We start from the raw sequence: 56,485 nt of genomic DNA on the forward strand, positions 1-56,485 counted from the left end.
CAGTTTTGGAAAGAGAACGTGAGCCCACAAAGCCCAGATTCAGAACGCCTGAGCACGCAAGATTGGCCAAGCAAAGCTTCCAATTGGAAAGACGAAATTAAGTGGATGAGCTGTTGGGATTCAGATGAGCCAGAACTACCTGAAGGTATTTTGGAGCATATTGACTGGCAAGACGACGTTACGATTTACTTCTGTTACGAGAAATACAACGTGCTAGAAACTAAATGGTCAGTGTTTAAAAAGCATTGGAAGAACTTTTTGTTTTACGATGATGGACCAATCTTGCTTGGTCGACGTCGTACAGAAACGTTATGGTTCTCAACTAAAGGCACCGTTAAACTAGGTAACAGAACTTAGTCTTAATACTTATCCAGATCTTCAGTTGTTGTATATTAAAGCGAGCAATAGCTCGCTTTATTCTTTTCTTAATCATATTACGTCTTCATCCTTATTGCCTTATCCCTCTATTCTGTATTTATCCTCCTTCAGCATTAATCTTTTCCAGTCATAAACATTCATCAATATTTAATATACGCCGTGTATATCTAAGTTTGTAGTGGCATAGTTAGATCTATATGTGGATAACATTTAATCAAAATCCATATGAGTTAATCAGTGTAATATCTTGCAGAACCATATTTTGTTTGTTGAATGTAATTAAATTTAGACTATATTTAAGGTACGACCCTGTGTGGAGGTGCCGTATGATTTGGGAAACTCTCGAACGTGTAAATAAACTTCGCAAGGCAGCGTTAGAAGATCCAGAGTTTTTGGACTCGGCTAGAGTTCATGAAGAATGGATTTTAAATCAAACAAACAACAAAGGAGGCAGCAACGCCGAAAAGCGTAAAGAAAAGAAACTATCTGATATATATGAACACACTGATTTTTCAATTAACCCTAGTGGTTCCAAACATTAAGCTTAAGTAAATAATGAACACATTTGTAGTTAACAAAAAATGCCACTATAAAATCTAAAGCTAAGATTTGTAGTGGCATTTTCATTTATGTAACCATAATTAAAGCTAAAGCTAAAGCTAAAGCTAAAGCTAAAGCTAAAGCTAAAGCTAAAGCTAAAGGGAGGTTCTTTAATTATTAATTAGGCTTAACCCACTTGGTAGGGCATCACCAAATACCCTCTTAGATTCACTTTCCGATAGCTCTTTCACTTCAGAAACAAGGCTAACCCAAGAGTCTGGCACTTTACTCTGCTGTAATTTATTTAATACCTGTTCACGATAATCATCCGAAATATCAAACAATCTATCGCCAGTTTTACGGCAAATCATGACAGCGGCAAACGCTATCATTGGCTCTTTTTGCCAGTTTTGTTCCAGTAGCTTAGGTAGCCACTGCTCTGCTTGTTCGCGAGGAATAACATTATGCTGGCTGCCATATAATGGAGTACGACAGGCTAGGCGACCGAGTGCCCACCAGTGCGCTTGAACAAATTGGGAATGATTAAGGGCTTTGTTTAAAAACCAGGTGGATAGCAGAGACTTATCTTCTACGTCTAGGTGTTCAAGTGATGCAGCTAAACGAACCATAGATTCATAGCCTTTATCTTGAGCTTCTTGTACTGATTTAGGGTTCTTAGCTGCTCCAGGGTGAAGATACTTTGCTATGTCGGCTAGAATAGTCTCTTGTTGATCTTGGGATAGACCGCCGGAAATTCTTCTCCAGAATACCCACCAATCGGTCCACCCTTGGTGGTTTTGAAACTGAATGTTCTGCTGGTATAGCCCCCAGATTTGCTCAATACGCCAAGAATCCGTTGGATCACCAAAACCAGGTCTCATTGAGAAACCAGCTAGGCGCAGCCAATTTTTTTCATGTGCTTCAGAGCGGCGGCGACGTTTGCGTCCAAGAGATAAGCTATCAAACAGTTGGCGTAGTGTAGAGAAGTCCCACTCGTCTTTTTTGCCTAAACGCTTTTCAAGTTCTTTCGAAATTGTCTTTATCTCTTTTGTATCTGCGCTTTTTTTATTTCCGCTGTATAGCCTAGAGATCAGCTCTTTACATTCAGTTAGGCGGGGGTGAAATTGCTCATCCTCTGAGTCATCACCCTGCTTATTGCGTACTTCAAACTCCAGTAACCAACGTTTACTTTCATCATCAACACTGACGCATTCCATTTTCAATGTGCCGACTTCTGTAAGCTGGCAAGCTAATTGAACTTCAACTCGTTCTTTTTGGTTGGCTTGAAGAGCAATAGAATCAGTGCTGTCTAGTGTTGAGATATAAGGCGGAAGAGGAGAGAAAAGATCAGCGTTTACATTGACCATCACACCGTTTTGAATCGCCGTGTCATGGGCGATTTGATCATGTGTGGAGGTAAGTAAATTAAAACGAACAGGCTCACCTAAGGTTAGCGAGAAGCGTCGACCATTCAAGCGAATTTCTTGACCTTCTTCTGTCCCTTTCGCTAGTAGGCATAATGCCTTACCCATTTTATTCTTTTCTTGAAGATGCAAGAAATAAGAACGAGCAGCGCCTCCACCAATTTTCAGCTGAGCACCACGTCGGGCTTTACCAAATGCAACCGCACCTAATGCAACAGACCAATCTGGGTGAGGGTTATCTAAAACAGTGATTGGTGAACCTTTCCAGTTCCCCAGTAATTGAGTGACACGCTGCGTTACAAGGTCACTATTAAATACACCACCATTCAGTAGCACACCTACGGGTACTGCAGGTTGTGAAGGGTCGAAATCAATTTGGTCGGAATTTTCTAATGCTGCTTGTGATACTTGTTGATGCTGAGTTAAAAATTCAGCGACATGTTTGCTCACCGCAGGATCCGCTACATAGGGCAAACCGAACTCAACAACGGCACTTCGGCGTTTGTCTGGAACGTCATTAAAATCTGACAATGGGAAGAAGCCATCTAACGCGATGTTGTGAACTTCTTGTTTGGTCAAACCGATGCTTTTAGTACCACCAAGCAACTTGGAACCGCTGCCTAGCATAGTGATCTTTACTTCTTCAGGTGCATTTGAAGACAGTAAGTTTTCTTTTGCTTTACGAGTTTGCTGGATTAATTTTGTCAGGCTTGCTGCATTAAGCTTTTTACCTTGGTTGAATCTTTGTTCAGCAAGGTGAGCTAAGGCTAGATCAAGGTTATCACCGCCTAGCATTAAGTGTTCGCCAACCCCAATTCTATCTAGCGCTAGTTCATCTTTTTCGAATTTGGCTTCAATTAAACTTAAATCGGTCGTACCACCACCTACATCACAAACCAGAATAAGCGGGAGCTGCTTTAACTCATCTGATGCTGTTTGTTGGTGTCTTGCATACCAGTCATAACAAACTGCCTGTGGTTCTTCGAGTAACATGATTTTGCCTAAACTCGCGAGTTCAGCCGCTTCAAGTGTCAGCTTACGTGCTGTTTCATCAAATGATGCCGGCACGGTGACGACAACATCTTGATTCTCAAGTTTATTGCTTGGATTACGGTAATTCCACGCTTGGCGGATATGGTTAAGGTAGCTAGCACTTGCAACTACTGGCGAAACCTTATCAACATCTTGAGCACCAGCCCAAGGTAAGATTTCAGAATTTCGGTCAACCGCTTGATGCGACAGCCAGCTTTTTGCACTGGATACTTGGCGACCTTCTACTTTAGCGCCAAGTTCACGCGCCCATTCACCCACAATAACATTTGGAGTGTCGCCTTCGACTAAAGCTGTATCCCAAGGAAGGGTTAAGTCTGAGTCTGATATTTGGCTTTGTGCTGGATGGTAACGAAAAGAAGGGAGTAGGGGTTTACGAACGACTTCTCCAGGACCAATGAGTTGGTCTATATCGAATAAAGAAACAGGAGAGTGTTGTAAGTCATCGGTGATTTCACAATAAGCGACAACAGTATTTGTAGTGCCTAAATCAATGCCGACGAGAAAACGAGGAGATGCCATTACTGAACCTCACAAGATATATGGATTAAAAAACGGCACCAATAAGGTGCCGTTAAATATATGTGTATTAGTGTTGATGATGGTGAGATTGAGTACTGTCTTGCTGAACATTTTCAGAATCAGAACTTGTCTCTTCACGGACATCAAATTCAACGTGCCATTTTTGACCGTTATCAGTCGCGATAGCTTCTAAGTATAAAGTGCCAAGCTCAGTCACACGTGATGCTAAAGTAACAGGAACCACTTCACCTTCACGACGACCTTCAGAAACAGGCAAAGTCACTTGAATTTCAGGTAGCTCATCTAAATCTTCTGGAGCCCAGTGATCCAAATGTGTTCCAGCTTCGTCTTCACGACGAGTCGTTGAGCCAAAGAATTGGAAGTGAACCGGTTGACCAATAACTAGACCAAACTCTTGGCTTGGTACTTGAACACTTGAGCCTTCTTCCATTCCGAAAGGCGCCACACAAAGTGCTTCCATCGGTGGAGCCATTCCTGGAATTGCCGGCATCGCACTTTCAATACCTACGTAGTAGCTTGAAGCAATACCACCGCGAATACGCACGCCTTGACCACGGCGAACAGAGCCATAGTATGAAGCACCGCTTGCTACAGCTAAGTCTAAATCTAAACCAGATAATTGCTTCGCAGATTCAGCTTCTGCCGAAATTAACCAAGCATTGATGGTTGAAGATAAGCGTTCAGAAAGTAATGGAGACTTAAGCACGCCACCATTGAATAAAATAGCGCTTGGTTTGATGAAATCTGCTGGTTGTACATCTGCCCCAGGCATACCTGGCATATTAGCAAATGGGTTGAAATCTTGCTGTTGTTCTGATGCTCCGCCCAATGCATTCGCTTGCTTCGAAAGGAATGCTGCGATGTGACGAGTGATGCCAGCATCTTGTGCGTAAGGTAGACCCATCTGCGTAAGTGCACCACGAGTTTTTTGAACAGGGTGCTCTGTAACAGCAATTTGCGGGAAGAAACCGTCAACCAATGTTTGCTGAACTTCTTGCTGAGTCAGTTCTGTTTTTAGAGTTGCGCCAAGTAGCTTTGAGCCACGGCTAGGCACAACAATTGGTACAGCTTGTAGTTCTGCGTCATTCAGCAGTGCTTCTTTTGCATCACGGCAAGCATGAGTCATTGCTTGAACTTGCCAAGGTGCTAATTCTTTACCATCTTGAGCTAACTTCATCTTCAGGCGGTAGGCAAGAGCAAGGTCCATGTTGTCACCGCCAAGTAGGATGTGTTCACCTACTGCAATACGGCTTAATGTCAGGTTGCCTTCGTCTTCTTTCACTTCAACCAAAGAAAGGTCAGTTGTACCACCGCCAATATCGACAACGAGTACTACATCACCGACATTGACTTCGTCACGCCAAGTGTCGTTACTATTGTCGATCCAGCTATAAAGAGCGGCTTGTGGTTCTTCTAGTAGTGTTAAGTGTTCAAAACCAACATTACGAGCGGCTTCAGCTGTTAAATCACGAGCAGCAGGGTCAAATGAAGCTGGAACCGTAATCGTCACATCTTGATCAGCAAGTTTGTGTTCTGGGTGAGTGTGATTCCAAGCATCTTTTAGATGTTCAAGGTATAACTCAGTCGTTTTTAGAGGCGATACTTTTTCGACTTCTTCAGGGCTGCCCGCTGGTAGGAATGCATCACGGCGGTTTACACCAGAATGACATAACCAAGACTTCGCACTCGCAATCAAACGGATTGGTGTTTTAGAACCAAGATTACGAGCGATAGCACCTACTAGTGCTTTTGGCTCAGAAGACCAAGGTAAAACACGTGAATTACTGTTCATTTCATGTTCGTGGGGCTGATACAAAAATGAACCAAGTTGGCTACGTGTTTCAACCGTACCCGGAGCCGTAAGCTGAGGGATTGGCATTACTTCAACACGTGCATCTTCATCTGTCGTATCTAGGAATGACAGGACGCAGTGAGTCGTACCCAAGTCAATTCCCACACTGAATTTCGGCCCGATGTTCTGCTCATCGGCATTTTGTGTATTGTTATGATCCATTAAAGTTCAACCTCTGCTGGAGCAATAACTGAAGCGTCGTAGTTTTCAGCTAGCTTAGGTAGGTTCATATCAGTCGCTTTCCAACCTTTGTGAACTAAAGTGCCATTGAATGGGGCATTACCCGTTACATTACCCGTTAAGCGCACTTCTTGAGGGTTGAAGCCTTCTGCAATAGTGATTCGCGTTTCTTCATCTTCAGAGCGGATATGAGCTAATGTTACGTAATCGCCCAATACCTTTTTACCGCCAGTATGAATAACGCGAGCTGCAGCGCCGACTTCTTCATCAGAGAATGATGTTAAATCTTCTTGAAGGAAATCAATCAGGCGAGCTTCTTGCTGCATGATTGATAATAACTGCATTGCAGAGTCTGTTGATGCGGTTGCAAGTTTAGATTCAACTTCGACGACTTTCTCGATGACTTTTTCAACTTCAACGACTTTCTCAACTTCGACAATTTTTTCAACTGTCTTTTCAACTTCAACGATTTTCTCAACAGGTTTTTCTACAACTTTTTCGATTACTTTTGATTTACGAGAAACTGCAATTAAAAGTAATAAAACGCTTGAAGAAGCAAGACCGGCATGCAGCATGTCAAACGTTTGTGGAATTAGGTTTAAATCAAAGTTCATTGTGATGTCTCTATAGATTGATTTAACGGTATATTCATTTCATCAGATAAAAATCTGAGATTGGAGGAATATACAGATTGGAAAGAATGAACTGATACACGCGGCATCAGGTTTCTTTCAAGCTTTAAATATGGGGTAGATACTAGCATATTCAAGGCTTAAGGGCTTATTTTCTGGATTTATTCGACTTGAAACTAGCACTGTTCGCTTTATTTTTAACCAATATTTTAGTGCCTTTTAATTCATATTTTAGGTGAACGACAAATAATGCTCATTTTCCCTGCATTTGTACTTAATCAATGTTAGAGAATGGCGTTTACGAGTGTATAATTTAACTATCAACATGATTTATTTGGAATACTAATGCCTAACAGTGTAAGCCCATCTACTGGGTTGAAGAAACGAACACTCCCTTTATTGACTTTCGCTGCTTCTATCGCTGTTACTGTACTGTGCCTTGTTTTTATTGCGATAAACCAAAAAGATTCCATGTTATCTAATATGGATAACATCGCTGAACGTCAGGTTCAAAGCCTAAGAATGTTTATCAAAAATGATGTGGCGTACATTGGTTCAGGGGCTAATTTCTTTTCGTCAACGGAACAGCAGCATTGGGATGCATTCAATGCCTTTGCTAAGCGAACGATTCAGGGTTCAAAAAGTTTGATTGGTCTACAATGGATGGAAAAAGTCTCTAGTGACCAAATTGAAGCTCATACTCAAAGGCTGCAATCTTTATATCCTTCTTATCAGCTGTTTACTGTGCCGAAAGATGGACCTAAAACCCTTGGTTATATAATGGGTGACCAACCTGTTTTTATTGCTTCAGATATCCACCCACAAACGCCTGAAAATATTGAATTATTAGGTTTTTACTCTTCTCGTGAACGCTTCAAACTGGTTATCGACAATATTCTAGAAACGCGGCAAGCGAACCTCTCGGATAAAGTTCGTTTACTGCAAGATGGTCTAAGTAAAGGACCAGAGAAAACAGGTATGTTGGTTTACCACCCAGTGTTTGATTCCAATGAGCAAGATCTTTTAGGTGTGGTTGTGGGAGTGGTTCGCACCACTTATTATTTCGAGAACCTTCTCGCTTCAACTCTCGTTGATCTTGATATATTTATCCGCGTGACTGATTTAGGCTTCGATGCTGAAGACGACCCAATTTTATTTGAAACCGAAGGTTTTGAAGAGGTCTCGGGACATCAAATCAGCAAGGTTATCAGCTTACCAAACCGAGATTGGGTTGTAGAATTTAGAATAGGCTCGCTTATTTCTAATAGCGGGTATTTGGTGTTAGTTGGTATGGCTTCTGTAGGGTTGATGATCTCATTTTTACTCGCTTATATTGTGAATTTACAAGTACGTGAAAAAGAGCGCTTATCCGATATGCTCGACAAGAAAACGGAAGAGCTTCGATTCTTAGTTGAACACGATAGCCTGACTGAGCTTTTAAATCGAAGGGCGTTTAACGCAGCGCTTAAAGTATGGTTAAAAACTAAACCTAACTTTAGCCTTGTGGGTTTTGATATTGATAAATTCAAAGGCATTAATGACCAATTTGGTCACCCAGCAGGGGATGCGTTACTTAAGCATGTAAGCTACATCATTAGTAATAAGTTGCATTCGTCAGATTACTTATTTCGATTGGGCGGTGATGAGTTTTGCATTCTTACTGAAGTTCATGACCGTGATGATTTACACGACTACCTTAATGAAATCTTGGAGCTTGTGAGTAGTACACCGACAGATTACCAAGGCGAAAGCTTACATTGTACTTTGAGTGTTGGGGCAGGTGTTTATGATGGGGAAACCGCTGAGCAATTATTGCAAAAAGCAGACAACCATTTATATGAAAGTAAGATGAATGGTCGAAATCAGGTCACAATTGCAGGCTAATTGAACACTTGGTAGAGATAGGGTCGAGTTATTGAATCGTGTCAGGTACAATTTACTCAAATTTTAAAAAGAGATAATTAGGCGACGTATGAATCACAATCGAGTGGTATGTTTCGATTTGGAAATGTGCTGTTGGAGCGAAAATGGCGTAGGTACGACAGGCGAAATCATAGAGGTGGGTTTGGCTGAAATCGATCTTTCGTCAGGAAAAATCGTGAAACGAGCACAATACTACGTAAAGCCTAAGAAAGATGAAGTCTCTTTATTTTGTGCCGAATTAACTGGTATTACTCCTCGTAAGATTGAGAAGCAAGGTCGGCCATTAGAGTCCGTGATTCAATCTATGTTGAAAAACTTTGGTGGACCTAAGAAGATCTACGCAGCCTGGGGAAGAGATGACCTTATCTTACATAACGAATGTAAAGAGAAAGGCATTGAACCTCTTTTTTCTGAGTTTATTAACTTAGCGACATTGTATCGTATTCAGAATCGTCTCAAAGAAAAGCGCATTGGTCACCGTGCAGCCCAAGAAGCTCAAGACATTGAGTGGGAAGGTAGACAGCATTCAGGGTATGTGGATGCGTACAATTTAGCAAAACTGGCTCTGACCATGTTGTGATATTAAAGCTTTGTTCAGTTCAGGTTGTTGCAAAATAAAAGGTCGCTTAAATGCGACCTTTTTAGTTTTCGACTTGCTTGGGTTATGGCGTATTGATCGGTTTTTACAATCGTCACACCATTAATCGTACTTTTGTTATTACAAGCCGCAAGCTGCTTACCATACTTTAGCGTTTACTGGTGATAGGAACCAACTGGCATTGTTGGATCCGCCAGACTCAGCCCAATCTACAATGTTAGGGTAGGCTTGGCAGGTATCGGTTCTTTCATATGGATGTGACCATTGAGTTGGAATATCAAGAGCCCAGGGTAAGCCATCTACTGTTTGGTAGTATTCATTGTTATCTACGCTCGAATCATCAGCTCCAACTCCAAAAATACTCGTGTTCGCTAAATCTGTATTCGGGTAATTCATTAGGTGAATTTCTTTATTACGAGCATCCGATTTATAGATGAATGGGTTCAGTGTTGTGCCACTTAAACTTGTCATTGAACCATCGATTACAAGAGATATGCTGTAGTCAACAGCATCACGTACATCACCAGACTCAGTATTGTAGAAATTAGAGTTTCCATTACTTGGAAGCATGTCGGAAATACTCTCAATTGCGACAATGACTAACTCTCCACTGTGACCGCCTTCAGGGGTGATTGCTTCAGTTGAGCCGTTGTAAGTTTTAGTTAGTGAACTTACATTTGAAGCGTCAATACCAGAAAGAGATAGTGCGAAACTGTTGTCTTGGCTGGCTCCGCGAGCGACAGCTTGTCCGTAATAATCAAAGCGGGTTATTTGGTTGCTCGCATTTGTATATACGCCATATGCATAACGTGTAATGAAGTCGTTTAGGTCATAATCTCCTTCATATGGCCACATATCTTCGAATGCAAGTGTGTACCAGCCTGTTGTTGGCGTTCTGCTGTAGAAGGCGATAGTAGGATCGTTTGGTGCATAATCATCGCTGTCTGCGATTCCATCACCATCACTGTCTCCAATCTCGGGCCAAGCAATTTCTGCAATATCACTAATTAAGCCATTCGAATCAATCGCTGTAACTTGAACTTTCCAAAGCTCACCGGCAGCTGTTTCGCTAGAGTTTAGAGTCGCATCAGTATTGTTACTCTTACCTACAAATTCGTCATCAACATAGAAACCTTGGCCGACATCGACGAACCAACGATAGCTATAAGTCACGGCATCACCATCGGAATCTGCGGGGGTCGGGCCCGTTACTGTTACAACCAAATCATCGGTAGAACCTAAGCCAGCACTACGGCTTAACGTCGGTAAATTGGGTGCTGCATTGTCTATTTGTGTGTAAGTCACACTGATTAAGCTGTATTCAAGTGTGGTTAACCAGCCGTCATTATTAATATCTATATCAAGATCAACATTAACGAAATTATCACTCAGTGTAGATGTTGGTAAGTCGAAAATGGTGGTAGACCAATTGCCATTGGTTCCTTGTAAAAATCCAGGGGTTAAAGCCGTGCCATCAACAGCTACACCATCGTACTCGCCATTTTCGCCGTGGTGTGCTTCAGAATCCACATCATAGGCATAGATGGTGAGCGTTGCTTCAGTGATTTGAGAACCTTCAGGTACTTCAATGTTATGTTGCCATGAATAATCTTGATTGGCGTTGCTGTAGATATCAAAACCATACCCTGATGGTGCCACATAATGAGGGCTTGTACTGCTACTGTTAATCTTTTGCGTAACTGTTATCGACCCGTCACTGTTGGTTGTTGAAGTGTTTTCAGATGCTGCAGATAGCGCATAATGTGGAACATTACTGGCAGCAAATGAGCTCATGATTAATAGTGATTTCTTTAAATTATTCATAACGTCTCTTCCTTAATCCGCATCTAACACAATGTCACAAGCAACACTTAAGTTTGGTACCAGCTCGCTTAAGCTAAATTGAGATTCACAACTTTGCTTTCTAACGTTTGCAACAACTTTTATGCTTTCCCAATGTGCTGGAATGCTGAAGTCATTGCTCAACACTCCCTCTTTATTTGTAACGCCGGAATAGAAGGGAGTAGCGTCGATACCATCAGAGGTGATGCTATAAAATTTGACGATGTGAGATCCACGAATAGGGGATGCATTACCATTTTTCTGTGAGTAGCTACTTACAATGTTCACGTTTAGCTCATGGCTGTTAACGCTTCGCCATTCAAAATTGTTAGGTACTGAAATTTCATTAAATGATGTGTCTGCAACCGCAGCTACTGCGCCGCCTGAGCTTGAGCCACCGCTATCACCACCACAGCCAATAAGAGAACTAGCGATAACTGATGTTAGAAATAAGGGAGTGAGTGTTTTCATGTTAATCGTCCTTAATTATCTGGGATATATAAGGATTAGCAATCAATGTGCCACTTTTAACTTGTTGTTTTATAATGATTTTTGTTTTGTTTTTATATTGGGAATGGAGTTATTTTGGATGTTCTCAATAAAAGAATCGATTTGAAAGTGGATTAGTTACACATGAGAAATGCAACTAATCGTGTGCGGGAAAATAATAGACGGGCGAGTCGGTATACTTGAGGTTAATCGTCAATGATTATTACATGTAGGTTTAAAGTTGGTTTTGCGAAGAAAGTTTTGCTCTAATGAACTCACTATGATCAACATAGAGTAATTCAGCCGTTTTTCTAATTACGGCATCTTCTAGAGGGTCTATTTCACCATCAGCGTGCGCGACTTCCCACATGCCTTTAATTAATTCAAAACGAACAGGTTGCGATAACTCACGAAGTTGTGACGTAAAATCATAAAGAGAAACCGATTGTTTAACTTGTTGCTCTGCTTCAGTGAGCAGCGCTTTCGAAGCATCTTCAGAAAGCCCTAACAGCCTTTCAAGTAAGTGTAGTTTTGCTTGTTGTTCTACTGGGTTAATCGCATGGTCAGCGCCTGCTACTTCACACAATAGGCTTGCTATCGCTAAGTTCGGGGAGGATACAGGGTTTTTTCCAAGATCTTGCCCGTCGATTAATTGTTTAAAAAGTGATGTGAGTGAATTAAACATGCAAAGCTCCAAATCTGTCGTCTTGATAATACTATTAGGGTGATTAGTCACAATAACAAGCAAGTTGACACAACATTTACATTGCTCTTTATTGAATGCACTCATGAAGGTGATGTATTAATGAGTGCATGTACTCCGCATTAATGAAATTTAGGGTGCGGGAAAGTGGGTATTTTCACCCGTTCCGCTCAGCGTTGAAATTTCAACTGGCTTTCCTGTATCATCAAGTCTTAATTCACCAATAGCACTGCGGTTTGATAAGCGATAGAAGCTTTGGTTATCCGGGCTGCGCTTTTCAATTTTGAGACGTTTTCTTTTAGTGAAATAGTTCAAAACGGAATGCGGGCTATACAGAAGACGATCGAAAATATCACAGAATTTAAGCAGTGGGGCAGGGAACTCATTCTTAATGCCGCTACACGTGATTTGATAAATATTAGGGCTGTTTTTCCTATATCTAAGCTTGATGTCGTAAGCAAACGAATAATGAACATCACCAGATAAAACGACAAAGTTAGTGGGTGTTTTGGTATGAGTGAAAATACTGATCAGTGTGTTGGCACTGCCTGGATGAGCCATCCAGTTCTCAGCATCAATAACCAAAGGTTGCCCTAGAGAAGTCATCATTTTTTGCAGTGTTTCAATGAACTTGACCCCAAACATAGGGGCTGCAGAAACAATAATGACTTTATCTAAACCCATCAGTTGGTGTTGTAGTTCAATCAGTGCTTCCCAGTCCATCAACCCCGATGGTTTATTCATACGTGACTCTGAGCGCCAACGACGAGTACGTGTATCGAGCACAATGATTTTAGGTGATGTTTCAATGGTGTAGTGCCAGTCTTCAAATCGATTCAGCGACGTTAGCAAGGTCTGCTGATGGCTATGGTTGAGCTCTGCTGTATTAGCATCGACTTCAAAAGTGTTAGTTACTCTTTCTATAAATGCGCTATCAAATTTCTCTGGCGTATTTCCCCAACCTTGGCATAGCCAATAGGCAGCAAGACCATTTCCAATCACTTGACTAGCAAATGCATTTTGGTCTGCGGCATGTTCCCAGCCGACGGTTAAGTTCCAGTCATCCGTTACATCATGATCATCAAAAATCATATAAGTAGGAATATGAGCTAGTAAGCGTTGAACTTGAGGGAGACCTTGTATGAAGTCATTAATAGCGGCGTTTTCTTCACGCCATTGCTGCTGTTCTGCTGGTGTTAATGTGTAGTGACCATGATTGAAGTTTTGGTCCCTTAACTGTTCTTTATTGACCAGAGACCAAAGCGTTGGAGACCAAACCAGCAAGTACATGGCAATAAATTCAGAAAGGGCCACTAAGTGATTTTCATTTTCCCTAGAGCTGAAAATAGGGACTCGGCGCTGTGGGAAGAGTTTATCTAAAAATGAATCTGAACCTGTGTGGTGAGGTAATACTTTGTCGCGTTGGTAAAAATTAAAGTCACTCGTGTATAGATCTTCCGCACTAGAAATATGACTTTTTTGAGAATCTGTTGGCAGCGTTTCATTAGGTAAACCTAACAAGGAGATGACTTGTCCAATCGCATCAAGCGTTGGGCCAGCAACATGGTCGGCATAAATTTGGTCGCCACTCATCATGAGAATGTTGGGGCGTTCAAGTGGTGCTTGGCTTTGAACTTTACTATCAGCGGCAACTAAGCTGTCTTTACTTGAGTGATGAGGGTTACGACAAGAACCATGTAACACATAATCGGCTTTAGTCGGGATCACAAAGTTAAGTCTTGATTGACCTTGATAAAGTAGATGAGGTGCAAGGTCAGTAATGTCACCTTGATCCGTCTGAATTTGATATTCAAGAGGTGTATCGGCAGGAAATTCACCTTGAATTGAAGCTAGCGTTACCCATGCATTTGTACCCACTCGGATAGATTCTGCCTGAGCTGCATCATAATGGAAAAAAGCTTCAGGTTCACTCGGGCGGAAAAATAATACTTCTCCCTTAATGGGTTGGCTTGTTACTAGCCACAGGGCAACTTCATTGACGGTTGTTTTTCGTAAAATAGGACCGGCAATTAATAATGGTAACGGTGAGGTTTTTGAAAGGTTCAATACGAGTCCTAAATTATCTAAATGGAAGCGGTGATTCGCGTGGGTGCTAATTCACATAGCTGGTGATGCGCATAGTTGGTGATGCGTATAGTTAAGGCGGCATTGCTCGCGAGAGTGAGAAGTGATGTTGCTGAACAATGCTCCTAATTGGAAGTGATAACGTGGAAGGTGACTATTCGTTATCTGCGTTTGGATCTTCCAGTATTTCGATAACTTCAGAGCTCGAAAGTTCATGCCCCATTAGAAATAATGCCAACATAGCGTCCGCTTTTGTTTTGGTGTCTGAACTGTCATCTAAAATCTGTTCGAACTTTTTACGAATCATTGTGATTTCATGTTCAACGAATCCACGTCCTTCTTCATCCCCTTGATTTTCTTCAGGGGCATTATCAAAGCCTAAAAATAATAGGTCACCATCCAGTTTAGTCTCTATTAAGCGTTCAGGCAGCCACTCTTCTCCCATAACTATTTCGGGATCCGCGCCATTTGGTAAATTATTTATGATGTTTTGTAATTCTGAGACTTTCACATTACTTTCATTTATCAGAGAATATGCTTTATTGTAACGGTCAATTGCTAACGAATCTAAACCTAGTTCAGATAAAATGGTTAATAATTGTCAATTCAGTCACTTTATTTTCATACAAAGAGCTATCCCATCAGAATGAAGTACAAATTTTTATCATCTTTAATGACCACGGCAGCGGTATTGTCGTCTGCTAATGTTTGGGCAACCCAAGAACAAGAGTGGGGAATTGCGGCAATGTATCGTGTCGCAACCATTCCTTTTGACACAACCGAAGGTGATCAAACCGTCAGTTCTTTTGTGCCTATGCTGTTTTTTAAAAATGATTATGTGTACATCGACGGCACTGAAATGGGTGCTTATGTCTATCAAACTGAAGATGAATTGTGGTCCTTAAACGCCATTTCTCGCATGCGGTTTATTGATATTCCAGCTTCAGAACAAAATGCAATTGAAGGTGATACGGCTGATTTTGGTGTTCAACTGACTTATCAGTTAGATGATACTTGGGAAATAGATACCGAAGTGATGAGTGACGATGAATATCGTTTCCACGGAAATCTCCGTGCAAAAGGTTACTACCAATCTGGTGACTGGGAATTTACGCCCAGTGCAACATTGCGCTATAAAAGCTCGGACTTTAATAGCTACTACTTTGCTTTAGAAGGCGAAAATGTTGGAGCGGGAGCAGATCTAAATATTGGTTTAGAAGCCCGTTATCATGTTATTTCGAACCTGTATTTATTAGGTTCAACCAGCATTACTCGTTTAGATGACAATGCTTATGACTCGACTATCATTAATGACCGTTATCAAAGTGAGTTCTTCCTTGGCTTTGGATTCTTCAATGACAAAGAAAAAGCGCCAAAACCACAGTTAAGTAATGCCCCTTATTTGCGTGTGGCTCATGGCTGGGCAACGCCATCTAATATTGGCGACATCATGAAGTTCAATACTGAAAAAGATGAGTACAATAATCAGCTTACCTCATTTTTCTATGGGCACCCATTAACTGATGAGTTGTTTGGGGTGCCGATTGATATCTACTTAACTCCGGGTATTGTTCATCATTGGAACTCTGAAGTTCAATCCAACAGCACTGAATATGTTGTTGCTATTAAAGCCTATTACACTTTCGACTGGCCAACTCAATGGCGAATAGGTTTTGCTGAAGGTATGTCTTATGTAGATTCAATTACTTATATTGAAGCGAAGGAAATGGAAGAAAAAGGCTACACCGCGAGCCACCTATTAAACTATTTAGATATATCTTTTGATGTCAACGTAGGTGATTTAGTGAATGAGAAAGACTTGAACAATTTGTGGTTCGGTTATTCATTGCATCATCGCTCTGCTATCTTTGAAAATGCTTCTCAGTTTGGGCGCATCAAAGGCGGCAGTAACTATAATACTATTTATGTTCAATACGAGTTTTAAGGTTTTCTAGTCATTATCAGAATGATGATCAACCAACATTGATAGACTGAACAAGTCGAAGTAAATATCGAAAACGCCCTAAACCTTGAACAATAAGGTTTAGGGCGTTTTTATTTCAAGGCGCATTCATTGGATTTCGGTCGAAAGGGAGCATGACTGAAACGCTAGGGTGCATGGAAATAAGTAAACCCATCGCTCTAGCTTTTTTATTCTTCACTTATGGTACAATCGCGCGAGATTTTTTAGGTAAAGAATAGGACACGTTTTGACTTCGTCCCCAAATAATAAAGCGAAATCAGCTAATTCTAAGGTTGATTCAAACGCTACTGCACATACTGCAGCCTCACAGTCTAAAACAACAAACAGCCCAGCATCACTTCGCAAAGCCTTAAATGATTGCATGATGCGAGATCGTTTCCGCTTGAGTAAGCGTATATCGGGCGCTAGCCGAATTAAGAACGAACAATCAAAGAATGCTGTCTTTGATGAAATAGCGTTAGATATTGCTAAGTCAATGATGACTGCCACTCAGCGCGCGTCACATAAACCGACGATTGAATACCCAGAGATATTACCTGTTAGCCAAAAGCGTGATGAAATCGCTAAAGCCATTGCAGAAAACCAAGTGGTGATTGTTGCTGGTGAAACGGGTTCAGGCAAAACCACCCAGCTGCCTAAGATTTGTTCTGAGCTTGGTCGTGGTCGTTTTGGTTTAATTGGTCATACTCAGCCAAGAAGGCTTGCAGCGCGTTCAGTTGCAAACCGTATTGCAGAAGAAATGGAAACGCCACTTGGCGAGTTTGTGGGTTATAAAGTTCGATTTAATGATCAAATTTCTGATAACACTCAAATCAAGTTAATGACAGACGGTATTTTACTGGCTGAAATTCAACACGATCGTTTCTTAAATCAATATGACACCATCATCCTCGATGAAGCGCATGAGCGCAGTTTAAATATTGACTTCATCATGGGTTATTTACGTGAGCTTCTTCCGCGTCGCCCAGATCTTAAAGTCATCATTACTTCGGCAACTATCGATCCTGAACGTTTCTCTAAACACTTCAATAACGCACCCATTATCGAAGTTTCTGGCAGAACTTACCCGGTTGATACACGTTACCGCCCATTAGGTGGAGACGAGAGCAGTGATAACGACCGCGATCAAATGGAAGGTATTTTTGAAGCGGTGGATGAGCTTTGCGATGAAGGGCTAGGCGACATCCTAATTTTCATGAATGGTGAACGTGAGATCCGCGATACGGCTGACGCGCTTAGTAAACGTAATTTACGAGACACTGAGATCGTGCCATTGTACGCACGTTTGTCATCAGGCGAGCAGAACCGCATTTTCCAATCTCATACTGGTCGTCGAATAGTACTGGCAACCAACGTCGCGGAAACATCGTTAACGGTTCCGGGTATTCGCTATGTTATTGACCCAGGTACAGCTCGAATTAGCCGTTATAGTTACCGAACCAAGGTACAGCGTTTACCGATTGAAGCTATCTCTCAGGCAAGTGCGAATCAGCGTAAAGGTCGTTGTGGTCGTGTGGCGGAAGGTATTTGTATTCGCCTATATTCAGAGGAAGATTTTGAGTCTCGCCCTGAATTTACCGATCCGGAAATATTAAGAACAAACTTAGCTTCAGTTATTTTACAAATGACGGCGTTAGGTTTAGGTGATATTCAAGCCTTCCCATTCGTAGAAGCACCAGATAAACGCAACATTCAAGATGGCGTGAGACTGCTAGAAGAATTGGGTGCGATTGCAACCGATACCAAAAAAGCCAACACAGAGTCGGACTCTAAAAAACGCTTAACACCAATGGGGCGCCAACTGGCTAAGCTGCCTATTGACCCTCGCTTAGCGCGTATGGTTCTTGAAGCCCCAAGTAATAATTGTTTGCATGAAGTGATGGTCATAGCATCAGCACTATCGATTCAAGATCCACGTGAACGCCCATCAGAAAAAAAACAGTCTTCAGATGACAAACATAAACGCTTCTTTGATAAAGAATCGGATTTTGTCACGTTTGTTAACTTATGGGATTACATCAAAGAGCAGCAAAAATCGCTGTCGAGCAATCAATTCCGCAAGCAATGTAAGCAAGACTTTTTAAACTATTTACGTATTCGTGAATGGCAAGATGTGTATTTCCAAATTCACCAAGCCATGCGAGAAATGGATACCAAGCTCAATAGTGAGCCAGGTAGCTACCAAGGTATCCATGTTTCTCTACTGTCAGGTTTGCTATCGCACATAGGTATAAAAGACCAAGAGAAGAATGAATATCAGGGTGCACGTAATGCTCGTTTTCATATCTTCCCAGCTTCTGGTTTATTCAAGAAGCAGCCTAAGTGGATTATGTCTGCTGAGCTGGTGGAAACGTCTAAGCTTTGGGGGCGTATCATTGCCAAGATTCAACCTGAATGGATTGAACCTTTAGCAAAACACCTTATTAAACGCAGCTACAGCGAACCACACTGGTCAAAGAAACAAGCTGCGGTTATGGCTCATGAAAAAGTGATGCTGTATGGAATTCCAATTATTCCTAAGCGCCTTGTGAATTACAGCACCATTGATGCCACTGTTTGTCGTGAAATTTTTGTTCGTAGCGCTTTGGTTGAAGGTGAATGGGAAACTAAGCATTCCTTCTTCAAGCAAAACCGTAAATTACTGCAAGAAGTGGAAGAGCTGGAACATAAATCTCGTCGCCGCGATATTCTCATTGATGACGATGAACTGTTTGATTTTTATGATCAACGTGTTAGCGAAAGTGCAGTTTCTGGTCGCCATTTTGATACGTGGTGGAAAAAAGAAAGTAAGCAAACGCCTGAATTACTGAACTTCGAAAAAGCCATGCTATTCCGAGGGGATGCAAGCCATGTCACTGATCTCGATTACCCTAACTTCTGGCATCAATCAGGCTTGAAGCTCAAGTTAAGCTATCAATTCGAGCCGGGCGATAATGATGATGGTGTGACGGTTCATATCCCATTACCTATTCTAAACCAGATTGAACAGGCTGGTTTTGATTGGCAAATTCCAGGGCTTCGCCATGAATTGGTCGTGAGTTTAATTAAATCATTGCCGAAAACATTGCGCCGTAACTTTGTACCAGCACCGAATTATGCTGATGCATTTTTGTCACGTGTAACGCCATTAGAAGCACCGTTATTAGATTCTTTAGAAAAAGAATTACGAAGAATAACCGGGGTTGAAGTGTTACGTGAAGACTGGAAGTTGGAGCAAATACCTGAACACTTGAAAGTGACGTTCCGCGCGGTTGATCACCGTAAACGCAAGTTGAAAGAACACAAAGATCTGCATGAACTGAAAGAGAGCCTCAAAGATAAGGTTCAAGAAACACTTTCGAAAGTTGCAGATGATGATATCGAACAGCAAAACCTGCATACATGGAGCTTTGGTGAACTGCCAAAAGTCTACCAGCAGAAGCGTGGTGGCTACGATATGAAGGCTTTCCCTGCGTTGGTTGATACCAAAGACAGTGTTGAGATTAAATTGTTCGAAACCGAGCAAGAGCAAGTCTCAGCGATGAAAGCGGGTCAGCGCCGTTTGATTTTATTAAATGTGCCGTCACCAATTAAGTACCTTCATTCCAACCTTCCTAATAAATCTAAGCTAGGTTTGTACTTTAACTCGTATGGCAAAGTATTAGATTTGATTGATGACTGTATCGCTTGTGGTATTGATAAGTTAATTGAAGAGAAGGGCGGTATTGTCTGGCAACCTGAAGAGTTCGAAGCGTTGAAAGAGCACGTGCGAGCTGAGTTGGGTGATGCAGTTGTTGATATCGCAAAGCAGGTAGAAACAATTCTTACGACGGCTTTCAATATTAATAAGAAGCTGAAAGGCAGAGTGGATCTTTCAATGGCGTTCGCTTTATCGGATATCAAAGCTCAGATAGAAGGGCTGATATTTAAAGGTTTTGCTACGGAATGTGGTTGGCAGCGTTTACCCGATATTCTTCGTTACATGAAAGCGATTGAGCGTCGTATGGAGAAATTGCCGATTGACCCAAATAAAGATCGATTACATATGATTAAAGTTGAGTCGGTAATGAATGATTACAAAGAACTATTGAATAAAGTGCCGAAAGGGATCGCCATTCCAGAAAACGTAAAAGAAGTGCGTTGGATGATTGAAGAGCTTCGTGTAAGCTTCTTTGCACAACAATTAGGTACGCCTTATCCAGTGTCAGATAAACGAGTAAGAAACGCTATTGATGCTTGTTAAAGCGCAAGCTATGGTTTAAGACTACTTACGGTCTAACGACTTATACATTTTGTTGATGTGCAAAGGTTTATCATCTTAGAGCCATGTTTCGATAGCTTGGGTATAATCTTTGCATATGAACGGGTAAGACAAAATTATGGCAGTCTGGTGGCAATTTATGTCCACTCAAGGAAGCCAAAAGCAGACTAAGAAGGTCAAACATGAAAAAAACATTATTGGTATTAGCACTTTTAGGTGCATCTTCTACAGCAATGGCTGATTCGTGGATTTATGGTGGTGCAATGGGTGGGCAAAACTCATTTGGCAACAGCGATGAGACAGCAATGGGTATTCACGCTGGTACTGGTATTCTACCATTTATCGGTGTTGAAGCTGGATACTGGGATCTAGGTTCATTTGGTAGCGTTAATTATAATGGTGTTGACCGTAAGAATTTAGATGCAAGTACAGCTTACTTGGCTATTAAGCCTAGTATCGATTTTGGTCCACTTCATGTGTACGCAAAAGCGGGTCTTCATTCATACGAATTGAAAGGCGATAGCTTTAAAGAAAGCAGCGAAGATGTGATGTACGGTGTTGGTGCTGAATACTTCATTTTTGGTCCATTATCTGTAGGCGCAAGCTACCAAAATTTCAAAATGAAGCATGATGACTCAGGTGTTTTCTCACTGAACGCGACTATTCACTTACTATAAGTGCATCATCCAGAATCATAAGCTGAAGCCGATTGATATTAGCTAAAAGTGGATTGATAAAGGATTAGTCATAAAAAATGCCAGCGTAATTGCTGGCATTTTTGCGTCTGATGTCTTTATCAGTTTTGGCTTATTAACCTAAATCAATCGTCTACTTTCTAGCATTTAGAATTTGTTGAATACGTGGATTAAGTGCTTTTCCATGTTTGGATTCGTACTCTTCACGTTGTAAATCATTGAGGTTTTTTACTGAATTAGCCGCTAGTAGATGTTGAGGCAACTCCGTTTGTAGCATGCCTTTTTCATCTAATCTCTTTGCTTCTAGATAGTACTTTTTAAACAGCCCATCTAATTTGTTTTCAGCTACACGTTTTAGGTCGTACAATTTATTCTGAACAAGCCACTTTTCTATCAGGTTGACAGGTGTGCGTGAAAGTACGCGAATACGGCTATCCAGCAGTTCTTCTTCAGTTAATGAATCTTTGAGGATCCAAAGCTCACCCATTTGTGGTGGCCAACTGTTTCCAAGTTGGATGCGTTCATGACAATGCATTAAGACGCGGTTCAAGCCATCAGAATCAACGGAATTAGCAAATTCGATAAATTTACCACTTGGTTCGCTACCGTATTGGTATTCCCATTGAGTTTCATAAACGCTAAGGAATGACCCAAACACGTGAATACACCAATCAGTTAACTCAAGCTCTGCCGGATCTTGGTCAATAGTCGGTACTTGCTGTGAAGCTGATGGCTCAACGACCGTGCTAGAAACTGCGTTATTAGAAACATTGATCTCAGGTGCCGTTACTTCAGGCTGAATGCTTTTAGCAGGCTCAGAAGGTTGGCTTTTTGCCTTTTTGGATAAGCTGCTGTCTGAAGCGCTCAGATGGGCTAAGCTTTTGTCGATACCCATTAGCTTGAGCTTGTCCTGCATTTCCTGAATATTGAGAGGTCTTCTGTTGTTGTCTTTCATTTTGCTTCTCGTTAACTAGCCAGTACTGCAATTTAGATTCAATACGTGATATCGGCATTAATTCATTCGCTTTGGCTTTATACCAGAGCACAAATTTCTTCCATACTAAATTATGGTCTCCAGACAAACCAGAGAACTTAAATGCTCGCTCCGCCCAAGTCGGTATGATCTCTTCATCGAGATCATGAGTTGAAACGGTATTACCGTTCATCTGACCTCTGCTTTGCGGACGCGGAGCACTAGATACTGCTTGCATTTGATTCGGTGCTGGATGAAAAGTCGGCGGTGCAGGTGCAGGTGCAGGTGCAGGTGAATAGACGGGTATCGTATTCACAGGTGCCGTTTTTTCTTCCTCCGCCAGTATTTTAAAAACGTGTATTTCTTGCGTACCTCGGCGATCCACTCTTTCTTTATTCAAGAAACCGTTGTCCACAAGTGACTTCAGGCAATCTGCTAGCCCAAATACAGAGAGTGAGGTGAGTGAAGCCGCTGTATTCAAATTTAGTGTCGCATACCCTTCATCGTCAGCATTGTCCGCGAGCATGAGTAAAACGAGTTTCTCGGCTGGGCTGCTGGTATTCATTTTCCATGTTAGATAGGTAAACTTTGCGCTCAATGTAATGCTCTTGAAAGTAATACAACCAATATATTCATTGTAAGCTACGCCTCGTTGAAATTATAGCGACTTCATTGAAAACGGCATCAGTCAGACAAATATTGAGCATTAACTCATGTATTAGCCAATTAAGTGCGCATTTGGTTGGATGAACCTCAACATGGGAACAATCTTGAACTTGTTTACTTATTTACACGTTTGGTAGAAGCTTATCTGCTTATCTGCTTATCTGCTTATCTGCTTATCTGCTTATCTGCTTATCTGCTTATCTGCTTATCTGCTTATCTGCTTATCTGCTTTATTCCGATTCATCTAATCAATCACCTCTAAAATCACCTACTTTCCAACTTGATGAATTTGTCACTTATTCATCAAATTAATAAGTTTTATAAAAAGTCTTGATATGATCGATAATTGAGCTATTATGACGATAAGTCAAAAATGACGAAGCGTCATAAAATGGTTAAGTACATGAATTAGTTATTCGTGTTATTATTATGAATAGGAGTTTCGCGAGTATACGGACTGAAAAATTATGTTTGGCTTTAGTTGTAAAGGTGATAAACAAAGTATCTTTGGGTGCAAATCGGGGTTGTCTAAGAAACAACAGTCGATTGCAGACCGAGAAGTAGAACTAACGCTACTGGCCAAAGACTTGGTCCGAGAGCAAGGGTTCGGTAACTTAACAATGGATAGGCTCACTGCGGCGAGTTCATATTCTAAAGGTACGATCTACAATCACTTTTGCAGCAAAGAAGATGTAGTTTTAGCCCTTTGTATTCACTCTCTTAAAACGGAAGCAATCATGTTTGCCCGTTCTGGTGAGTTTGAAGGGAATACACGAGAAAAAATAGTTGCACTGCATGTTGCGTACAGGGTTTATGCTCGCATGGAACCTGTACTATCTACTTGCGCTATAATGGCAAAAAGCCCATGGGTATTAGAGAAAGCGTCTAATGAACGTGTGGTTGAAATGAACAAACTTGAAGAGCTTGTGATTGAGCAAGCCGATTCAATGGTCAATAAAGCGGTAGAAGTTGGCGATTTGAAATTCTCTTCAGGTGTTGCATCAGATGCCATCGTGTTTGCAAACTGGTCAATAGCATTTGGTTCCAATGCTTTGTCACAGAATGCATCTAACAGTCATTGTATCAAGCGTTTACAAGATCCTTATTCAGTATTACATAATGCGAATATGCTTCTAGACGGGTTAAACTGGCAACCTCTTTCAACTGAATGGGATTACAGGAAAACTTGGCGTCGTGTAGAGCAAGAATTATTCAGTGAAGAAGTGACCTATTTAGAATCTGTAGGTCGATAATCTTCCATTAAGCCCACGATTGTGGGTTTATTAATAACCATTAGTGACGTTTCGTCATAAACTAAAGTTTAGCCTAGCGCAGTAATAGGAAACTTAAGTTTATGACTGAGAATTGTATCTTCGACCAGCTTATGCTGGTTTTTAAAGATACAAATATGACGAATCGTCACAAATGGAGACTGTGATGGAACATGACAGCCATAACTTTAATTCGAATGACCATAGCTCAAATAAACATAGTTCGAAAAACAATAGCTCGCAGAGTACCGCTCAAAATTTAGATAACCAATCGCCAAGTTCAGACAAACAATTGTCAGGTCTTGCGAGCAATTGGTATTCATTACCCACAAAGCGTTCGTTTATTGTTTTGCTGGTGACTTTTTCAATCATATTCCTTTCTGCATTTGGAGCGAAAAATCTCTATTTCAGAGGGGATTACAACATATTCTTTGAAGGCACCAATAAGCAATTAATGGCGTTTGAAGAGATCGAAACGACATTCGCAAAGACAGATAACCTCGCGATTGTTATCGCCCCGAATGATGGGAATGTATTTACACCTGAAACATTAACTCTCATACAAAACCTAACTGTTGATTCTTGGCAAATTCCGTATTCAAGCCGTGTAGATTCGCTTGCCAATTACCAGCATACCGAAGCCATTGAAGATGATTTATTGGTAGAGGATTTGCTTTATGAAGAGTACCCGCACACCCCAGAGCGGATCGCTAAAGTCAAACAAATCGCTCTAAATGAACCTTTGCTTAGAAACTCGCTAGTATCTGCGGCTGGTGATGTCACTGTTGTGAACGTCACGGTCCAGTTACCTGAAGTAGATAAAACGGCAGAAGTTCAAGAAGTTATTGCAGCGATCAACATCATGATCGACAAGTACCAAGCCGAGTACCCAGATGTGGCATTCCATAAAGCAGGCATTGTTGCCATGAACAATGCATTTATGATGTCGGCTCAGGAGGATAGCTCAACGCTAGTACCATTGATGCTTCTCGTGGTGTTGGTATTTTTGACATTTATGTTGCGCTCGTTCTTCAGTGTAGTTGCCACTTTGCTTGTGATTATTTCTTCAATTGTGGCAACGATGGGGCTATCCGGTTGGGCTGGAATGTTCCTAAGTACGGCAACGGTAAACGTACCAACTTTGGTGTTAACTCTCGCTGTGGCTGACTGTGTGCACGTAATTGTGACCATGAGACAAGCCATGCAGCGCGGTATGGATAAAGCTCAAGCCATTCAATACAGCACACAATTGAACGCTATGCCGATCTTAATCACATCAGTCACGACTGCTATTGGTTTCTTGATGATGAATATGTCGGATTCTCCAGTTCTTCGTGATTTTGGTAACTTGTCTGCACTGGGTGTCATTATTGCGTGTTTCCTATCACTCACCATGCTCCCTGCATTGCTTAAAATATTGCCGATTAAAACCTTAAAACCAATTCAAGTATCACAAGAAAAAGTGACGTTTATGGATAGGTTAGGGGACTTTGTCGTGGCAAACCGCAAAGCATTGTTGCCGATATCGACACTCGTGATTGTGGGTGCTGCAGCGTTAATTCCATTAAACAAAGTCAATGATGAATCCGTAAAGTATTTCGATACTTCAAGTGAGTTCAGACAAGCGGCTGATTTCATGGAAGAGACTATCAGCGGGATGACGAACATCAGCATTGCTATCAAGACTAACGAGTCACAAGCGATTGCCGATCCTGTGTTCTTAAAAGCCGTGGGTGACTTTTCCGAGTGGCTTCGAGTTCAGCCTGAAATAGACCATGTTGCAACGCTTTCAGATGTTTACATGCGTCTGAACAAGAACATGCATGGTGATGATGATAGCTACTTTCAGCTGCCTAAAAACCGAGAGTTAGCCGCGCAATATCTACTACTTTATGAGATGTCTTTGCCATACGGTTTGGATTTGAATAACCAAATCAACGTCGATAAGTCATCAATCAAAATGGTATTGACGGTAGATAACTTAGGCAGTGTTGAATTAGTTGAACTGGAAGAGCGTATTTACACATGGTTTGCTGCAAATGCACCTCAGTATGAAGTGCTAGCGTCTAGCCCATCACTCATGTTTGCGCATATCGGCGAGACTAATATGGCTAGTATGCTGTCAACTTTGCCTATCACTCTGGTTCTTATTTCTGGGCTGATGATCTTTGCACTTCGATCGACTCGATTAGGGATGATCAGCTTAGTACCAAACATTGCTCCAGCGATTATTGGTTTCGGTCTTTGGGCTCTAATATCAGGTGAAATAAACCTCGGCTTATCAGTGGTGGTAACACTTACGCTGGGGATCGTGGTTGATGATGCTGTGCATTTCTTAAGTAAGTATCAACGCGCAAGAATGGAAGGTCAGTCGGCTGAAGAAGCCGTTCGCTACGCTTTCCACACCGTTGGGCGCGCCCTTTGGATCACCACAGTAGTTCTCGTGGCTGGTTTCTCAGTACTGGCGATGTCTAGCTTCAGACTTAACTCAGACATGGGCTTATTGAGTTCAATTGTTATTTTTATCGCGTTAGTAGTTGATTTCATTTTGCTACCAAGCCTGCTGATGATTTTTGACAAGAAAACCCATTACCAAGCTGAGTCAAATTCAGTTAAATCCGACTTAGGTTCGAATGCCGCTTCTACTTCACCTCAAGCTGTTTCAGCGATTGCTAAATAAGGAATAAGTAATTGGCTTGCGACTAAGGTTAGCGAGCCAATTGCATAAGGAACTTACTATGAAAAACCAATACTTAATGACCAATAAGAACAACCTAAATACACAATCAAAAATGCCTCAATCATTTTTCAACACAACGTTTAGCACTGCGTTTAATTCAGCTGCAATTGTTGGTATGAGCTTCATGTTGGCGCTCTCAGCGGGCAGTGCATTTGCTGATGAGGCTAGAGGGCTGGAAATCGCAGAGCAGCGTAAAGCGGTTGATATGGGGTGGGGCGACTCTGTGGCAACAATGGAAATGCTACTTAGAAACAAGCAAGGCGAAAGCAGCTCACGATTGATGAGGTTGAAATCGTTAGAAGTGGATGATGATGGTGATAAAGGGCTAACTATTTTTGACGAGCCACGTGATGTCAAAGGCACGGCTTTTTTAAACCATTCGCATATCACGGAGTCAGATGATCAATGGTTGTATCTACCAGCGTTGAAGCGTGTAAAACGTATTTCTTCACGTAATAAATCGGGTCCATTTATGGGCAGTGAATTTGCTTACGAAGACCTGAGTTCATTTGAACTGGAAAAATACACATTCAACTACATTGAAGACGCAAAGATTGAAGGGGTTGATACCTTCGTTTTAGAGCAAGTACCGACGGATAAAAACTCTGGCTACACCATGCAAAAAGTATGGCTAGATCAGCAATATTACCGCCCCGTTAAGGTTGAGTTTTACGACCGAAAAGGTTCGCTGCTGAAGACATTATCGTTCCAAAACTACCAGCAATACCTTGACCAGTACTGGCGTGCACACACCATGTCTATGCAAAACCATCAAACAGGCAAGAGCACAGTTTTAACCACAACAAAGTTAGCGTTCCAAACCGGTCTTAATGATAAGGATTTCCAAAAAAACACACTTAAACGTGCAAAGTAAGGAAGGAATATGAAAAGGATTGTGTCAGTAGGAACGCAGTTATCCTTAACCTTGGCGGCGACCTTGGGACTAATGCAAGTGTCGACGCCTTGTGTTGCAGCAGGCTTTAGCTCTGAGTTCATAGAACAGGTCAGCCCAGAACTAGCCGGACAAGTTAACCTTGAGCATAGGCAATTCTCTAGCGATGGCTTGCAAGGACAGGATAAAGGGCAAACTTCACTGGTGTTACAGCCAGAGTTTTATTGGGAGCAAGAAGAGGGCAACGGCAGTTTTACTTTTACGCCATTTTATCGATTCGACAGCGAAGATGATGAGCGAACTCACGGAGATATTCGTGAAGCTTTATACCTCACCTACTGGGATGATTACGAACTGCGTGCAGGTGTTGGTAAAGTGTTTTGGGGGGTTACGGAATCTGCCCATTTAGTGGATGTGGTTAACCAAACTGATGCGATTGAATCGGTGGATGGAGAAGCGAAACTGGGTCAGCCAATGGTCCATTTTACCTCGGTAAAAGACTGGGGCGCTATAGATGCAATGTTGCTTCCGTATTTCCGTGAACGAACGTTTGCTGGAGAAGATGGTAGATTAAGACCAACTGTGGTTGTGTCAGATGATGCCATTTATGAGTCTTCGCGAGAGGAAAAACACGTTGATGTGGCTTTGCGATATAGCCAAATGTACGGTGATTGGGATGTAGGGTTAAGCTATTTAGGCGGCACAAATCGTGACCCTTATTACCGTGTAGAAGGCAACGAACTCAAGCCGTATTACGCACAAATGCAGCACTTTGGGCTTGATGTGCAAGGCATCATTGGCGATTGGTTATGGAAATTAGAAAGCATATACCGAGATAGCTATGATCATCACACTGGCGTGGCAACGGGCTTTGAATACACTTGGGTTGGGGCACTTGAATCGTATTGGGACATCGGTTTCATTGCTGAATACTTGTATGACAGCCGAGGAAATAACGCTCAGACTATTGGGCAAAATGATGTGTTTCTTGGAGCGCGTTTCGCTTTGAACGATGAAGACGGAACCGAAGTGCTCACAGGCATCACACAAGATCTCGATAACAGCGATGTTTACAGTGCGAAGTTGGAAGCGTCGAGCCGTATTAATAACAACCTAAAGTGGCGACTAAACGCATGGTTGTTTGAAAATGAAACGCCTGATGATCTCCTATACTTCGCAAGAAAAGATGACTTTGTTGAACTGGCATTGGAGTATTATTTTTAATGATATTTTATTGGGGCGTTCTTGTTGAAAGGAGCGCTCCAAATCTAGAATGATTTTCTATTTATAACGATCAAGATCGTCTTTTTTATTAAAGGGGGGAACAATCGAATAGACCCACATGTAAGATGGTTATAATTTTATGACCATCTATAGCCTTTATGTATGATTTTATGGTCTTCATATATGAGTGTAAGGTGTATCAGGCAATGTGGGGACAGAGGGATTTATGAATTCATTTACATGGGATAAGAACTTTGAAACAGGCATTGATTCGGTCGATGAACAGCATCAGTACCTTGTCGGTTTCATTAACCACTATGGGAATCTGTTGTCGGAAAATACCCTCTCTATCGACGACATTAGCGTTGCTTTGCTTGATCTTACACGCTATGCCGAATTTCATTTTAAAGAAGAAGAGTCTTTGATGAGAGAACGCGGTGTGTACAGCCTGCACATTGAAGAGCACGTCAAAGTTCATCGCATGTTCATGCAAGACATCTACAGCATGCAAGCTTTCATCTTAGAAGAAGATCAGTTGTCGGCGAGGCAGTTACTTGATTTTTTAATCCATTGGCTTGCTTACCATATTCTCGGAATCGATCAAAACATGGCGCGACAAGTAGCGGCAATAGAAGAGGGCGCCACACCGCTGCAAGCCTTTGAGGTTGAAGAAAAGCAGAACGACTCGTCAACCGTCCCTTTATTAGCCGCTCTTAAAGGATTATTTGAGCAAGTCTCTGAGCGTAATAAGCAGTTGTTACGGTTCAACCAGCTTCTTGAATCTAAAGTCGAAGAGCGAACCGCAGAGTTAAAACGAGCGAATAAACAACTCGAAGAACTGTCGTTAACCGACTCACTCACCAAATTACCAAACCGTCGAAGTGCATTTAAACAGTTAGCCGTACATTGGCAAGACTCCAAAGAATTCGGTACACCTTTAGTGTGTATCATGATAGATGCGGATCACTTCAAGTGCATTAATGATACTTGTGGGCACGATGCTGGCGATTTGGTTTTGCAAACCCTTGCTCGTGAACTAAAAAACTCGTTTCGTAATGATGATATTGTTTGCCGATTGGGCGGTGATGAGTTTTTAATTATTTGCCCACATACCGATCTTAAAGGCGGTATGTACGTTGCGGAAATCACTCGACAAAAAGTGTCTGAGTTACAGGTTGAAACGGGCAATCAGATTTGGATTGGTAGTATAAGCGTGGGTGTAGCTGAACTCACCCAAGCATTTGGATCAATCAATGAGTTGATTAAAGCCGCAGATGAGTCAGTGTATTTAGCGAAAAATTCAGGGAAAAACAGTGTCCGATCGATTCAGATTTAAACCGTATCTCACTGTATATTTAAACGGATCTTGCTTCAGATATAAGCCTATCTCACTTTAGATTCAGAACCCAGCCCACTTACAAGCCTAGGTTTAGCTCACTTCCAAATAAAGGAGTGGTACTCATATTTGTTCCACTTCTTCTTACTCCTCATTAATATCCTGTTAAATTTGCCGTGTTTTTAGTCAATAACTTGTTCTTTTAGCGATTCAATTTGGCATTGTTAGCGTGTTTGATTACTATGTGTAGCTATCTAAAAAACTAATCATCCGATACGGACACTACCAACTGGTAGATGAGGAAATGATGCAACATCTAGAAGAGATCATTGCTAATGCAACGACTGCTATTGATACAGCAGATTCGTTAGTCGCACTTGATGAAGTGCGAGTTCAGTATTTAGGTAAGAAGGGTGAACTCACTCTTCAACTACAAAGCCTAGGTAAACTTCCACCTGATGAGCGTCGTACTGCTGGTCAAGAGATCAACAAAGCGAAAGGTGCTGTTCAACAAGCGATCGCAGCTCGCAAAGACGCACTACAACGTGCAGAGCTTGAAGCGAAACTAGCTGAAGAAACTATCGATGTGAGCCTACCAGGTCGTCGCATTGAGAACGGTGGTCTTCACCCAGTTACTCGCACTGTTGAGCGTATCGAACAGTTCTTTGGTGAGCTTGGCTTTAGCACTGAGTCTGGCCCTGAGATTGAAGATGCATTCCACAACTTTGATGCACTAAACATCGCAGACGATCACCCAGCTCGTACTGATCACGATACTTTCTTCTTCAACCCTGATCTAATGCTACGTACGCACACTTCTGGTGTTCAAATCCGTACGATGGAAAACGGCAAACCGCCATTCCGCTTCATTGCTCCGGGTCGTGTTTACCGTAACGATTACGATCAAACTCACACGCCAATGTTCCACCAAGTGGAAGGTATGTTAGTTGATGAGAACGTAAACTTCGCACAACTTAAAGGCATTCTTAACGATTTCCTTTGTAACTTCTTTGAAGAAGAAGTTGAAGTGCGTTTCCGTCCTTCATTCTTCCCGTTCACAGAGCCTTCAGCTGAAGTTGACGTGAAACGTAAAGATGGCAAATGGCTAGAAGTTCTAGGTTGTGGCATGGTTCACCCTAACGTACTTCGCTCTGTTGGCATCGACCCTGAGAAATACTCTGGTTTTGCATTCGGTATGGGTGTAGAGCGTCTAACGATGCTTCGTTACGGCGTAAATGACCTTCGTGCGTTCTTCGAGAACGACCTTCGTTTCCTTAAACAATTCAAGTAATCCGGGGCAGTCAAAACTATGAAATTCAGTGAATCTTGGCTACGCGAGTGGGTTAAACCTGCAATTAACAGCGAAGAGCTAGCTCACCAAATCACTATGGCTGGTTTGGAAGTTGACGATGTAGAACCTGTTGCTGGTGAATTCACCGGCGTTAAAGTAGGTAAAGTGGTTGAGTGCGGTCAGCACCCAGACGCAGACAAACTACAAGTTACAAAAATCGATATCGGCGCGGTTGATGCAGATGGTAATAAAGAGCTTTTAGACATCGTATGTGGTGCATCTAACTGTCGTCTTGGCCTAACGGTAGCAGTAGCAACAGTTGGCGCAGTACTTCCTGGTGACTTCAAAATCAAGAAAGCAAAACTACGTGGCGTTCCATCGCACGGCATGCTTTGTTCTTTCTCTGAGCTAGGTATCGACGTAGAGTCTGACGGCATCCTTGAGCTGCCAGAAGGCACAACGCTAGGTATGGACGTTCGTGAGCTTCTTGAGCTTAACGACGTAACTATCGACGTAGACCTAACAGCAAACCGCGCAGACTGCTTCAGCATCCGTGGCCTTGCTCGTGAAGTTGGCGTACTAAACCGCGCAGACGTTACAGAGCCAACAGTTGAAGCTGTTGCAACAAGCATTGAAGACACAGTATCTGTTGAAATCAAAGCAACTGATGCTTGTCCACGTTACCTTGGCCGTGTGGTTAAGAACGTAAACGTGAAAGCGGAATCTCCAATCTGGATGCAAGAAAAACTGCGCCGTTGTGGTATCCGTTCAATCGACCCAGTTGTAGACATCACAAACTACGTGATGCTAGAGCAAGGCCAACCAATGCACGCATTTGATCTTGCTAAGATCGAAGGCGGTATCGTGGTTCGTCTAGCAGAGCAGGGCGAAAAGTTAACACTTCTAGATGGCAACGAAGCTGAACTAAACAGCAACACGCTTGTTATCGCTGACCAAAACAAAGCACTAGCAATCGCGGGTATCTTTGGCGGTCAAGATTCAGGTGTTACTACTGAAACGACAGATGTACTTCTTGAAGCAGCATTCTTCGCACCGGATCACATCCGTGGTCGCGCACGTGCTTACGGCCTTCACACTGATTCTTCTCTACGTTTCGAACGTGGTGTTGATTCAACACTACAAGCAGTAGCAATGGAGCGTGCAACACAGCTTCTAGTTGAAATCTGCGGTGGTGAAGTCGCGCCAGTAAACGGCAGCGAATCTGAAGCTGATCTTCCTAAAGCAAACGTAGTTGCTCTACGTCGCGCTAAGCTAGACAGCCTACTAGGTCATGAAATCCCATCTACAGACGTAGTGGAAATTCTTACTCGCCTAGGTTGTGAAGTTGAAAGCACTGATGCTGGTTGGACGGCAACGTCTCCATCTTGGCGTTTTGATATCGCAATCGAGCAAGACCTAATTGAAGAAGTAGGTCGTATCTACGGTTACGATAACATTCCAAACCAAGCGCCTAAAGCGGCACTTAAAATGAATGATCACAAAGAAGCTAACCAACCGCTTAAGCGCGTTCGTGACCTTCTTGTAGACCGTGGCTACCACGAAGCAATCACATACAGCTTCGTAGAACCAGAGCAGCAAAAACTTGTTGTACCTGGTGTTGAGCCGCTAATCCTGCCATTCCCAATTTCTGCGGACATGTCAGCAATGCGTCTTGGCCTAATCCAAGGTCTTCTAAACACAGTTGTTCACAACCAGAAGCGTCAACAGTCTCGCGTTCGTCTATTCGAATCAGGCCTACGTTTCATCCCTGAAGCAACTGCTGAAAACGGCATGCGCCAAGAAATGATGCTTGCGGGTGTTATCTCTGGTACTCGTGGCGAAGAGCACTGGGACATTGCAACTAACACTGTAGATTTCTTCGATCTTAAAGGTGACCTAGAAGCAATTCTTGAGCTTTCTGCAAACGAAATCGCATACAGCTTCAAATCTGCTAAGCACCCAGCACTTCACCCAGGTCAAACTGCGGCTATCGTAGTAGACGCTGGTCTCGAAACAGAGAGAGAAGTGGGTATCATTGGTACTGTTCACCCAGAGTTAGAGCGTAAGTTTGGTCTTAACGGTCGCACTATCGTATTCGAAATCGAATGGGCAGCTATCAACACTCGCGTGCTTCCAGAAGCAGTAGCCGTATCTAAGTTCCCTGCAAACCGCCGTGATATCGCCGTTGTTGTTGACGAAGCCGTTGCTTCTGGCGACATCGTAGATGCATGTATCGCTGCTGGTGGCGAATTCCTAACAGGCGCTAAACTGTTCGACGTATACGTTGGTCAAGGCGTTGAAGAAGGTAAGAAGAGCCTAGCTATCGCACTTAGCCTACAGTCTGTAGAGCGCACACTTGAAGATGCAGACATCGCTGGTTCAGTAGATGCTATCGTAGCTTCAATCTCAGAGAAATTTGGCGCAGCACTTCGCGACTAACCTCTTCTGATAGATAGAAAACCAAAGGTCTCGCAATTGCGAGGCCTTTTTTGTTTGTAGTGAATACTTCGTTATCTGCGAAGCCTGCCAATAGTATATGAATAATGAACACGGAAACTTACCCTTTGATTATTTTTTAAAAAATAGGATAAGACAGTCTTAGCTATACTGTTTAGATACTATAATGAATGAAAGGTTTGTTTGAGGTATGAACATCAATATGAGAAGTCGATTCTTTCTATTAGCAGTAACATTACTGGTTTCGCTAAAGTCATACTCGTTTGAGGATATGCACTTTATTGTTCCTGTTTTTCCACCTTATACCCAATTAGATTCTCAAGGTTTTCCCTCTGGAATTGGTACAGATGCAGTTAAGCAGGTCCTGGATTCTATGGGTGTTTCTTATACTATTTCTGTATCGTCGAATCATGGTCGTGCATTGCAAGAGGTTCGTAAGCTAAATTCAGACGGCTTTTTTATGGCATCACAGAATTCAGAGCGTGATACCTATGCTCAGTTTTCAGATCCCTTGATGTCAAACCGCTGGGTTTGGGTGGTCCGGAAAGAAAATGCGCATAACTTCTCCCCTGATAATTCAATCTTTAGAGATCGTTCGACAGTTGCGACTTTACTCAATACCAATACGCACCACTGGTTAAAGGTAATTGGTTATTCATCCATATACGTAGCAGCGTCGGTTGATGGGCTCAAAGATAAGCTAGATTCAGGAACAATTAGTGCTATTTTAATTGCAGAAATGACTTTTCTTGATGCCGTGAGTGATATCGAAGATTACGAAATCGTTACAGAACAAGAGAAAGAGTTTGGTCTTTATATATCTAAGTACTTTTTAAGAAAGAACCCAGGTTTTATGTCCAAGCTGAATCAGGCAATTCATGAGTATAAAGAGCATTAGCTCCTGTAAGGTTATCTCAGTTTTCTTATACTCACTATTTTTCTTTTCTGCAGTAACCTTTCCTCATCGTGCACATCAATACTGCATATATTCAAAATGACTGCGGGACAAAGGAATCAATAATGAACCGAACCTCCCTTTTGGTACTAATAGCCAGCATATTTATGATTTCAAATACTCAGGCTAGCGACATGATGTTAACGAATGCGACCATCTATGGTTTTGATAATGCCGACACTATTGTAGTTAGTGATGGCAACATTATGTTTATAGGTAAAGAAGATGAAACTCATCAATTTAGAGCGAGAAATACCGAAGTTATCGATTTAGAGCAAGCTTATGTCATGCCAGGTTTTATTGATAATCATAACCATGTGTTTGAAGCGGCCTCTGAAGTTGGAGGTAATTGTGAACTTAGCTTAGATGCCTCGCTGGAAGGTCAAGTCCCATTTTTAAAAGCTTGCAGTGAAAACAGTCATTCTAGTGGTTGGCTGATGGGGTATGGCTTTTCATTAGGGGGTATTTTAAATGAAGACAACCGCCAAACGCCCCTTGAAGTCATAGACCGCATATTCCCGACAAGACCTGTAGTGTTAATGGAGCAAACTTCTCATTCAATGTGGGTTAACTCTGCTGCTCTTGAGCTCGCGGGTATCACTAAGGACTCAATTGAACCGCAAGGGGGGAAGATACTTAAAGATCCAATCAGCGGTGAGCTCAACGGTATTTTATTTGATAACGCAGGTGATCTCGTTATGGAGCTGGCGTGGAATAGCCTAAAAGATCAGTTTGACAAAAGTTATGACGGTTTGATTACAGGCCTTGAAGAGTCTGCTGCACACGGTATTACAACCATTGGTGATGGTCGATTATATTGGAAGCGCGGCTGGTATGAAGTGTGGAAAAGGGCAGAAAAAGACGGTGATTTAACGGCTCGTGTCTCTCTGCGTCCATGGATATACCCTACTGATTCGATGGAGCCACAGTTAGACTTCTTGAAGAAGATCCAATCGAGTAATACAGAGAAACTGCTACTGGTGAATCAGGTGAAAATGTATAGCGATGGTATTCCGATTAATGGAACGGCGAAAACGCTAGCGCCTTATTTAACCACTTATATTCCTGATGAGCCGAACGGTATTAATTATATTCCACCTAACCAGATGAAAACTTGGTTGGACGAATTGAATAAGCTTGGTTACAGCGCTCACATCCATGCTATTGGTGATGGTGCTGTTCGGGAGTCACTTAACGCGATTGAGTATGCTCGTCAAAGTGGTGCAACTAAACCTTATACATTGACCCACGTCGAATTTGTAAATCCGAAAGATGTAAATCGCTTTGTTAAACTCAATGTTACAGCCGATTTTCAAGTCGGTTCCGAATATGTGGTCGAGCACGATCATTCTTGGGCTAAGCTTTTACTCGGAGCGAAGAGAGCCCTAGCAATGATGAACCTTAAAGCGATTTTTGATACTGGTGCAAATTTAACATTGAGCAGTGACTGGAATGTTCATGAGTTAAACCCGCTTGTTGGAATCGCTAACAGTGTAAGAATGGGTGATGCGGGGTTACCTAATGTGATAGTAGCAATTGATGCATACACCATCAATGCAGCGTTGAGCCTAGGAATAGAAGATATAACGGGTTCCATTGAGGTAGGGAAGTCTGCTGATTTTGTTATCTTAGAACAAGATATTACTCGCTTGCCTGTCGATGAAATTGCAGATACTGAAATCTTAATGACAGTACTGAGAGGTGAGGTTGTCTTTGACGCAGAAGATTAAGGGAATTAGGGCCTGGATTGACTTGCTAAGTCGTTTAGATAAGGAAATTTAGCGCACTTTAATGAAAGTGATTGAATCAGTGAAGTAGCGTTGTTGGCGGAATGAATAAATTCATTGTATAGAAGAAGACCTCGCCGATTGCGAGGTCTTTTTATTTATATTTATTTTTATTAGCAATTAGCTATGTGCTTATTAGCGATATTGGTACGAGTTAATTCGCTACAAGCTATATTGTGACTAACTGTTTCGTCACTAGCTATGTTGACACTAGATAGCCTGTTACTCGGTCTAGAGTTAGTGCTGCAATATCGATGTGCGAACAATGCCGTTCACCGTGGTATTACCGACGATATTGAGCTTGCCGTCAGCACCATAAAATACAAACTTAGGTACTGTTGTGTAAGCCGAATGCTCTACTGTAGTGTCCGGAAGAGTAATAGTTTCTGACAGGTTTAAATGGTTTGAACTGACTATCATGACCTCGTTGCTCTCCCCTTGAAGCGCGTAAGCCGTTTTAGTGCTGTCGTGCGACTCATCAAGTGTCTGAATCGTTTGCACACCACCCCAACCACTGTTGGTAGGTAAGGTTATCTTTCCAGCGTAAGTCATATCACGGCTTGCGTTATTCGAAGTATTCAATCTCACGCCACATTGTGTATAGATGAATGTGCCAGTATGGTTGAACCAAAAATTATCACAGAAACTGTAATCTCCGTGGTAAGGGGAGTCGACAGGGTTTGCTGGGTTTTCCGGGTCAGAAATGTCCGTTTTTGCGACATCTTCAGGGCTAACATTCGTATCTAAACTATAGAAGGCCTGGCTGCTAGGGCTGATTTTGAGTACTGTTTTTTCGTAGTACCCCCAGTCACTTCTAGACTCCACAGAACCGCTTTCAAGGTTAATGACTTGTAGGTCAACCCATTGATCTGTTTTTGGTAAAGTCCAAGCGTAGCTACCATTAGTGGTTAAATCAAAAATATCATGGGAATGGTAGATATTCGATACTTGGGTATCTATTGGAGAAGAGGCGTTGTATTCAAGTGTAGTGATCATCGCATCGTGACCGACCACAAAACGATTAGTACCATTGATGTTATCGACAGTGACGGCTGATGGCGATCTATAAAGGTCTATCTCATATGCTGTCGCATCGTTCAGGCTATAAAAATAGATTGCTTTCTTAGGGCTATCAGAGACAACCGCAATGACATTTAATGCGTCGGAATAAATTGCATCGACAGTGTTGTGGGTAGGTGCATTGTTAAAATTGATAGCAGAAACATTTGGTGTTGCTGGAGTGCCTCCATCAGGATTTGGATTCGGTGTTGGGTCAGGGTCTGGTGAAGTATTATTGATCTTGTAGCCAACTGGGATGATTAATGGGCTGCCTTCTATCGGGTAATTACAATTGTAGTCATAACATACGTCTACATTGATAGTGGAACTAAATGAGCCAACGCCAAGGATAGATGGGCGTTCTAAAGTCATATTTAGCTCTATATTCGAAGCATTAAAGAAAGAGCTTACTGATGTGACGAATGGATTGTTGGCTCGCGTCTCTACGCGGAGGTTGTATAAATCCGAACCGGAAACATTGATGGCGTCAGGTACATTTTGAAACACGCTTACATCAGTTAATTCAGCCACAGTTTCAATTTTTGGAACGGCTAGCTCCACTTTTTGATCTAATGTCACTTCGTTGGTCAAAGTGATTGCAACTGGTGAGCCAGAGTAGTGCTGGTTACAGTATTCATCGTAGCAAATTGCAAACTGAGCTGTTGTCGATTTTGTACCATTGCCAACTTCATAGCCTGGCTTCATGAATACGTTAACGTGACCCGTTGCATTGTTGTTAATATTGTACTCAACACGAGATATTAAACTCCCACTGTCACTCATGATCCCGTAGTAGAGATCGTCTCCGGCGTTATAGTTAACGCTAAAAGGGATATTGACACTGTTTTGTTCAAATGCCCCAGATTCCATTTGATAGCTGGTTTGTGAAACATTGACAGCGTTACCTGATGAGCCGCCGTCACTACCGCCACCGCAGCCAGCCAGTGCCAATGCAGATAGTGCTGGTAGTGACTGATAAAACTTATTCCATTTCATATAATTGCATCCAATCTATAATTCTTAAATCATTGATAAATTTAATCATATTAATGCAATTTCATGCAATGCATCATCAAGTCGTATATGTCGCATTTCTTAAATAATATTAATAACTTATGGTAATTTTTGAGATGGTCAGGTTTCAATTTGGCATTTGGTTCGTGTCGCTTTGTGATAAGAAAGTTTTCTCCCGCGATATAAAAACTCTCTCTTCAAGCACTTTGTGAATACTGCTTGGCAAAAGAGTTAATGTGAAAGCACTATAAGAGGGAGCTCATAATCCCGAACTACTTTTTGATTCTTAGGTGTAGGGCGAGTAGGAGTATGGTTATCCAATTTATTTTTCGGTATGCTGTATTTAATATATGGGCAATTTTAGCGTGAAAACATGGGTACATATGTGGTTCCAGCTTCAAATTCAACGACAGCCGATCTTGAAGTAATTTCATTATTGACACAGCTTCATGGTGACAAAAGTACGAAGGCGATAAAGTTCACACGTAACCAGTTAATGCATATAAGTAGCATGCATAACGTCGATTTAGCGCCATTGTATGAACAGTACCTTAATGCAGTGGATGCATTTGGACAGGGCGATTTATCTTCGGCGACTATGCTTTTTAAAGCCTTTGTTAATCATAAAGAAATGATTATTCCTGCATCACTGGTCTCCTACGCCAATATCTATCTTGGGAGTATTTTCGCATCACAAGGTGATTTTTATCTCTCTCTGTCTCATTTTACTAAGGCTGAGACGGACACACGCACTACCGATCACCAGCTAGCGTTATTTTTAAATCTAAATATAGGAAGCTTATATATTAGCCTTGGTGATTATGAAAAGGCTTTGGAATACAGTGAAAGTGCTGTTGGGCATGGGGCTCATGTTAATACCGCCTCAAATACTAGTTTAGCTCTATGTAACCTTGCTCTTTCTTTAGCGAACACCAACAACCTTGAAAAAGCTTTAGAAACAATAAAGGCGGCTACCAAACTCTCTTTAGATGAAGGGTTTATGCAGGGCTACGCATTAAGTCAGTTTTATTATGCGCTAATTCTTTCATTGATGGGTAAAACGCGGGAGGCTTTTGAAGCCTATAAAACCGCTTTTGAGTTGATAAAAAGCCATGCCGATACTTACTTGAAAATCGAATTTTATAGTCGATATTCTGAGTTCTTGCTTGAATGCGGACATGTTGAATTTACCATTACTTTTTGCCAAAAAGCACTTAAGTCAAATGGTATCAATGGCAATAAGCGAATCAAACTTTCACTTCTAAATACGTTAGTTGATTGCTATAAGAAAACTGAAGATACCGCATCAGAAAACCAAACCCTAAGGCAGGTATGCGAGCTATATAAAGAACTTGCTGATGATTGGAAAAATAATGAAGTGAGCTATGCCAATTCTATTCTTCACCATTCAAAAGTAGAGAATGAAGTGACTAATTCAGAGCTGTTCACAAGGCATTTATCTCATTTAAACGAACTCGGACAGTTGATCGCGAATACAGAAGATAAACCTCAAGATATGCTGAGGTTATTTGAAAGTATTGGTGAACTCATTCCATGCAGTGCGTTTAGCCTTGCTTTATTTAGAAAAGATCGCAATGTACTCGATTATAAATACCTTGTTGAAGAGGGAGAATTTCAGCAGGGGTTTGAAGTAGAGTGTGACGAAGTTTCTAGGATTGGCATCTATGCATTAAAGCATAATGCTACGGTTGTCTTAGACACATCTAGTGATACTGAGATTGGGCAATACCTTGATGTATCCTGCTCGCCGAAAGGCGCATGGATTAATGGAGATTTAGAAGATGCAGGGACTTCAGTCATTTGTACGCCAGTTACATTCAATGGTGAAATATTAGGTGTAATCAGCATCCAAAAAAATCAAAGTTATGCTTTCCAAGATTTTCATGTGCAAGTCGCCACTCAGTTGGCAAGCTATATTGCTGTTTCATTGAAGAACTTATATCAGCATCAAGAGCTTGAAGATAACCGTGTGTTTATGGAGCAAATATACCTTACCGACCACCTTACAGGATTAAAAAACCGATTTGCTTTGAAACCTTACCTTGAAGACCTACGTGAAAAGCGGGATTCATCCGTTGAAGTTTCAACTGTGTTACTCGATGTGGATTATCTCAAAGCATTCAATAATGAGTATGGGATGACTTCAGGAGATGATCTGTTAGTGACGCTTGCGAATATTTTACGGCACGTAGCTAAAGACAGAGGTGATGTATTTAGAATTGGGGGAGATGAATTTGCGGTTGTCTTGCCTGCCCCTGTAGCTGATTTAGCCTTAACGGTCGCCCAAGAAATTAAATCACACTTGAAGCTAAGTGCAGTTAAAAATAGAGGTGCAGGAGAAGATGTTGTTAGCACCGAGGGTGAGGATGCATTAGTCACGTGTACTATTGGCGTTATGGATCCTTCCATAGTAACTAATACTGCTCAGTTTGAACAAAGCATATTAGTGGGAGAAAGAGCACTAATAAAAGCAAAGAAAAACCAACGGAACCGATTATTACGTTATGCATATTCAAATTAATCGTCTTCGATATTCATATTCACTGCTAGATTTTATGGTCTCAGGTAAACCGTTGTTGAGAATAATATTAAATCAAGTTGCTGATTTTAATGAATATAACTCAAGGCGTTTAAATAATAATAAAAAAATCACTTTGGATTAAAAATCTATTTATCCAGGGTAAATTAGTTTTTTGGACTGGTCTTTTGAGGTTGTGTAGTGTTTTTTTGGTTAAAACTGAAGGTTTATAATGCTCTTATCTAACTGATTTGACAGATTAATTGCCCCTAATAAATAAAAAGTTGGCGAAAATCATAAGCTTGGCATACACTTTCCTTGTAAACACCTATATCTTATTGAATTGGATAGGGTAAATGCTTTGGCGCTACTACATTAGTAGCAATGTTTAACATAGCTTTGAGGAAAGTTTTATGGCACTCACGAAGGCCGATTTGGCTGAGAACCTGTTTGAAAAACTGGGATACAGCAAGCGGGATGCCAAGGAAACGGTTGAAGTGTTTTTCGAAGAAGTTCGTAAAGCACTCGAAAATGGCGAACAGGTAAAACTGTCGGGTTTTGGTAACTTTGATCTAAGAGAGAAGAGTGAAAGACCTGGACGTAATCCGAAGACTGGTGAAGACATTCCAATTTCTGCTCGACGTGTTGTTACGTTTAGACCCGGACAAAAATTGAAAGCTCGAGTCGAAGACATAAAAATCGAGAAGTAAGCCAAGCAATAGACCACGCTAAAGCGTGGTCTTTTTGTATCTAAAGCCGGTCAAATCGATACCGTTGGTCGATATAGGTCAATTCAATTTTTGTCTCTAATAAAAAAGCTCCCTTATCGCACTTGATATCAAAGGCGAGTAAGGAAGCTTGTATGATGCTGGATACTTAACTACTTAACTACTTAACTACTTAACTACTTAACTACTTAACTACTTAACTACTTAATTATCTAATTATCTAACTAAAAAATAGATAGCAGGTGAGGCTTTTGATTGCCTAGCTTAAGCAGCCTTGATGTGAGTGGTTATGTAAGGTTGCCATGCCTGTTGGTACAGCTCTAATGACTGACGTCTTAAGCTGGTAATCTGTGCAGCCTCAATGTCATTCACATTTCTCTTCTCGGCAATGGCATTTCTTTCGATTCCCTGAATGATTTCATAAAGGTCATGCTCTGGACCGCTTTTAACATCAGCAATAGCTTTAAGGTGAAGTTGCACTTCTGCCACTATGTTGGTTTTAGGTAATCGAACTAATAGGTTTAAATCCCGGTAACCAGAGTCTGCCGGTGTTTTAAATTTATTCTTAACCTTCACTACGTCGGCTTCACGGCTTAACGCTTCATAGACTTCTACTAAGCTTTCAACATCATTAGCCACAATGGTAGCACGCGCTAAATCCGTTATTTTTGAAACGTCGCCATTAAGCTCTAGTTTGATTTTTTCTTTTGCACGAGTGTCAGATTTTACGCCAGCGAACAGGGCATCTGATTGAGTAAGTAACGCAGTACTTTTACAGATGGTTTCTAATTCAGCTTGAGCTTGGTGCGCTTTAGAATAAAGAATATCGAAGTCAGTATAAGGTTGGCTTGGTTTTGAATCGAATGCGCGGATGCCGTAAAGCCCACTTAAACTATGACGGAATACCTTTGAAGATATTTGATTTTGTGCCGGTGCACGAGATTGCTCAGTTGAGCTCGTTGATACAGTTGCTGCGAATGCAGGCGCTCTACTTAATACTAATAGCATTAAAGCAGTGGTGCGGAGAAATAGACTCATTCAAACTCCAGAATACACGGTTACTAAAAGGAATACTTAAAGGTTGCAACCAAATATAAATTAAGAGAAAAATGCTCTACTAAAAACTATATGGGGTAAGTTTTAGTAGAAACCAACCATAACGTCTTATAAAAAATCAAAATGTGAACTGGTAGCCAAAGTCATAGTTAGAACAAGGAGTAAGCCACGATTAAACCGATGTATTACTAATAGAAACGCCGAGTTTTGGTGACAGTTTGTGTCGCTAAGTTACTTGCTCTTGCTTTGCTATCCTGTACCCTTGCATTATGACAACTCAATATGAATGAAAGATGAATAATCCTGATTTTTGGCACAATAAGTGGGCTGCAAACCAAATTGGTTTCCACCTAGAAGATGTAAACCCATTATTGCTTAAGTTTTGGCAACACACCTCTCCAAGCTTTGACAAGAAAGTGCTGGTGCCTTTATGTGGAAAAAGTGAAGACTTAATATGGCTAGCTTCGAAGCATGAAGCAGTACAAGGCGTGGAGTTAAGCCAAATTGCTGTACGTTCATTTTTTGCTGAACATTTATATACACCAACGGTCACTAAGATCAGTGGGCAGCATGAGTTGTACCAATTTGATGAGTTAAGCATTTATATGGGGGACTTTTTTAGTGCTCCAGTAGAACCCGTTGATATTATTTATGACCGCGCATCCCTAGTGGCATTGCCTAGCGAAATGCGTGTGCAATATGCTGAAAGGTTGAAACAATTGCTGAAGCCTGGCGGTAAGATTTTATTGGTCACTCTAGATTACATACAGAGTGAGATGTCAGGTCCCCCGTTTAGCGTGCCTGAACAAGAAATTGAGCAGCTATTCAGTGGGTTTAAACTGACTAGATTGAACCAAGACATTGCTGGAGCGGATCACCCTAAGATTGCCAAAAAAGGGCTGACTCGATTCTCGGAAGAAGTGTATCTTCTTGAAGACATCTAATTCGTACTCGATGGGCTTAATAAATGAAAAAGACAGGTATTGACCTGTCTTTTTTAATTCATCAAGAACTCGCTAAACGAATTGCTAAGTTAAGAAATAGCTAAGTTAACAAATAGCCAAGTCAAAAGTTAACCGTTAATAGATAACTTTTATCTTACTTGCACTTTCAACTGCATCTTCAATTGCAGTTTCAACTGTCTTACGGCGTGTAAGCGCCACACCTAAGCGTCTTCGACCATTGATGTCAGGCTTACCAAATAAGCGAATCTGTGTCTGAGGGAATGCTAGCGCTTCATTTAACCCTTCGTAACGGATGTTGTCTGACGTACCTTGCCCAAGAACGACAGCTGAAGCACATGGACCATACTGGGTTATCGAGTTGATTGGCATGCCAGTGAAAGCACGAACATGTAAGGCAAATTCTGATGAGTCCTGCGATAGAAGCGTTACTAAGCCAGTGTCATGTGGACGCGGGGAAACTTCGTTAAAGATAACATGGTCACCTTTGATGAAAAGCTCAACACCGAAGATACCAAATCCGCCTAAGGCATTAACTACTTGTTCTGCGGTAAATTGTGCGGTTTTTAAAGCGTTGTCTGACATGACTTGTGGCTGCCATGATTCACGGTAGTCGCCATCTTCTTGGCGGTGACCGATTGGTGCACAGAAATGCACGCCATCCACAGCTCGAATGGTTAATAAGGTAATCTCGTAATCGAAGTCAATGAAGCCTTCCACAATCACTCTACCAGCGCCAGTACGACCACCTTCTTGAGCATAGTCCCATGCTTTCTGAATATCAGCTTCAGTTTTGATAACACTCTGACCTTTACCAGAAGAACTCATAACCGGTTTGACTACACAAGGCAGACCAACGAATTCTACAGCAGCAGAGAAATCATCAAAATTATCGGCAAAGCGATATGGAGAAGTGCTAAGTGATAATTCTTCAGCAGCCAGTCTACGGATACCTTCACGGTTCATTGTTAGCTTTGTAGCATTTGCTGTAGGGACGACATTGAGTCCTTTAGCTTCAAGCTCAACAAGTTTGTCTGTTGCGATTGCTTCAATTTCAGGTACGACATAATCTGGTTTTTCTTGCTCAATAATAGCTTCTAAAGCTTTGCCATCTAGCATGTCAACGACATGACTACGGTGAGCAACTTGCATTGCTGGTGCATTTGCATAGCGGTCACAAGCAATCACTTCCAAACCTAAACGTTGGCATTCTATTGCGACTTCTTTACCAAGTTCACCAGAACCGAGTAAAAGGACACGAGTTGCATTTTGACTAGTTGCTGAACCAAACATATATATTCCTTCCGAACTGTATAGCTGATAAGTAATTTAAGAACGGGGTGATAATACTGTTTTGAAATCCAAAAGCAAACGATTGCGCGCGGGATTTTCTTACTTTTAGATAATAAAAAAGCCACCGACTAAATTAGTGGTGGCTTGTTAAAGCGTTGTTGAATATATGTGTTTAGATTGCTAGGTAAGATACTGGAATGTCAGGATTTATTGTTTCAAGTGTTGACTGAGTATCTGCTAGGTGGCTAATAGAACCTTCGTTCATTTCAACGAGTGCAGCGCTTTCAATTTGGTCGAATTCAAAGCCAGCTAATCTTAATTGAATAAGTGCTACCTGAAGCGGTGGTAAGCTAGGGTTGAAAGCCGCATTTTCTGCATATGAACCTACGAAAATTTCACCAGAAATAAGCTTTAATGCTACACCGCTAAGGTTCTTTGTGTAAGGCGCATGGCTACGGTTTAGAGCGTGTAATGCACTGGTCACAAGCGCATCATTGTCTTCACATGAAAACGCATGGTCTAGCTTGCTCATTAAACCTGTTGTGATACCAAGGTCAGCAGGACCAAAAGAATCGGGTAAGTAATCTTCTAGAGACTTTTCATCACGCTCAGGAAGTTGAATTTTAAGCTCTTTAGCGGTTGTCAGTTCATTCATAAACTGGCGACAGTGACCGCAAGGGCTGAAGTTGATCGTGATATCAGAGATACCTTCTTCACCCTTCATCCAAGCGTGGCTGATACCCGATTGTTCAGCATGAACTGTTTGGCCGAGTTGTGCGCCAGATATTTCAAGATTAGCACCGAAGTATAAACGACCAGAAAGTCCGCGAACTAATGCACCCACATAAAAGTTAGAAATAGGCGCGTATGAATAAGCCGCCGCTAAAGGGAGTAGTGCAACACGAAGTTCATTATCTTCTAACCCACTGGCAGAAAGTAATTCTTGATATTGTTCTTTACTAAAAGTGGCATCAAAACCTTCAGCTAACACAATGTCACTGAGAAGGGCTTTAATGGTTTGAGGAGCACTTTCTAGCGCCAGAGTGATACGACTTGTCATGTGTAATCCTTAATTAATCTTAGGTTTTAATTCTAGATCATCATAGGTATTTATCTGTGATAAAGATCACCATTTAAATGTCGATGTTACATGTTGTTTCACAATTAGAGTGAGGTCACAAATGCAATCGATTTCAACTGGGAATTAAGCCATTAGTTATATAAATATTAGCTCCTGAAAAAGAGTTTAATATTTATATTCGGGGTTTTGTAAGCAGACTCACTGCGATTTGTGTCATAAAAAATTCAGCCATTGCGTTTAGAGCTTCAGCTAAATTTTAGCTGAAGCTCTGGGTTAAACGTTGGCGAAATGTCAAATTGAGAACTGTAGATATAAAGTAGGATGGCTAATAGTGACTGCTATATCGCTAAATCAAAAAAGGCATAAACCCATACAACTGCAGAAAAGATACTAGGCGCGATGATTGAAGTGATCACGCCGCACAGCACTAAAGCAAGTGAACTAAAAGCGGCATCTTGTGGGGCTTTTTCGGCACTGGTTGCGGTTCCTAGCGCATGAGAGATGGTTCCCATGGTAAGACCGCGGGCTATGGAGCTTTTTATTCCTATTAAGTTATAAATAGGGTAGGCAAAAATGGCACCGAACAAACCCACTATCAATACTAAAATTGCAGCAATTGCGGCTTCTCCACCCAGATTGCTGGATATTTCCATAGCAATAGGGGTGGTAACAGATTTACCAAGCAGACTGGCGACTAGGCTTAATTCGGCATGGAATAATGTGGCGATAGTGGCGGCCGTAATCATAGACATGATACTGCCGATCGTGCATGCAAGCGTTATGATTCGCCAATTAGCTCTGATTTGTGGAAGTTGTTCATATAAAGGGTAGGCTAAGGCAACCACAGCGGGTTGAAGCATGTAATTTATCCAAGTGTTATCAGCGTAATAGCGCTCGAACGGTACTTTTAGATAAGTAAGAATAGGGATCAAGATCGCGAGGCAGATCAGTAATGGATTACAGAAAGGTGAATTAACTTTTCTGCTTACCCATCTAGCAAACATAAAAACGATGACAGTGACAATTAACCACATACTCAATCCCTTCTTGTAAGTAAGCGGTCAAGAAACAGCGCTAAGGAAACTAATACGATTAATGAACCACCCACAGCACTGGCTAAAATAGGCAATGCATTGTTAATCAGCATATCAATATGTTCCATTAGCCCAACACTGATTGGTACGAAAAGGAGCACCATAAATCGAATGATTAGATTGGCTCCAGGTTTCACCCATTTAGAAGGCAGTAAACCGCTCGCCATTGCCGTGAATAGCAATAGCATTCCAAAGATACTTCCAGGTATAGAAGTATATAAAAACTGTTGGATGACATTACCCGCGGTTAAAGACCCAATAATGAGTACGAAAGATATTAAGCAGTAAATGATGTCAATGAGCTTACTTTTTACATCCATAAATGTGGATAGAGCCTTTGTGGTTTGGAATAGTCAGTGTATTAGCTAACAAGCTTTTCAACATATTGGTAAACAGATTTGAGAATCGCCATTTTCTTCTCATCACTTTCATGTTCATGAGCTAGGTTTTCAAGGTTTAGCATGTATTCTTCAATTCGAGTCTCATAAAAATCACGACAGTGGTTAGCCCATCGTTGTTGCTCATTCTCATTGAGAGTTAATGGGAAGTGCCTTGCACGATAACGAAATAGCAGAGGCTCAATTCGAGCATCATTGAAGCTGATATCAAGTGCTGCGAGATTGTTTGGATCGGTTTCACGAATGATATCCATGGCTGCTTTGTCTGCAGGAGAAAAGAAACCATCGTATAAGTGAGTGTCGACATCATCACTTTTTTCATAATCTCTGTCGACTGCATATAAGCCGATCAGCTTCTCTCTTATTTCTGGGTTGTCTTTAATAATGGCTAGATTCTTTAAGCATTGTTGTCTATCAATGCCGATTGTTTCGGCATTTTCAGCCGTCAACGTTTTAGCCGGGGCAATCACTGGGCATTTGTTTAAGTGAACCAACTTTATTGGAACAGGCAGTTCATCTTCTGATAACTCACTACGTTTAGTGTAAAGCCTTTCACGCAGAGCATCGGAATCCAGCTCAAGCAGTGGAGAAGGATCTTTTGCAAGATCAACCACAATAACCGCATTCTTATTTACTGGATGCCAAGCAACAGGTACGACCCAGCTCGTGTAGTTGCAATCACGACCAAACATGCCTGAAACGTGCATTAATGGCGTCATGTTTACAATATCAATAAGCTCATTTACTTTACGCTTGTGTCGCATATTGTATAAATAATCGTACATCTTAGGTTGAGCTGCTTTTAACTTTTTAGCGAGCTCAATGGTTGCGATTACGTCAGCCATGGCATCGTGAGCATTTTCATGTTCAATACCATTAGCTTTAGATAGATGCTCAAGTTTAAAGCTTGGGTAACCTTCTTCATTTTCTGGCCACACAATGCCATCCGGTCGAAGTGCATGGACAGCACGCATGACATCAAGCAAATCCCAACGAGAATTACCGTTCTGCCAGCTCCACGCGTAAGGGTCGATGAAGTTTCGGTAACAAGTATAGCGAGTAACTTCATCATCAAACCGAATACTGTTATAGCCAAGGCTAGTGGTATTAGGCTTGGCGAGTTCTGCGTGTATTTGTGCGATGAACTCTGGTTCAGGAAGACCTTGCGAGGCAGCTTTTTGCGGAGTAATTCTTGTGATTAACGCCGCTTCAGGCGCAGGAAGATAATCAGAAGGTGGCTGGCAGTAGATCACTAATGGCTCGCCGATGATATTGAAATCTTGATCGGTACGTACGCCAGCAAATTGGCTTGGGCGATCTTTCGCTGGGCTAGTTCCCCAAGTTTCATAATCGAAAAAGAAGTATGTCGGCTGGTTATCTGAGCTCATTGAATGTCCTGAACAGTAAATGTGGATTTACTATGACTGAAGGTTAGTTTTGCTAAGTATCTGATAGTATGCGGCAGCGGTGCAAGGGTGATTCTTAATAAATTTAAGAAAAATGCTCGTCTTCGCTCCTGTCTTTGTGATTTATGGGTAAATAAAAAGCGCTCAGGTGTGCTAGCTAAATAGAGAGTTAGTTAAAAGTGCTCTCTATTTTAGGCATTAAAAAGCCCAAACATTAGTTTACAAAGAGTAAGTAATGATTGGGCTTTTCGGTTTAAACGTTTATTTTACCGCTGAAAGAGCTGCTTTAAGTTTAAAATGCAGTTCGCTTGTAACGGCGGTAAACAGGTTGCCAGAAATGTTGGTCAATAGCTTGTTGTAAGGCTTCGTCGGTAATCTCTAAAGCGACGCCTTGCTCAATTGCTTTTTTGCCGACTGCAAATGCAATCTTCTTCGACACAAGGTGGATTTCTTCTAATGGTGGAAGAAGTGCGCCACTACCGTTAATTGCAAGCGGTGAGCATGTTGCTAACGCACGGCTTGATTCCATCAGCATTTCATCGGTGATTCGAGATGCATTGACCGCAAGTACACCTAAACCAATACCAGGGAAGATGTAGCTGTTGTTACACTGCGCGATTGGGTAAGTCGTACCGTTATGAACCACTGGTTCAAATGGGCTACCGGTTGCTACTAATGCTTGTCCATCTGTCCAACGGATGATGTCGTTTGGTGTTGCTTCAACACGGCTTGTTGGGTTTGACAATGGGAACACGATAGGACGTTCACAATGCTTATGCATCTCTTGAATGACTTCTTTGCTGAATAAGCCTGGCGCACCAGAAACACCCACTAAAACGGTTGGTTTCGCGTGGCGCATAACATCAAGCAGGGAGAAGCCAGTTCCTTCACTTTCCCAATCTTTAGTATTGGCATTGCTTTGTACTAGACGCTGTTGGAAATCAAGCAGGTTTTGCATGCCTTCTTGTAGTAAGCCCCAACGGTCAACCATATAAACTTGAGAGCGTGCTTGCTCATCACTGATACCTTCAGACACCATTTGAGCAATGATAGCTTCAGCAATACCACAACCTGCAGAACCTGCACCTAAGAAGGTGATTCGTTGATCTGACAGCTTGCTGTTTGCTGCTTTACATGCAGCAAGTAGAGAACCAACTGTTACCGCTGCTGTTCCTTGGATATCATCGTTGAAACAACAGATGCGATCTTTGTAACGCTCAAGCAGTGGCATTGCATTCTTTTGTGCGAAATCTTCGAACTGAACTAATGCATCAGGCCAGCGGCGTTGAACCGCTTGAATGAACTCTTCAACGAACGCATCGTAATCAGCACCTGTGATACGAGGGTGACGCCAGCCCATGTACATTGGATCAGCAAGACGCTGAGGGTTGTTCGTACCAACATCTAACACAATTGGTAGCATGTAGGCTGGGCTAATACCGCCACAAGCTGTATACAATGCTAATTTACCAATTGGAATACCCATCCCACCAATGCCTTGGTCTCCCAAACCAAGAATACGTTCGCCATCCGTGACCACAATAACTTTTACATTATGGTTCGTTGCATTGTTAAGAAGGTCATCGATACGCTCACGGTTCGGGTATGAAATAAATAAACCACGACCACGGCGGTAGATGTTAGAAAAGTTTTCACAAGCTGCACCAACGGTTGGTGTGTAAATGATAGGCATCATTTCAGAGATGTGATTTTGAACTAAACGATAAAAAAGTGTTTCATTCGTATCTTGGATGTTTCTTAAATAGATATGTTTATCCATATCGTTTTCAAAGCTGAGATATTGCTTATATGCACGTTCAACTTGCTCTTGAATGGTTTCCGTCGTTTCTGGTAACAAACCTTCAAGGTTAAAAGAGCTGCGTTCTTCTGCCGAGAATGCACTGCCTTTATTAAGAAGGGGAGTACTTAATAAAGCAGGACCTGCATAAGGAATATAAAGAGGGCGTTTATCGTTGTTCATTGGGTGCCTAATGTGGGAGAAAGAAAACCGAAAAATGATAACGGTTTAGTTATTCAATTGTAAACAACTTCTACGTATTTCAACATGAGAAAATGGCATTCTCGCTCACTCGCCACACTTATCGAAATTCATTAAGAGAATTCGGTATACTCTGCTCACATTTTTCAAGCTTAGCACCCCCATTTATGTCTGAATTGCCTATTGATGAACACAAGTCTATTTTCACTCAGTTAATACAAAATAATCACTTGGTGGTAGAGGCTGAGACGGGTTCAGGCAAATCCACTCGTTTGCCAATATGGGCAGCAGAACATGGTCGAGTTCTCGTTGTTGAACCTAGGCGAATAGCGTGTACTTCACTTGCAACATACCTTGCTGAACAGTCTGGCTGTTCTTTAGGTGAAAAAGTTGGGTATGCCATTAAACTTGAGGCGCAATTCTCACCAGACACCGAAGTGGTATTTGTGACTCCGGGAGTAGCATTACGCTGGCTTGCGGACGATGGATTAAAGCACTTTGACATAGTGATGGTGGATGAGTTTCATGAACGTCGATGGGATATCGATTTGCTGGTGGCGCTTTTAAAAGAGAATAAAAGCCATCGATTGATTGTCACCTCAGCTACAATCGAAGGTGAAAAGCTTGCTACCTATATTGATGCGCAGCGTATACAGTGCGCTGGACGCGTCTTTGAGGTTTCCTATCAATACCGAGCAAGGGACTCGCGCAACTTACCAGACATTCGTTCAATCGAGCAAAATGTCCAAGCTGAAGTTGAAAGACAAATAGAACATTCATCTGGAGATATCTTAGTCTTTCTCCCAGGAAGAAAAGAAATTACTCAGAGTGCTCAGATGCTTAATAAGCTCAATGAGCAACACCAGTATGATTTGGTAGTGGTGAAATTACATGCTTCAGTCAGTGATGAAGAAAGGCATGCTGCATTGACTACAAATGCAAAAAGGAAAATCATTTTAGCCACGAACGTTGCAGAAACATCCCTAACGATTCCGAATGTCGGGGTAGTGATTGATTCAGGTCTAGAAAGAAGAACCGTACAAAGGAATGGACGCACAGCGCTGAGCCTTAAAGCCATCTCTAAAGCGAGTGCAAAACAGAGAGCGGGGCGAGCGGGACGTATGATGAATGGTTTATGTATTCGTCTGTATGGTGAACATGCTGCTCTAGAGTTAATGACTCCGCCAGAGCTTCAGCGTGAAGAGCTGATAGAACCCATGCTTACTGCTGCAGCTTGTGGTAATCCGTTACAAAAGTTGAACTTCCTAAACCCCTTACCTGAACGTTCAGTAGAACAAGCCAAGCAGGCATTGTTGCTGATGGAGGCGGTAGATCAAGAAGGAAAGATAACTGAGCATGGTTTAAAAATTGCTCCGCTACCCATTGATGCGCTGTATGCCGATATTGTTACTCGAATCAGTGAAAAGTCATTGAAAGAAGCCATGATCGATTTAACCGCTGCGTTATCAGTTCCGGCAAATTTGTATCAGTTACCTTCAAGTAGTGAAGTATTGCAAGAATTGGCTTTGGTAGAAAAAAATGGCTGCGATATGAGTCTATTGATTGGTTTAGTTCGTGGAGGTACGTACCCACATATCCAAATAGATACCAATGCGCTAAATGAAGCAAAAGGTTTAGCAAAGCAGATGCGTGAGGTTTTTGAATTACCTCAGCTTGAAGCTGCCTCGCGATACCAACGCCTGCCTCTATTAAAAAGTATTATGGAATTGCACCCTGAACTAGTTTTTGTTCGCAGAGCGAAAAGAAAAGAAGCATTTTCAAATGAATTATTGGAAGTTGTACTTGGTCGTCAAAGCCGATTACCAAATGCTTCAGAAGCGATGCTTGTCTTTGATACACATAGCTTACCGGGGCGAGGGGTTAAACAAACTCTCACACTCGCCACTGTCACCGCTCCGCTACCACTTTCATTACTTAGTGAAGCTGAAATAGGTCAATGGCAGCAAGGAGGGACTATTGTAGAAAGCAATACAGTACATACAGAAATGTCGCTTATGTATGCCGGAAAAATAATCGCGACGAGATTACTGGAAGCGGAAGGCGAACTTTCACTAAAGCCAATCATTGAGCTAGTGAATCAAGGTCAGATTTTACCTGGGTTTGCCAAGTTAAGGATACAAGAAATCAGGTATTGGCAGTTGTATGTCGCTTTAGGTTTGAGCGAAGAAATTAAGAATACTGAAGATATTCAACGTTTAACTTTTGATAGCTGGTTAGAAGAACAATTAAAGTTATTAGGCGTTGATTCTCCTGATGATCTAACTCTATTTTCAAATGAGGATTTAACGTTTGAAGGTGTCCCTTATTGGGAATGTGAGGATTTTGCGCAAAAGTATCCTTTTGATTTATGTTTGGGTGACTTGCAGTTATCAGTCGAGTATTTAGTAAATAGAAAGTTAGTCTATGTCATCCATAAAAGCGGTATGAGAAAAACACTTCCTAAGCGATGGGAATTGCCAACGTGGCAAGGCTGGAGAATTCAATACAAGAAAGCGAGTAAAATCGTCGATATCAAATAGTCGTTTAGTTTCTGCTGTGAAATATTAAACAAATAATTTCAGATATGATTATTCCGTACTCAGTTTGTTACATCTTTGCTTTTTATATGTCTTTTCTTTCAGATTAAAGGGTATAAAAGACCATTCTCTTATATCCTATTGCTATATGAGAAGAGTTCGTAGATATTAAGTATATTGTGTTGCCAATGTGTCGGGGGACGATATGGACAAACAAAAAGAGACGTGTGTTGAATTTGATTACACTACCTTTCTTGGGGCCTCTTGTAATAAAAAATGGACGTTTTTAGAAGCACTGACCACGATTGCACCGGTGTTTAGTACCGTTTGGCGAGATAGCATTAAAGAATTGGCGACGCCAGAAGACAGACTTTGGCAAATGGCTTTAAAGTCCATGTCATCTCGTAAAAGTGATGAGTCTAATATTGTGACTTTGCTTAAATTGGCGAAACTGGAAGGGATAAACGAACTTAAGGTAGTGATGCCTTATTCGTTAGAAGATGAGCAAATCGAGTATATAGAATCGAAAAGCCATCTTGTTATTGCAAACAAATCATTAGAAGAGTTTACGATTCGTTTATAAACCTTTCGAAGATAAAAATAACCAGATTGAATAATAAAGGACCTCATGTTGAGGTCCTTTTTTGTTTCAGTTGCTCTTCACTTCTTATCTGATCAGAACTTAGTCAATCAGATCGTATTGAGCACGAAGGATATCTACAATTTCTTGCTTCGGATTTTCGCTAAGAACAATCTTATTACCAGTGATTTTTTCAGCAATATCAGTATAAGTACGAGAAACTGACATTAAGGCATCTAGCGGTAATTCATTGTTCTGAGCTAATGCTTCACGCTCTTGCATACGTTCTTTATTAAGAAGAATGTCTGGATCTGGAAAGTGGTTCAGCAGGAACTGACGGAAACCTTCTTTAGAATTTTCAACAATATTACCGTTGTTATATTCTGAAGTATCCCAAATACGAGATGAATCAGGTGTCCCCACTTCATCCATATAAATCAGCTTCTCATTGCCTTTAGCATCATTGACATAACCAAATTCAAATTTAGTATCAACGAATGTTTGATCAACATTAGCCAGTGCTTGGCTGATAACCGTAAAACCTTCCTTAAGCAGTTTTTCGTAATGTGAAATGTCACTTGCTTGAGTGAAGTTGAATGCTTGGTGGTTATCTTCAATATTTTGACGGGTGATATTAACGTCATCAGCTTCAGGAACACCTGGAATGCCTTTGAGGATCCCTTTCGTTGATGGAGTAATCAGCAGCTCAGGTAGTTTTTTATCTTTTTCTAAGCCTTCTGGCATTTCAATGCCACAAAACTCTCGTTCTCCATTAGCGTAAGCTCGCCACATTGAACCTGTAATGTATTGACGACAAATTGCTTCAATCATGACTGGACGAGCTTTTTGAACGATCCACACGAACGGGTGGGGAATGTCGAGAATGTGGCTATCTGCTAAACCATTATCTTGGAATAATTTAAACCAATGATTCGATATGGCATTAAGTGCTGCGCCTTTTCCAGGAACGCCTTTTAAATTCCCTTCACCTCGCCAAATACAATCGAAAGCCGAAATACGGTCACTAATTACCATAATGGCTAATGGTGCATCAGGTGCTACGTCATAACCTTTTTCTTGAATTAATCTTTGGCTATCTTCTTCGGTTAACCAATAAACAGAACGAACTTTGCCACTATGGACAGGTTTGTTAGTACGGATTGGTAGATCATCATTTACGGCTAGAACTTGATCAGCGAGGCTCATTTAGACATTCCTATCTTTTATCAAACGTCATACAGAGAGTGCGAATGCGCACGAGATTAGACGGGCATTATACCCAAACTAATTTTTGCTGCCACAGAAAAAGCAAACGTTTGCTATTGTTTTTTGGTAATAAAAAACCTCTATTCGCAATATGTATGAATAGAGGTGAAAAAGGCAGGTTCTAAAAGTTGTTGTGTTTTAGCTTAATTACACTCGATAGTTTTGTTTTGTTTTGTTTTGTTTTGTTTTGTTTTGTTTTGTTTTGATTAGCTACATTCAATTAGCTTGATAGAGTTTGATTAAGTTAGTTACTGAGCTTTAACTTAGTGGAGGAGCTCTTGTTCAGATGAAACAAAGAACACTTCACATTGATTCTGAGATGCCAATTTGACTAGCTGGGCTTGTTCAAATTGGTTGATGTTATTACTTGCCACAACAGCACTCGCATTTCTTGAAAGGATGGCTCTTCTTACTATTTCAGCTTCAGAGCAAACCTGAGAGGGCTTCATATGAATGACTCGATCACAGCACACATTATGCTTTTTTAATTGTGAAGCCGTTGGACGTGGTGTCTGAGCGGTAAAAAGAAGCCATTGTTGTTGATTAGACAGCAAAGCGATTCTTGAAAAAAGCGGGTGACTGCTTTTATTCGAAGATCGAATTGAAGATGTGAATGAGCAGTGAAATAGCTGGCTAGGGTTTTGAGTCTTAACGTGTGCTTGAATCATTTTGCTGTCCTTATATACATGCTATATGTCTATACAGTAGTTATTATTATATATA

General features: G+C 41.5%; 39 protein-coding genes and 2 pseudogenes (1 of these 41 running past the window's edge). 21 read left to right on the forward strand and 20 right to left on the reverse strand.

Going from position 1 to position 56,485, the window contains the following annotated elements:
* Positions 1-357, forward strand: the 3' portion of a protein-coding gene (locus F0226_RS08965; RefSeq protein ID WP_171735320.1) for a DUF2947 domain-containing protein. The gene continues 117 nt to the left of window position 1, outside the view; only the last 357 of its 474 coding nucleotides appear in the window; its start codon lies beyond the left edge, outside the window; its stop codon occupies positions 355-357.
* A gap of 347 nt (positions 358-704) precedes the next feature.
* Positions 705-920 carry a hypothetical protein gene (locus F0226_RS08970; protein ID WP_171735321.1) on the forward strand — a complete coding sequence of 72 codons (216 nt, stop codon included), beginning with the start codon at positions 705-707 and terminating at the stop codon, positions 918-920.
* A gap of 168 nt (positions 921-1,088) precedes the next feature.
* Here F0226_RS08970 and F0226_RS08975 read toward each other — a convergent pair whose 3' ends face one another.
* From F0226_RS08975 to F0226_RS08985, 3 genes are all read right to left on the reverse strand, one after another.
* On the reverse strand, positions 1,089-3,914 hold the full coding sequence (locus F0226_RS08975; protein WP_171735322.1) for an Hsp70 family protein: 2,826 nt from the start codon (positions 3,912-3,914) through the stop codon (positions 1,089-1,091).
* A 67-nt stretch (positions 3,915-3,981) separates the two neighbouring features.
* The gene (locus tag F0226_RS08980) at positions 3,982-5,949 is read right to left on the reverse strand and encodes an Hsp70 family protein (protein WP_171735323.1); all 1,968 of its coding nucleotides are present in this window, start codon (positions 5,947-5,949) and stop codon (positions 3,982-3,984) included.
* Entirely contained in the window at positions 5,949-6,581 is a 633-nt protein-coding gene (locus F0226_RS08985; RefSeq protein WP_171735324.1) for a DUF2760 domain-containing protein, read from the reverse strand. Before F0226_RS08985 ends, F0226_RS08980 begins: the two co-directional genes overlap by 1 nt.
* Positions 6,582-6,944: 363 nt before the next feature.
* Here F0226_RS08985 and F0226_RS08990 point away from each other — a divergent pair, with 363 nt between their 5' ends.
* Together F0226_RS08990 and F0226_RS08995 are read left to right on the forward strand one after the other, a co-directional pair.
* Entirely contained in the window at positions 6,945-8,483 is a 1,539-nt protein-coding gene (locus F0226_RS08990; RefSeq protein WP_171735325.1) for a sensor domain-containing diguanylate cyclase, read from the forward strand.
* An 88-nt stretch (positions 8,484-8,571) separates the two neighbouring features.
* Positions 8,572-9,102: a 3'-5' exonuclease gene (locus F0226_RS08995; protein ID WP_171735326.1), complete on the forward strand. Its 531-nt coding sequence runs from the start codon at positions 8,572-8,574 to the stop codon at positions 9,100-9,102.
* Positions 9,103-9,258: 156 nt separating this feature from the next.
* On the opposite strand, the gene F0226_RS09000 is transcribed toward F0226_RS08995, so the two are convergent.
* The 5 genes and pseudogenes from F0226_RS09000 to F0226_RS09020 all read right to left on the reverse strand — a co-directional run.
* Positions 9,259-10,944, reverse strand: coding sequence for an LruC domain-containing protein (locus F0226_RS09000; RefSeq protein ID WP_171735327.1), 1,686 nt, complete (start codon positions 10,942-10,944; stop codon positions 9,259-9,261).
* 12 nt (positions 10,945-10,956) lie between these two features.
* Entirely contained in the window at positions 10,957-11,433 is a 477-nt protein-coding gene (locus F0226_RS09005; protein WP_171735328.1) for a hypothetical protein, read from the reverse strand.
* A gap of 253 nt (positions 11,434-11,686) precedes the next feature.
* The gene (locus F0226_RS09010; protein WP_171735329.1) at positions 11,687-12,136 is read right to left on the reverse strand and encodes a TerB family tellurite resistance protein; all 450 of its coding nucleotides are present in this window, start codon (positions 12,134-12,136) and stop codon (positions 11,687-11,689) included.
* A 150-nt stretch (positions 12,137-12,286) separates the two neighbouring features.
* Complete coding sequence (locus F0226_RS09015; RefSeq protein ID WP_171735330.1) at positions 12,287-14,221, reverse strand: alkaline phosphatase D family protein; 1,935 nt, start codon at positions 14,219-14,221, stop codon at positions 12,287-12,289.
* Positions 14,222-14,417: 196 nt separating this feature from the next.
* Positions 14,418-14,828, reverse strand: a pseudogene (locus F0226_RS09020) (hypothetical protein); the annotation flags it as partial.
* A gap of 57 nt (positions 14,829-14,885) precedes the next feature.
* Between F0226_RS09020 and F0226_RS09025 the strand changes: the two are divergent.
* From F0226_RS09025 to F0226_RS09035, 3 genes are all read left to right on the forward strand, one after another.
* A complete protein-coding gene (locus F0226_RS09025) occupies positions 14,886-16,184 on the forward strand; it encodes a MipA/OmpV family protein (protein ID WP_171735331.1) in 1,299 nt (432 codons plus the stop codon).
* Positions 16,185-16,449: 265 nt separating this feature from the next.
* Positions 16,450-20,445, forward strand: a complete 3,996-nt coding sequence (gene hrpA / locus F0226_RS09030; protein WP_301338151.1) for an ATP-dependent RNA helicase HrpA — start codon at positions 16,450-16,452, stop codon at positions 20,443-20,445.
* Positions 20,446-20,645: 200 nt separating this feature from the next.
* Positions 20,646-21,140, forward strand: coding sequence for an outer membrane beta-barrel protein (locus F0226_RS09035; protein WP_171735332.1), 495 nt, complete (start codon positions 20,646-20,648; stop codon positions 21,138-21,140).
* Between the two features lie 151 nt (positions 21,141-21,291).
* Here the strand turns inward: F0226_RS09035 and F0226_RS09040 are convergent, their stop codons facing one another.
* Together F0226_RS09040 and F0226_RS09045 are read right to left on the reverse strand one after the other, a co-directional pair.
* On the reverse strand, positions 21,292-22,053 hold the full coding sequence (locus F0226_RS09040) for a hypothetical protein (RefSeq protein ID WP_171735358.1): 762 nt from the start codon (positions 22,051-22,053) through the stop codon (positions 21,292-21,294).
* Complete coding sequence (locus F0226_RS09045) at positions 21,974-22,729, reverse strand: hypothetical protein (protein WP_171735333.1); 756 nt, start codon at positions 22,727-22,729, stop codon at positions 21,974-21,976. The genes F0226_RS09040 and F0226_RS09045 overlap by 80 nt, the downstream gene beginning before the upstream one ends.
* 535 nt (positions 22,730-23,264) lie before the next feature.
* Between F0226_RS09045 and F0226_RS09050 the strand changes: the two genes are divergently transcribed.
* The 9 genes and pseudogenes from F0226_RS09050 to F0226_RS09090 all read left to right on the forward strand — a co-directional run bounded on the left by F0226_RS09050 (position 23,265) and on the right by F0226_RS09090 (position 36,693).
* Positions 23,265-24,050: a TetR/AcrR family transcriptional regulator gene (locus tag F0226_RS09050; protein ID WP_171735334.1), complete on the forward strand. Its 786-nt coding sequence runs from the start codon at positions 23,265-23,267 to the stop codon at positions 24,048-24,050.
* Between the two features lie 172 nt (positions 24,051-24,222).
* The gene (locus tag F0226_RS09055) at positions 24,223-26,748 is read left to right on the forward strand and encodes an MMPL family transporter (protein ID WP_253820792.1); all 2,526 of its coding nucleotides are present in this window, start codon (positions 24,223-24,225) and stop codon (positions 26,746-26,748) included.
* 214 nt (positions 26,749-26,962) lie between these two features.
* Positions 26,963-27,682: pseudogene (locus F0226_RS09060) on the forward strand (outer membrane lipoprotein-sorting protein); the annotation flags it as partial.
* Between the two features lie 9 nt (positions 27,683-27,691).
* A complete protein-coding gene (locus F0226_RS09065) occupies positions 27,692-28,924 on the forward strand; it encodes a hypothetical protein (protein ID WP_171735335.1) in 1,233 nt (410 codons plus the stop codon).
* A 226-nt stretch (positions 28,925-29,150) separates the two neighbouring features.
* Positions 29,151-30,260, forward strand: coding sequence for a GGDEF domain-containing protein (locus F0226_RS09070; protein WP_171735336.1), 1,110 nt, complete (start codon positions 29,151-29,153; stop codon positions 30,258-30,260).
* Positions 30,261-30,567: 307 nt separating this feature from the next.
* Entirely contained in the window at positions 30,568-31,551 is a 984-nt protein-coding gene (gene pheS / locus F0226_RS09075) for a phenylalanine--tRNA ligase subunit alpha (RefSeq protein ID WP_171735360.1), read from the forward strand.
* Between the two features lie 18 nt (positions 31,552-31,569).
* Positions 31,570-33,990 (forward strand): phenylalanine--tRNA ligase subunit beta, encoded by a 2,421-nt coding sequence (pheT, locus tag F0226_RS09080; protein ID WP_171735337.1) that lies wholly within the window; start codon positions 31,570-31,572, stop codon positions 33,988-33,990.
* Between the two features lie 208 nt (positions 33,991-34,198).
* Positions 34,199-34,906 (forward strand): transporter substrate-binding domain-containing protein, encoded by a 708-nt coding sequence (locus F0226_RS09085; RefSeq protein WP_253820793.1) that lies wholly within the window; start codon positions 34,199-34,201, stop codon positions 34,904-34,906.
* 122 nt (positions 34,907-35,028) lie between these two features.
* Entirely contained in the window at positions 35,029-36,693 is a 1,665-nt protein-coding gene (locus tag F0226_RS09090) for an amidohydrolase (protein ID WP_171735338.1), read from the forward strand.
* Between the two features lie 294 nt (positions 36,694-36,987).
* Here F0226_RS09090 and F0226_RS09095 read toward each other — a convergent pair whose 3' ends face one another.
* Positions 36,988-38,805: a hypothetical protein gene (locus F0226_RS09095; RefSeq protein WP_171735339.1), complete on the reverse strand. Its 1,818-nt coding sequence runs from the start codon at positions 38,803-38,805 to the stop codon at positions 36,988-36,990.
* 391 nt (positions 38,806-39,196) lie between these two features.
* Between F0226_RS09095 and F0226_RS09100 the strand changes: the two genes are divergently transcribed.
* Together F0226_RS09100 and ihfA are read left to right on the forward strand one after the other, a co-directional pair.
* The gene (locus F0226_RS09100) at positions 39,197-41,365 is read left to right on the forward strand and encodes a diguanylate cyclase (protein WP_171735340.1); all 2,169 of its coding nucleotides are present in this window, start codon (positions 39,197-39,199) and stop codon (positions 41,363-41,365) included.
* A gap of 410 nt (positions 41,366-41,775) precedes the next feature.
* The gene (ihfA, locus tag F0226_RS09105) at positions 41,776-42,072 is read left to right on the forward strand and encodes an integration host factor subunit alpha (protein ID WP_137372666.1); all 297 of its coding nucleotides are present in this window, start codon (positions 41,776-41,778) and stop codon (positions 42,070-42,072) included.
* A 282-nt stretch (positions 42,073-42,354) separates the two neighbouring features.
* Here the strand turns inward: ihfA and F0226_RS09110 are convergent, their stop codons facing one another.
* The gene (locus tag F0226_RS09110) at positions 42,355-43,128 is read right to left on the reverse strand and encodes a RelA/SpoT domain-containing protein (RefSeq protein ID WP_171735341.1); all 774 of its coding nucleotides are present in this window, start codon (positions 43,126-43,128) and stop codon (positions 42,355-42,357) included.
* A gap of 311 nt (positions 43,129-43,439) precedes the next feature.
* Between F0226_RS09110 and F0226_RS09115 the strand changes: the two genes are divergently transcribed.
* Entirely contained in the window at positions 43,440-44,090 is a 651-nt protein-coding gene (locus F0226_RS09115; RefSeq protein ID WP_171735342.1) for a thiopurine S-methyltransferase, read from the forward strand.
* 135 nt (positions 44,091-44,225) lie between these two features.
* Here F0226_RS09115 and purT read toward each other — a convergent pair whose 3' ends face one another.
* The 6 genes from purT to F0226_RS09145 all read right to left on the reverse strand — a co-directional run bounded on the left by purT (position 44,226) and on the right by F0226_RS09145 (position 51,361).
* Positions 44,226-45,401 carry a formate-dependent phosphoribosylglycinamide formyltransferase gene (gene purT / locus F0226_RS09120; RefSeq protein ID WP_171735343.1) on the reverse strand — a complete coding sequence of 392 codons (1,176 nt, stop codon included), beginning with the start codon at positions 45,399-45,401 and terminating at the stop codon, positions 44,226-44,228.
* 172 nt (positions 45,402-45,573) lie between these two features.
* A complete protein-coding gene (gene cdd, locus F0226_RS09125; RefSeq protein ID WP_171735344.1) occupies positions 45,574-46,461 on the reverse strand; it encodes a cytidine deaminase in 888 nt (295 codons plus the stop codon).
* Positions 46,462-46,820: 359 nt separating this feature from the next.
* Positions 46,821-47,516, reverse strand: a complete 696-nt coding sequence (locus F0226_RS09130; protein ID WP_171735345.1) for an LrgB family protein — start codon at positions 47,514-47,516, stop codon at positions 46,821-46,823.
* Positions 47,517-47,518: 2 nt separating this feature from the next.
* Entirely contained in the window at positions 47,519-47,896 is a 378-nt protein-coding gene (locus F0226_RS09135; RefSeq protein ID WP_171735346.1) for a CidA/LrgA family protein, read from the reverse strand.
* Positions 47,897-47,937: 41 nt separating this feature from the next.
* Positions 47,938-49,362, reverse strand: coding sequence for an exodeoxyribonuclease I (sbcB, locus tag F0226_RS09140; RefSeq protein WP_171735347.1), 1,425 nt, complete (start codon positions 49,360-49,362; stop codon positions 47,938-47,940).
* Positions 49,363-49,672: 310 nt separating this feature from the next.
* On the reverse strand, positions 49,673-51,361 hold the full coding sequence (locus F0226_RS09145) for an NAD-dependent malic enzyme (protein ID WP_171735348.1): 1,689 nt from the start codon (positions 51,359-51,361) through the stop codon (positions 49,673-49,675).
* A gap of 185 nt (positions 51,362-51,546) precedes the next feature.
* Here F0226_RS09145 and F0226_RS09150 point away from each other — a divergent pair, with 185 nt between their 5' ends.
* Both F0226_RS09150 and F0226_RS09155 read left to right on the forward strand, forming a co-directional pair.
* Positions 51,547-53,919, forward strand: coding sequence for a helicase-related protein (locus F0226_RS09150; RefSeq protein WP_171735349.1), 2,373 nt, complete (start codon positions 51,547-51,549; stop codon positions 53,917-53,919).
* 202 nt (positions 53,920-54,121) lie between these two features.
* Positions 54,122-54,499 carry a transporter gene (locus F0226_RS09155; RefSeq protein ID WP_171735350.1) on the forward strand — a complete coding sequence of 126 codons (378 nt, stop codon included), beginning with the start codon at positions 54,122-54,124 and terminating at the stop codon, positions 54,497-54,499.
* A gap of 99 nt (positions 54,500-54,598) precedes the next feature.
* Here F0226_RS09155 and F0226_RS09160 read toward each other — a convergent pair whose 3' ends face one another.
* Together F0226_RS09160 and F0226_RS09165 are read right to left on the reverse strand one after the other, a co-directional pair.
* Entirely contained in the window at positions 54,599-55,702 is a 1,104-nt protein-coding gene (locus F0226_RS09160) for a phosphoribosylaminoimidazolesuccinocarboxamide synthase (protein WP_171735351.1), read from the reverse strand.
* Positions 55,703-56,025: 323 nt separating this feature from the next.
* Positions 56,026-56,430, reverse strand: a complete 405-nt coding sequence (locus F0226_RS09165; RefSeq protein WP_171735352.1) for a hypothetical protein — start codon at positions 56,428-56,430, stop codon at positions 56,026-56,028.
* Positions 56,431-56,485 lie beyond the last annotated feature (55 nt).

The sequence above is a fragment of the Vibrio sp. 99-70-13A1 genome, assembly GCF_013114625.1.
Classification (GTDB): domain Bacteria; phylum Pseudomonadota; class Gammaproteobacteria; order Enterobacterales; family Vibrionaceae; genus Vibrio.

Excerpts from the sequence above, each read along its gene's own strand:
- F0226_RS09010 (WP_171735329.1), bottom strand. The coding sequence starts at position 12,136 with ATGTTTAATTCACTCACATCACTTTTTAAACAATTAATCGACGGGCAA.
- F0226_RS08980 (WP_171735323.1), bottom strand. The coding sequence starts at position 5,949 with ATGGATCATAACAATACACAAAATGCCGATGAGCAGAACATCGGGCCG.
- F0226_RS09110 (WP_171735341.1), bottom strand. The coding sequence starts at position 43,128 with ATGAGTCTATTTCTCCGCACCACTGCTTTAATGCTATTAGTATTAAGT.
- F0226_RS09130 (WP_171735345.1), bottom strand. The coding sequence starts at position 47,516 with ATGTGGTTAATTGTCACTGTCATCGTTTTTATGTTTGCTAGATGGGTA.
- F0226_RS08985 (WP_171735324.1), bottom strand. The coding sequence starts at position 6,581 with ATGAACTTTGATTTAAACCTAATTCCACAAACGTTTGACATGCTGCAT.
- cdd (WP_171735344.1), bottom strand. The coding sequence starts at position 46,461 with ATGACAAGTCGTATCACTCTGGCGCTAGAAAGTGCTCCTCAAACCATT.
- F0226_RS09055 (WP_253820792.1), top strand. The coding sequence starts at position 24,223 with ATGGAGACTGTGATGGAACATGACAGCCATAACTTTAATTCGAATGAC.
- F0226_RS09085 (WP_253820793.1), top strand. The coding sequence starts at position 34,199 with ATGAACATCAATATGAGAAGTCGATTCTTTCTATTAGCAGTAACATTA.
- F0226_RS09115 (WP_171735342.1), top strand. The coding sequence starts at position 43,440 with ATGAATAATCCTGATTTTTGGCACAATAAGTGGGCTGCAAACCAAATT.
- F0226_RS09035 (WP_171735332.1), top strand. The coding sequence starts at position 20,646 with ATGAAAAAAACATTATTGGTATTAGCACTTTTAGGTGCATCTTCTACA.
- F0226_RS09040 (WP_171735358.1), bottom strand. The coding sequence starts at position 22,053 with ATGGGTATCGACAAAAGCTTAGCCCATCTGAGCGCTTCAGACAGCAGC.
- F0226_RS08990 (WP_171735325.1), top strand. The coding sequence starts at position 6,945 with ATGCCTAACAGTGTAAGCCCATCTACTGGGTTGAAGAAACGAACACTC.
- F0226_RS09100 (WP_171735340.1), top strand. The coding sequence starts at position 39,197 with ATGGGTACATATGTGGTTCCAGCTTCAAATTCAACGACAGCCGATCTT.
- purT (WP_171735343.1), bottom strand. The coding sequence starts at position 45,401 with ATGTTTGGTTCAGCAACTAGTCAAAATGCAACTCGTGTCCTTTTACTC.
- F0226_RS09050 (WP_171735334.1), top strand. The coding sequence starts at position 23,265 with ATGTTTGGCTTTAGTTGTAAAGGTGATAAACAAAGTATCTTTGGGTGC.
- F0226_RS09160 (WP_171735351.1), bottom strand. The coding sequence starts at position 55,702 with ATGAGCCTCGCTGATCAAGTTCTAGCCGTAAATGATGATCTACCAATC.
- F0226_RS09065 (WP_171735335.1), top strand. The coding sequence starts at position 27,692 with ATGAAAAGGATTGTGTCAGTAGGAACGCAGTTATCCTTAACCTTGGCG.
- F0226_RS08995 (WP_171735326.1), top strand. The coding sequence starts at position 8,572 with ATGAATCACAATCGAGTGGTATGTTTCGATTTGGAAATGTGCTGTTGG.
- F0226_RS09095 (WP_171735339.1), bottom strand. The coding sequence starts at position 38,805 with ATGAAATGGAATAAGTTTTATCAGTCACTACCAGCACTATCTGCATTG.
- ihfA (WP_137372666.1), top strand. The coding sequence starts at position 41,776 with ATGGCACTCACGAAGGCCGATTTGGCTGAGAACCTGTTTGAAAAACTG.
- F0226_RS09165 (WP_171735352.1), bottom strand. The coding sequence starts at position 56,430 with ATGATTCAAGCACACGTTAAGACTCAAAACCCTAGCCAGCTATTTCAC.
- F0226_RS09155 (WP_171735350.1), top strand. The coding sequence starts at position 54,122 with ATGGACAAACAAAAAGAGACGTGTGTTGAATTTGATTACACTACCTTT.
- pheT (WP_171735337.1), top strand. The coding sequence starts at position 31,570 with ATGAAATTCAGTGAATCTTGGCTACGCGAGTGGGTTAAACCTGCAATT.
- F0226_RS09135 (WP_171735346.1), bottom strand. The coding sequence starts at position 47,896 with ATGGATGTAAAAAGTAAGCTCATTGACATCATTTACTGCTTAATATCT.
- F0226_RS09005 (WP_171735328.1), bottom strand. The coding sequence starts at position 11,433 with ATGAAAACACTCACTCCCTTATTTCTAACATCAGTTATCGCTAGTTCT.
- F0226_RS08975 (WP_171735322.1), bottom strand. The coding sequence starts at position 3,914 with ATGGCATCTCCTCGTTTTCTCGTCGGCATTGATTTAGGCACTACAAAT.
- F0226_RS09090 (WP_171735338.1), top strand. The coding sequence starts at position 35,029 with ATGAACCGAACCTCCCTTTTGGTACTAATAGCCAGCATATTTATGATT.
- F0226_RS08970 (WP_171735321.1), top strand. The coding sequence starts at position 705 with ATGATTTGGGAAACTCTCGAACGTGTAAATAAACTTCGCAAGGCAGCG.
- F0226_RS09025 (WP_171735331.1), top strand. The coding sequence starts at position 14,886 with ATGAAGTACAAATTTTTATCATCTTTAATGACCACGGCAGCGGTATTG.
- F0226_RS09070 (WP_171735336.1), top strand. The coding sequence starts at position 29,151 with ATGAATTCATTTACATGGGATAAGAACTTTGAAACAGGCATTGATTCG.
- F0226_RS09145 (WP_171735348.1), bottom strand. The coding sequence starts at position 51,361 with ATGAACAACGATAAACGCCCTCTTTATATTCCTTATGCAGGTCCTGCT.
- sbcB (WP_171735347.1), bottom strand. The coding sequence starts at position 49,362 with ATGAGCTCAGATAACCAGCCGACATACTTCTTTTTCGATTATGAAACT.
- pheS (WP_171735360.1), top strand. The coding sequence starts at position 30,568 with ATGCAACATCTAGAAGAGATCATTGCTAATGCAACGACTGCTATTGAT.
- F0226_RS09150 (WP_171735349.1), top strand. The coding sequence starts at position 51,547 with ATGTCTGAATTGCCTATTGATGAACACAAGTCTATTTTCACTCAGTTA.
- F0226_RS09000 (WP_171735327.1), bottom strand. The coding sequence starts at position 10,944 with ATGAATAATTTAAAGAAATCACTATTAATCATGAGCTCATTTGCTGCC.